The sequence below is a fragment of the Bradyrhizobium macuxiense genome, assembly GCF_001542415.1.
GTDB lineage: Bacteria > Pseudomonadota > Alphaproteobacteria > Rhizobiales > Xanthobacteraceae > Bradyrhizobium > Bradyrhizobium macuxiense.
This window is the reverse complement of the sequence record NZ_LNCU01000107.1, coordinates 1-57,245: the sequence shown is the minus strand read 5'-3', so window position 1 is coordinate 57,245 and position 57,245 is coordinate 1. Positions and strand designations below refer to the sequence as shown.

The window sequence follows — 57,245 nt, the reverse complement described above, 5'->3', positions numbered from 1 at the left end:
CCGCATATTGCCGGCGACACCCAGGAGTCTCAGGTTCACTTCACTTTTAATCAGCGTATTGGGTGAAGAAGGGCGCACGATTATCAGGACCTCCGAGCCGTCGGAGGCTTCGACAGGTCCTGCGAATGAGCTGTAGGGATAGATCTCGCTCGCAAAAAGAGGCGTCTCATTGAGATCGATAACTAGTGGCTTCTCTATGGGCAAAAGGCGAACGATCTTTTGCGATGTTTGCCCTGCCGCACTCCAATCGATCATGTAGATGCCTTGTGGCAATCGCGCCTTGAGTTCTACGGTACCCTTGGCGCGTCTGCGGTATGTGGCATCGACGACTTGTATTTCGGCGCCAACTGGCCCCCGAACTATGAGGTCGGCTTCCGTACGATTCTCCGTATCTTCAAAGGATGACATCTGTCACTCCCGGGCCCGGATGTCTAAAAGCCTTCGACGACAGCGGATTTGTAATATCGAACGAGTATAGCCGACCTGTGACTGCTGCAACCAGCGTCGGGTCTGGTCCGGCGACAAGCTCTCTGAGAATACCACCGTTGTGATCGACCAGATGAACCATTGTGCCAGGTGCGACGGTCTGAAAAACGACGCGGATAGGTGCCTCCTCCTCGGAAACAGGAATCGGAGGACTGTGCACGATGACCGGCGGTGGATCGCTGGGATCACCAAGGAAATGAGGCTTTTGCCCCTTCAGTGTATGCAGACCAATATTATCGCTCACATAAAACTTGAGACGATCCAGGTTCAGCTCATTCGACGTTGGATCCCGCAAGGTTCGTAGACCGCGGAGCAAAGTCTTGGAAAACACGCCGCGGAACGGCGCCGCTTCCGTCTCATATGCAATCTTGTTCTTTTGAGCAGCGTGCCCAACTCCCCAAAATGGCGCAGGCGGATTCATTGCGGTGGCCGAGCCAACGGTCGGAGCTGGCATGTTCAACGCCGACATAGCCACGCGGCAACAGTCGAGGAACATGAACACCTGATCGAATCCCCCAGCAAGTAACGCTCGCCGGAGATCGTCACATGGAATCAATCCCATTACCGTAGCGGTATTTGGCCGGAAATCGCCCGAAACGAAGCAAGTTTGAATTTCGGCGGTCGCGCCAGTTGTGTTTGTTTGAATCCCATGTCCTGCAAAAAATACATAGCAACGACGCTCTTCGTTGCTCTCTAATTGTGCTGCTTCGGCGGCCGCGGCTTTTCCCGCCTGCAATGCAGTTTCAAGGATAGTGATCGCACTAGGCGGTTGCGAAAAATCCGGCTTCTTCTGTCCAGCCAGCAGGTCCCACCATTCAGTTGGGGATTGCAAATAGTTAGCGAGCGCCGTAGGCGGATTTTGCGGGGCCGGCTTTGTCCAGAAGAAGAGGCGTTCGGGCGCTACGCCGCCACCATCGCGGTGGAGAGCCCAATCCGCAAAATCTGCTGCGTCCGCGGCCGCGCCCTTTAGTATGCGCTGCCCGGCGTGCGGATGATACTCGTTGATACCAACGACGAAAGCCCAAGCCTTCATTGTCATTGCCCTGTTAAAAATCTGCTTACGCTTGCAAGCGTCAATTCTTCGCGCGTAAAATTACTATGGCTGTCGGCGGTCGTGATACCTGGCGTCGGTGAGTAGAAACTCCCATTGCTCGGTTGCTGGAAAAATGCAGCGATAGACTTCTCCGCAGAAGTTTGTTTTTCATCATTGAGCCAGTCAACTCCGACAAAACGCTGCATGCCGACGAGAGGAGCGTCGGTAAAGGCTTTAGCGCCTAGTTCCTCGAACATGCCCGAGACGAGATAGAGCAATGAGCTTGGATAAATGTACCCCCATTCGTGACCGAGAACGGCGTCCACTCGCTCAAGCTCGTCACTCATCGTAAACATCCGACAGCGTGAGATATTCTTGCCGGCGCTCTTGATCGCTTCCGCAAAAACGTCGGTCCTGACCGCTGGGGCCAACAAGACGAGATCGAACGAGACATTTTTGTCAGTCTTCTGCATTGCATTGAGCATCTCGGCGACCCAGATGGAACCAGCGCTGTGCGCCGTTACGACGACGTGCACAGGAGTAGTTCGTGATAAGGCCGCAAGGAGTTTCAAACCGAATCCGCCGGGACTGAAATGGTCCGCGGCATCCTTAACAATCATACCCCAAATCTTTGCACCGAGTAGATCGCCGTACATCTCACGCGCCACCTCTTCGACCAACGTTGCGTGAAATCCGTGGTCGCGCTTTGTTCGAAATCGCGAAAAGCACCGGAACGCAATCTTTCCAGCATGTTTAAGCAGAAAGGCCGAGACGGCTACCGCGCCGCGTCCACCCTCACCTTCTGCTTGTTTTTCTTCGATCGGGGTCCGAATTTTTTCGTCCAAGCGGCGATAGCTCTTTTCGCCTCTTTCCGTTTGTCCAGCCGGAGCAGGCGCGCGCCCTTCTAACCCGGAATTGATCGCAGCATCGATATCGGCGACGGCCTCGTTGAAATGTTGGTCGTTCTTGAGAACCGTTTTGAATTCTTCGGAGAGTTCGTGGTCTCCCTGAAGAATGGTTACCGGATCTCGTCCGCCGGCGGTCGCTTGCGGCGTTACCTTATCCATCCTGTCGAAAGGCTTGCGACGGTCGCCATTGCCAAGAATCCCTTTGCGGATTTCCTGTTCCGTCAAGCCCGTCGTATCCGCAGCCGAGCGACCCGCAGCGGGAAGGGCAAGTTTTTTGGCCACGAACCACATCAACTTCTCGAGGACGACCTGATAGAGACGATCGTCATGCGCGAGATCAAGCCAGTTCGTGCGAATTGTCTCAATGACGCCCGTGTGCCAAACAACGTAGATCTGCGACCACTCTGCAGGCAGGCCCAATCCCGTCGGAGCCGGGCCAGCTAATCGAACTGCTGTCTCGCGCCCAGCCTTTTCGTTGACCAATCCCCCGTGCAAGTGCAGCAGCACCTTCGCACCGGCGCGCGCCAACTCGGTTTCAAGTTGATCGAACGTACGTTCTTGGCCTGGATCAAGCTTGCCGTCTGTTGTGGAGAAAATCATCTATCCTCTCAGCAATCCTTGATTGATCGAGCTATGCGCCTCGCACACGCCTTTTTTTAAAGCATCAGCGCGCCAGAATTCGGGTGGGCCGACCGCAATGCCTCGCGATAAGCAACCGACGGGTATCCATTCGTAGGATTCGAAGCGGTGAGTTTGCGCTCTCCTATGCCTTCGGAGCCGCTACGCGACTCCACAAGGAGACAGAGCGGGTGTTTGAAGGGTATCGGCTCAGCCGGAATCTTGAACGGATCAAGGCCCATGGGGCCACCAAAGCATTGCAGCCTGGACAACTCTAGATAGAATGATAACGTAATAATTCACGGCTGCCTAGAGTACGAGCCCTGAAAATCTACGTCGCTGATCAAGCACTTCTTGATCTCGATGGTTCGCGAACGCTTGGATCTCCGGTCGGGCCGTTGCTTGGAGCCGAGCTTGCGCAACACGAGCGGCGGTGAGCCGATCGCACCGGCCATCAACATGAAAGAGTGGGCCCGAGTGGAGGATCCAAACCGGTAGGCCGGCGCTGACGGCAAGCACTGGGGTACGGCGTGTTGGTCCCTCACAATGCCTTGAGATACTCCCAGCTGATCGGTCCGCGCTTCCGGCATCGCATCGATGCAGTCGTTCAGAAGTTCACTGACATGCAGCGGACCGCGAGCGCAAGACGATGATGCGGCTGTGGGCCAAACGCGAGGAACAGCTGCGGAGTGTGCTCGACTTGATCGCCGATACGGCGACCTCCAAGGCATTGCCAGGCGTGCGATGCAGGAAATCGAGAGCCTCGATGTGATCATGATCGAAGCAAAGAGCGAGGCTGCGGAGTAGGCTCAAGCCGGCCGCTGATCAGCGAACTTTCTCACGACAACGAAGCCATGCACCGACCGTATACGGTCAGTGCAGTCGCGTCGATTCCTGAAATATCGGCTATTCGGATTACAATATTGAACGCGCGATCAACCGACGTTTTTCCGAACTGTCTCGCTCGAGCTTGGCGATGCCGGCCGATCGCTCTAAGCGGTTTTAATATATCCCGATAAAGGCTCAATCAGAGGGCGCCCCTTCCTGGGCTCGCCTGCACCTCGCGCGTAGTAAGGCTTGCAATCGGTTTTTATCGATCAGCAATTCCTGGCGGTTTCTGCCGTCACGGTGAAGCGCCCGCTCGACACACTATCAGCGGGTCACGATCCAGGGATCGATCATTGTCAGACCGGCGGCATTGAACGCACTCGTGTCGCGCGATGCCACGGCGAACCCGTGCGCGGTGCCGATCGCGGCGATATAGCCATTGGGCGGGGAAGCCTTTTCCGGCCGCGCGCCTTGATGGCGAGATCGGCATAGCGCCGCGCCGCCGCAGTATCGAAGGCCAGGATGCGGGCCGCGAACAGATCCAGCACGCCGTCGAGCGCAGCTGCCAGCCTGTCCTTGCGCTTGCCGCGCGGCAGCGCGCCGATGCCGAACAACAGTTCGGCGATGGTTTCGCTAGAGAGAAACAGCGTCTCGGCCGCCTGGGTGTCGAGCCAGTCACGGACCGATGGATGCGATTCGGGCTTCATCGCCTCGGAGATCACATTGGTATCGAGCAGGATCATTCGAAGCGCATCGGCTCGCCGGGACGTGCATCGCGGCCATGTTCAAGTGCCTCGACATCGGCATTGGTGAGGCCGATCTTCCAGCTCATCTCCGAAAGGGCGGTGCCGAGCCGCAGCCGGCCCTCGGGACACACGGTAGCCTCAAGAATGGCGCGCATTTCCGCTTCTGCGCTGCGATTGTGCTGCGCCGCGCGGAGTTTCAGGGCGCGAAGGGCCTCCTCGGAGAGGTTGCGGATGGTGACGGCGGCCATGATGGTCCAGAGACTGACTGCTATGCTATCAAAATAAAATATCTGATAGCAGCCTTCAATGGCGACGCTCACGCGCCGCCAGACCGGATGCCGAGCTTCTTCACCTGAGCCTGGTATGGCAGGGAGATATCTACATCCCTCCAACCGCCCCGCCGCCACCAGCTGGTCAACCAAGGCCGAGGAAGACCAAGGCTTCGAGCGCGGCCGCGGACGGCTCCAGAGCCATCAGCTACGGATATTACGAAATTTTGTCATCACCCCACACCGTAATCCGGATAGCCGAAATACCGGGTGCCCCATCCTCGATCGAAGTTCGAAGAAGTAGAGACTGGCCAAACGCGTCGTAAGCCAATCTGGCTCACCTGGTATTTCGTATTGGAAGCCGAACCGCAAAGCGCAGCCCACTAGGCAGGTTCTCAGGCGCGTGCTGGGCGGAGAGATCGAAGATGGTCTTCAAGTCGAAGCGGACACCGCTTCGCGGGCGGCGCGATCGCTCCGCTCAACCTTCCTTTCCGGCCATTCCGGAAATTCTCCGCTTTCCGCTCGCCGCCGATCCGCTCTCTTCGGTCCTCTCCTCGCGAACCGACAAGATGAGAGGATGGAGCTTGGCACGGCGCACCCGAATGCCGACTCCGACCTGGGCATCGTTATCGTCCATCAGAAATTCGACCCCCATTTCTTCCATGCAGTCCACTAGCGCTTTGAGGGTACGGTCGTGCGGAACCCTGCCGCCGCTTTCGAGATGGGCGATCGTCCGCGTCGCAACCTTGGACGCCAGCGCCAGTTCGGCTTGCGAGATGCCCAGCCAGACCCGGGCGGCCGCGATTTGTCGTCCATTGATCATGATTTAGCGTCTCTGACGCACAGGTGGATTTTATATGCCAAATCGTCCTCGTCGAAACCGAAAGAGGACCCCCATGACGTTTCCCGACGCCGCCGGCCAGCCCTGCTGCGAACCACCGCGTGCTCCATCTTGAGCGCCGTGAGCGCGCCAGATAGACGCGATTCGGACTTCTAAGGACGCTACATCAGTAGCGCCGTCTTGCAACACGGCGACGCCCGCCTTGCCGAGCTCCGGCCCCCGGCCTCGATGACGGCCCGCGCTTCGCCTCGTGCGAAGAGGCTTGGCTACAGGTTAGCCATCGAACCCCGCAATTTGGGCTGCGAGCTTGCCGAGTACCTCACCACCCTTGCGTCGGTACGACCTGCACCAACGCGTGCGCATGTCCTACAGGTCTGCTTTCGTCGCGTCGTCGGCGGCGGCGAAGACAAAACGGCTGAGGTGGATGGCGGCTATTTTGGCGGTTACGTAAAGCCAGCAAACCAGAAAGAATATTGCCGCGGCCACCGATATGCGCGCAATCAAAAAGGGAAACGGAAGGTCGTCATCGTCATCCGTGAGCGCGGCGGCAATTCTGTGCCAGCGGTTTTTGGCTCTGAAAGCCAAGCTGCCGCTTTCATTCGCGCCCGTATTGCGATGGGGCTGTCGTTCATGCCGACGAAGCCGCCTCTTGGGATGGCCTCTACGAGCGTTTCGAGATGCGCCGCATCAACCATCAGGATGGCGTACAGCCTCGATGGTGCTTGCACCAATCAGGCTGAGGAGTATTTCAGCCGTTCGCGCCGCGCGGAGATCGGTAAAGGACGAGACCGAAGCCGGGATCACCACGAAGCTGAAACGGGGATCGTTTACAGCGATCTTCTTTCTTGCGTGCGTTGCAGCGCTGGAACTTGAGCAGGTAGTGTTGGAGGAAATCTAGGGCTCCATCCATGCCAGATATTCTCATGCGCTGTCCCCACACCGGAAAGCCCGTGCAAACCGGGCTGGATACCGAGACAGTGCGCTTTGAGACGCTGCCAAGCATCGCCATTCCGGTCAAATGCCCTCATTGTGGAGAGGTGCATTTTTGGAAGCCTACCGAGGCTTGGGTTTGGGAGGGTGGGAGCCCGCTACAGCACTAATCCCGTTCTTTGACCCAGAACAAACTTTGGCCGCGAGCATTTCGCTAAACTGTCATCTTCAACGATACGCGGGGATGGTGCCATGCGGAAGACAGACGTGACTTGTGCGGTCTGCGGCGCAGGATTCCGGCGAATGGAGCTATGGTCTGAGCCGGGATCAAAGGGCGAATATCACTGTCCCGCCTGCGATTACCTGATTGAGGCCTTTGATGGGTCAACGCTGGTTGCCTATCGGCTCACCATCCAACCCGAGCATTTCCCGCTGACGTGGCGCGGTCACGCCGCCGAGTAACGTCACAGTCCGCTTGTGGCGTTTGCGCCATAATTACCGCATCGATGTGTTCTTGACATGCAACGGCAATTCTTGATCAGGCTACCTCACGGCTGGTCACCGCCGTGCAGATCTCGCTCTCTCGTCGCCTATGCCGGCTTATTCTTATCAACCTGCCCCTCTCAACGCTGAGATCAACGAGAAGCACGACCGGTCAATCAAGTACCAACTCGCCATCGCAAGAGCTGCATCCGATCCGGTGCCAGGGGCCGCTTCCACAACGTGGTTGACCCACCACTGCGACATTGTCGAGACCGACAACGATAGCTGGCGATTCAAAAGCCGTGATGTCGACGATCACACCACCCGCGTTCGGCTCGTCTCCGCAACCCCCGCCAGCTCCGACGAGCCGACCGCTAAACCCCACCGCTCAACGGGGTCAAAATTGGACGCCGATGAGGGGCTAACTTGCGAGCCGATTGACAGCTCTGGGCCGTCAAGCGCTTTGGCATCGTGCCGCCGTCCAAATCCGCAGCCGGGTTCCGGTCACGGTCTGGACCCGTCCGATATTCGACGGCTGGAGGGCACGACACCTATCTGCCTCGCTCCTCGACCGCGAGAACATCCTCGAGCTTTGCCGTGGCCGGCTTAGATCTCGGCGACTACACCCTCGAATAGGGGGGCTTCCAAGTGGAAAAGATTTAGCTCGAATAGATCTCCGTGCCGGTGCGTGGCCCGGCGAGGCACGGCCGCCGGTCGTGGATCTCGGGAGACGATCCGTGGGCAACGACGGCGACGACGACAACTCCAATCCGATGAGCAGGCTCCGCCTTGCGCGAACGAAGGAGATCAACTGCCAGTGCGGTCGCGGACCTGTGCCGAGAACAACGACGCCTTGGCCGCCGGTCCTGCACTACTGGTGGACCGGTCCGGCCGAGGCCTTCGACAACGGCCGCAAGACCAACGTGATCTCGTTCGGGCGGACCACGACGTCAACGATTCGTAATGGCTGCGGGCGATCGCCGGCGACGCCTCGGCGGTGATCGCCATGGTCGTCCACGCCCTCCTCGATCGGCCTCACCGCTGCTCGGGCGACTTGACCAGTGCCTCGATCCTGGTGCGCAGCGCGGCCCGCGCATCCGTAGCCGCGGTCCCNCGGACTTCGGCGGACGTGCGCATCGCCGCCGCAATCATCGCCAGCACGGCGTTCCTGGTGGTTACCAGCTTGCCCGCGATCCGGCCGACCGCAAGCTGACCATCCCGGCGCGCGGTCCGCAGCGAGGCCTCGCGGATCGGCCCGCGCGGCCAGAACAACGCGGCCGCTTCGACCAAGGTCATGAGTTCGTCCGGGTCCCATTGCGACGGATCCGGCCGTTCCGCGACCCGTTCGGGCAGGTTCTCGCGACCGGTCCGGCCTAGGCGCTCGGGCCCCGATCCGACATCGCCGTCTGCGGCAGCGGGGCCGGCCCCCGCGACATCCGTCCTCATGTTCGTCATGGCGCACTCCTTGCGGCGAATTCTCCCGCTTCTCCTAACATGCCGGTCAAATTGTGCATCAATGATGCACAATCACGGTAAACGCTTCGCTGCCTTGCGAGCAGCCCGTACCGCTGGGGTGCCCAGCCAGATGCTGGCGTTGCTGTCGCCCGGCGGCGGCTGTTCGCGTTCATGACCGCTGACCCAGGCCGGACTAGGCTTCGCCCGCGAGATCACGGCCTGGGGAAGGCTAACCTTCCAAACCACAAAGAGCCGCCTCCACAACTAATGAGGGTACATGAGTGTTTTACACGCTAATTTACGGTGTGTAGATACCTCCAAATTGAACTCGGTCAGCAACCGAAATTGCCGAGGAAATAGACCAAATCGAACCGCTCCGAACGGTGCCGGCGGCTCGAAACAGGGTCGAATGGCGTCGAAAATGGTTGAAAAGGCCTGGAATCAGGCCGGAATGTGGGTCGGAAAAATCTTGGTTGGATGGTCTCAAGTAAGAATACATCATTGAAAAATACTTCTAGTTTTCAATGCCTTACCAATTCATGACAAATCGGCCGCGCCGTGCGGCCCCCTGATATTGGGGAGGAAATTGAATAGGGCCGCTCGCTGGCGGATATTTGAAGAAGAAACTTCCACCGCCCGCGATAGGGATCGCTCGCGCGCTACGCGTCGTCGCGCGGTCTCCAAACGGCGCGCGTCATTCGTCAGTCGATGAGCTCTCATCGGCCGCGGTGCCGCGATCGGATAGTGATAACTCCGACCGAAGCGCTTCGTAGCCGTCGTGCCGGTCCGGGTCGGGACGGCCGACGCCCGCGCGCACCGTGACGATCGCCAATTCAGGAGTGATCCTGAGAACGCCGATCCAAGGGGCTAGGAAGAGGTCGATCGCCGCGATGGCCCGGTGGACAGCACTGTCCGGCGCCTGAGGGGAGAACACGAAGAACGTCCGGGGGAAATACAGGGACAGGAGGAAAGCCGAAGGAAGCGATGCCTCGAAGGAGGCGATCGCGTTCTCGTCCGCCGAGACAAAGAGATCGAGGCCGCACATGCAGGCTCCGTCCGCGCCGCGCACCTCCATGCCGTCGCGGCGGAAGTAGGCCAGCGGAGGCCGCCGGACGAACAACGAATCCGTAGGGAAAAGCGACCCGCGCGCGCCTTCCAGGGCGCGCTGGATGGCCCGAAGCTCCAGCGCGCGGCTCCGGTGCGTGCGGCTGCGCGAGGCCGCGAGTGAGCGGTCGGCGGCTACCGCTTCCGACAGCTTCTGGCGCAGCTCCGAGGAGCCGATGCGCCCCTCCGCCAATGCCTTAAGGGCCTCCAGCCCGGCTTCGGGCGAGCGGTCGTACAGCCTCACGGCCATCTCGACCGGATTGAAGCCGGGAGCCAGCAGGAATTCAGGCGCAACGCCTGCGGCCTTCGCCGCCACACCCACCCGACGGTAGGTTGAGACGTAGCGCATCACGAGACCGGGCGAGAGACCTGTTACCTGCTCGGCCATACGCTTGATCACGTCGGAGCCGTATCCGAGCGCCGCAGCCCCGCGCATAGCCTCGTCCAGCCCCCGGGCAAGCTCGTACCAGGGCCGGCCCCTTTGCCGATACTCGAGCTGCCTGCGGAAAACCGCGAGCTTCTCTTCCTGAGTCAATGGTCCATCAACCATGTCGCACCCGATGCCATTGACGATCATGCAATCATATGCATGATGCATCATTAATCATACGAATGACCGAATTGAATCAGCACCTACGCAAGACGTCAACGGGCCCGACGTCATTTCCTGCACCTATCCGCCGGGGGCCCCGATTTTGGAGTTCCAGCCGATGTCTTCCGACGCCCAGTCGCTCTCCACCTCGGAAACCCTCACCATCTTCCAATCGGCATTTCAGCATGCGGCAAAGCGCCGTTTCAGGCTGGTTCATTTCATGAGCGGCGGCCGCCACGACGAGACGGCGAGGCTCCGCTGGTCCCGGTCGAAAAGAAATCCCGACACCGGCCAGCAGGCCTAACGACGGTTTGGCCGCAGAGCCGCGAGAGCGGCATCCCTCGTCATCGCAGCGCATGGATAGAAGAATGGAAGATCTCCGGGACCGCATCGAAGCCAAGCTCGTCAAATTCGGCGAAGCAAAGGTCCGGGGCCACGGTACGACCTTGGCAAACATCATGGCCGCGAAGCGGCGGCGCAAGGCCGAGCGCAGAAGCGCCGTCGGGCGCAAGCCCTTGCCGCCTCGGCTCACGCTCGTCGGTGACACGATCAACATCCGTTATCTCGGCAAAGACAAGACGACCGAAATCATCCTTCGCCCCGGTATGGATGTCGACGAGGTGATGGTGGCCGCCGACATTGAGCTCGACGACTTCATCGCCGAGCTCAACAAGCAGGACGAACTCGCCATCGCCCCGCTCGACAAGCCACTGTTCGACATCAATACCGAGTGGATTGACGCAATGGAGGCGACCACGCCCGACTACACCAATAGGCAGCGCCGGCGCTGGGCGGAAGATCTCAAGCGCGGCTTCGACCCGGTTCTTCTCCGCAACCTGAAACGCCGCTCCGGCATCGACTACATCAACAAGATGCTGGCAGGTATCGAGGACAAGGACAAGCGCGAACGAGTGTACAACCGCTGCGTGCTCCGGCTGCAGATGCAGGCCCGAGCCATCGATGACTACTACAACAACCTACATTCCGCGGACGACGTGCGACGCCGCACCGACATTCCGCTCCCGATCCCGCGCATCTTCGACTACTCGCTGACCTACGATCAGCTTGTCCGCCTTGTGAAGGCAGCGCAGGGCTGGAAGTGGGTTCCCGGAAAGGGCGACTGGGAGGAGGATTTCGACGATGACCTCGTCGTGGTCGAACGGTACATCTGGATCTACTTCTATAGCGGAACGCGAGACGAAACGATCCTCCCGCTCGAATGGGGCATCAATTTCGAGAGCGGTTCGATCCATGCTGCCAAGGGCATCATCTACCGCAAGCCGTACGGAGCCAAGCGGACCAACAAGAGGGCCGAACCCGCCCATCTTTTGGCGCCGCTCCGCGACATGGCGCGCGCGTGGGAGAAGGAGGACTTCGAACACGGCTGGGTCAACGTGCTGCACGACGTAAACGGCAACCCAATCGACGACATGACCTCGCGTTTCGACGCCGTCAAGAAAAAGGCCGGCCTCGAGTGGTGCCGAGTTCACGATTTGAAGCACACGGGCGTCACCTGGATGCTGCACGCTGGTCTCGACATCAACGTACTGTCGTCGGCCATGTGCACGACCGTCAAGACCCTGATGACCCAGTACGCCCATCTGCAGTTCCTGTGGTTGAAGGCGAAGGCCACCTCGCGCGCTCCCGATCTTTCCTTCAAGGCATTGGAGAAGGTAGTGCCGAAGAGCAGCGAAGCATGGAAGCTGCGCGCCGCGCGTCACGCCGCGAAGAAGAAAGCGGAGCGCGATGCGAAGAACGCACGGCGCGTATGCGAGCAAGCGTCCGGCGAGGAGGTCATCCATGCCGCGGGATGACGTATCGGCGATGCCGAAAACGCGAACCGTCGTCCTCGAGACACCCGACGTCATGGCGATGCTCCTACCGACGTTCTGGCATACGCGCAGCCTCCTCAAGGCTCTCAGAATGTGCGCCGTCGTCGCACTACTGGCTTGCTGCTGCATCCTTCCGGGCCTCGCACTGAACATCCGTCTGGTGGACTGGATGCCGGGCGGCCGCCTCATGGTGCGGGTGCGTCGGAACGGGCGTCTCGATGAAGTGGCGATCACTCCGGCCGTGGCGTCGGTCGTCGGTCGTTACCTAGTCGAACGCGCCCACATTGCCAAAAAGAACGGCTGGACGAGTGAATTCCTCTTCGTCTCATCAAGCGGTCGGCCAGTACCCGCGACCGAAATCCAGCTTCTGTTCAGTCGCCTGAGCAAGCGGATTGGTGCCCGCGGCACGATCGTAGGCATGCTGAAGAACTTCTGCCTCCGTCAGCTCCGCAAGGGACGAGACGAAGCCGCCTCGCGTCGCTATCTCGGCCTCACTAAGGAACTCGCACGGCCCCGGATGGCCCTGCCTGTGGTCGGAACGGCGCGCATCGAGCGGCTACTTAAGCATACGGACCCCTTTAAGAACCTCGCAAGACAGCTTGGAGACGATGCCGCCGCGCAACGCTGGCTCGCCGACCGCAAGACAGTGGTGCCGATCGTCTTGACCCCCTACCCGCCGCAACCGGATCACCCGGTAGTTCGTGCGCTCCGCGAGGTCCGCTGGCCCCGCGGAAAACACGCGCGCCGCGTCATCCGGGCCCAGCTCTGGAATCTGTACGGCGAGCGCATCGACGCCCTCATGCGCGAGCGCGTCATCGACGGAAATCTGGTCGCGCGCCTCCTTCACACCACCCTCGGCAACGTGCACAGCACGCTGCGATACCATTTCCGGCTCGGCAAGAATCGTCCCTTCAAGAACTTCAAATACTCCGAGCCCGCGCCCCGCGCCGCGGAGAACGACTCGATGGTCTTGGCGGAGATCGCGGCGACTGCGCTACCCGACGATCCAGAGGAACGTGCAATCGCTCTGCTGGCGCGAGCATGCAAGTATGCCGTCGCGGTCGACCGCATGATCGCCGAAGGCGGGCTCCGTCCGCTCGAAGCGGCCGAAGTCCTGGGACTCTCTTACAATTGCCTCAAGATGATCCGCACGTGCCTGCAGCAGGGCGTCGCTCCGGAAGTCGTCATGCAGCGGCAGCCGGGCCGCCGCGTACCCGACGAATGGTGGGAAAGGGTCCGAAGGGCGGCCGCTGAGCGGCCGGACGGCGACAGCACGGTCGCGTTCTTCTGCCGCCTCGTAGCAGCGGGCTTTCCGGGCGGCCTGGATCGCCTCGCAGGCTGGTGCCGTGCGAACTTTGCAACGGCGCCAGCACCGATCACCGTCGCCGAGCAGAGCTTTCTCGACGACCTGGCATCGATCCGCTGGTCGACGGCCCCCGAAGCCTTCGAGCAACAACGCACGCAGGCGACAATCGAAAGCCTAACCGTTCTGGACCGCCTCGTCGAAGAGCGGAAGGTCGGCCCCTACCGGGCCGCCGCCCTCCTCCAGCTGCGCCCCAAGCGCTTCGCGTCCTTGAGGCAAGCGCTGAAGACTGGCGTGACGCCCGAACGAGCGCTCATGCCGCCCTCGCCGGTCTCCAGCGACGTTTGGGACGCGATTGCCACCGAGCATGCGCTGTCGCCGGACGAGGCGCCGGTGCCGTTCTTCTGGCGGATGGTTGCCGACCACCACTATACCGGCGGCGAAAAGCGGTTGGAGACTTTCCGAAAGAATCTCGCCGTCCGGGCGGCATTGCCGCTCGGCATGACGGATACCGCAATCCCGTCGATGAGAGGATCGATGGGCAGCGGCTGAACGTTTTGGACGCAAATGCTTCCCTCCGACCCTACCACGCATGACTGCGCTCCCTAACAGCAGAGCACATCCAAGAACTCAAATCAGCTTGCCTCCCGAACTCTCAATCCTTGTGGAACGGCCGCGCGCCGCTTTTTTCGTGGAAACTGAGTAGGTAAGAACCATGCCCCCCCGCCACAGTATCAACCTGATCCGGACGCTCACCTCTGAGGCGTCACCATTTCATTGGTGGAGAACAAGAAACCCGCAGAGCCTGCACCGTAGGGACATTCGAGTCCTTCGCGCGCTTCTTCTACGGACGCAAACCACCGCAAACGTAGGAATGTTGCCCCATGGCGTCCCGCGACAAGCATATTAAGCCGTCGACCGTTGGAACACTCACCGGGACTGAGAGACGCATGGCCGCCAAGGCACGTAAAGCCGTGCTTGAGACCGGTGATTGGTTGACTGCGTCTCAATTCGCCCGGATGGCAGGCTTCAACGATGCCCGTTCTCATACGAACAAGTGGAGGAAGGATGGGCAGATCTTCACCATCCGCTACCGCGGGGTCGACTACTTTCCTCGCTACGCTTTGGATCCCTCGATCAGCGATCAGCCGGCAAAAGGGTTGGCAAGTGTGCTGAGCGTCTTCCACGGGCGGAAGGATGACTGGGGCACTGCTTACTGGTTCGCCTCGATCAACAGCTTTCTTGGTGGGAAGAGGCCACAGGACTTGCTGATTGATCAACCTGATCGCGTCGTCGCTGCGGCAGAGGACGAGGTCGCCGGGGTAGTGCATGGATGACAGGACGGCCTGTCCCGATCTCCCATCTTAGACTTGATAAGGATCATACACTCCCGCTCGCGGGAGTATTTTTTTGGCTATCCGGATTTCCGCGGCGACAGCCAACGAGAAATGCCACTTAGCGCTATCTTTCCCATCGGCCGGGCGAGCACAAAAGCAACTCCAGCCTTGGCGCAAATGCGCCTTGCCCGGCCGTCCAAATACTCGGATTCACGCAAGGCCAGGCTGCGCAAGCGGCGAGCTCAGAATGGCCAACATTGCGCGGAGTTCGGTGAGTTGGAATCGTTACTCGCCGCACTACCTCGCATAAAGCATCGGCTCGGATTAACCCACGGTGACTTGCATGGGCAGAACGTCCGCGTCGCCGGCAATGAGGCCATTTTGATCGATTTTGCGTCGATCGCAGACGGCCCGCTTACAGTGGATCCGGCCGCTCTGGACGTCTCTTTGATGATCGACACGCAGATTATCAAGGGCGAAGATTGGATCAAGGTTGCCGACGAAGCTTACAGAATGGAGTCGTTGATGGCTCCCGCAATACCGCCGCGGCCAGAAGATCCAAGCGCCAATTTGCTTGACGCGATCCAGTACGCCCGCCAAATGGCGTTCAGTATCCAGCTCACGCCGTACGAATACCCGTGTGTGATAGCGTTGCAGCTTCTGCGTAAGGCGTCCTACGCGGGTCCCGACGGCGAGCAAGAACGGCGTCGTCAGTTTGCATATCGTCTGGCCGACCGCCTTATCAAGGATATTGCTCGCCGGATGCGGATGCATGTCGAGCATAACGTGGCATAGCTGAGGCCTTGCGCTAGGCCCTCGACGCTCTAGGAGACGAAGCCGGCCCTCGAAAGCGCTAACAACAGCGAGTCTGCGCGTCAGCTTATTGGATTTCACCAAAGAGCTTCCACAAGTCGAACTAGCTAGGCCGTGAACCCGTAAAGACCGAGATTGAGTGAATGGCGGCCTGTCCATTTCTTGCGATCGGATAAGGACAGGCCGCCGTCAGAGGGGGCTATTTCAGTGGCAAAAACAGCTCCGCGACCGCCTTATGCTCCGGCACCTCCGGGAAGAAGGAAAGCCGCTGGCAATAGATTGGGAAGTCGCGTGGTTCCTCGCCGCTGGCCGGAAGCCAGTCGCGATAAAGGTAGAGCGCGGCGGGCTCCAGATTATCGGTGTTGCCGACGACGCGCAGGACCGCGCAGCGTCCGCCAGGGATTTCGTCGGCTTTGATCTGCTCGCCGTTCGCCTCGATCGGTTGGTCGGTCCCGACACAAAGGTCCACGCTATAATCGGCATGCGACGCAGGGCGCCGCTCGGAATACCAGACATTGAAGGTCGGATTTGTCCTGGGGTGCAGGCCGGCGGCCTTGCGCCACGCGATGAACCGCTGGATGGTGGCACCGAGCGTCGCCGGATCGCCCCGATGCTCCATGATCGCCACCGGCGTTGTAGGCACATCGCGAATCGTCACGTCGTCAGGGGTAAAAGTCTTCTGCATGAGCTTGCTCCTTGCGTTGTCGAGGGGCCCGAAGGCCGTAAGCCACGGCTCCCAGTCGGGAGACTTCCGGAACGACGACGGCGATTGCCCGAACCGTTGCCGAAAGGCGCGGGCGAAGGCATCCGGTGCATCGTAACGGGCATCCATCGCTATGTCGGTGACGCTTTGGGCGTCCGCGTACGCCAGCCGGTACGAAGCGCGCTTCATACGGGCAAGCTGGACATAGCGATGCACGGATAACCCGAAGGTCGCCGTAAACTGCCGGTGGAAATGAAACTTCGAGAAGGCCGCAACTCCGCTCACCGTTTCCAGGTCCAGATCACTGTCAAGACGCCGGTCAAGATAGTCCAGCACCCGCCGCATCCGGGCCTGATAGCTTTGAAGCCCCGCCTTCATCGTCCCTCCTCCGTGGCCACACCAGTTAGGCGCACGCAGACATGACGCGCTCGACCGATCTTGCGGTTTTGTCACGGGTCGGAGAACATCCCAAGGACCGTTTACGGCCACGCCCAATTTATGGATGAACGGCGAAAAGAGGGGCGTTTGCACACTGATGACTTTCATATGGTGCCGAACTCTGGTTCAAGCTCAAAATCAGCCGATATGACATGACTGACTTCCAAGGCGCATGATCAAGCCGCTGCTGCCCAACAAGCCGAGGGGCGCTGCCGGACTATCGCAAGCGGCTCCAGGAGCATCCGTTGGGCTGCGATCGGCTGGCGCACACTGTACGCGCCTACATAGTATGCGAACAACGGCTTGGCCGCGTTCGTGGCGACGTCGAACCATCCTTAGTGGCGGAAACGCTGCTTGGCAGCTGTCTGCGACGCGTTCTTGATCGTGTCTTTTACCGAGATACATGCAGCCCTTTTTCGGATAACGGCTTCGCCGACAGGCTGGCGGATCAGATTACGACAGCTATCGCAACAAAGTGCAAATGAGCGCAAGCGAGGCGATAAGCATGGCAATTGCCATCGCTTCAGCTGTACCGATCAGCTCGTGCCAGGATCGGAAGATCATTGGAGCATGATGTGCCGATACCAGAAACAGCCCTGTAATCAGCGGGGTCGCGAAGCGGTTGACGGCCAGGCTTGCGCGGTCCTCTTGGTCCGGGCCGGACATTCTCCAGCTTTTTATGAGCATCGGCTTGCGGGTAGCCACTTCGGAATCGAGGGCCATGTAGCCGATGTCATCCAGCCATGAGAGTGTCGGATGGATCACGCCCGGACTGGGCGAATCCACCCGCGCAACTCCTCGATCGCCCCGACGAGTTCGCGGCCGTGCCGGGGCCGCTCCGCGATCATCGCCAGCAGCAAAAGGCAGCCGCTCGCCGCACGAGACGAGTGAGCCAAGCGCATGCAAGTGGCTCCCACCACCCCGTGGTGATTGTGTGTCTGCGCTCCAGTTCTCTCTCATTCGGTTACGCGCGCAAGAGCGTTCGGCCTGGGCGGCTCCAGATCGTGATCCGCGGCATCTTGACCAACGGCAGCCTTGGAATGGTCGGCCGCCAGCAAGATGTAGAACGCCGGCACCACAAACAGGGTGAACAGCGTTCCGATCGAGAGGCCCGACGCGATCACCAGCCCCATGTTGAAGCGCGAAGCCGCGCCGGCGCCGGACGCGGTGATCAGCGGCAGCACGCCAATCACCATGGCCGCCGTCGTCATCAGGATCGGGCGCAACCGGATCGCGGTGGCCTCGATCACCGCGTCGCGCTTGGAGCGGCCGGTATGCTGCAGCTCGTTGGCGAACTCCACGATGAGGATGCCGTGCTTGCTGATCAGCCCCATCAGCGTGACGAGGCCGACCTCCGTGTAAATGTTCAGGCTCGCGCCCTTGATGCCGAGCATGATGAAGATCAGCGCGCCCGCAATCGACATCGGCACGGAGACCAGGATGATCAGAGGATCGCGGAAGCTTTCGAACTGCGCCGACAGCGCCAGAAAGATGATGATCAGAGCGAACCCGAAGGTGACGGCAAAACCGGATGACTCCTGCATGAACTGCCGCGACTGCCCAGCATAATCGATGGTGTAGCCCTTCGGCAAGATGCGGTCCGCGATCTCCTTCAGCGTTGCGAGCGCTTCACCAGTGATCACGCCGGGCATGGCCACGCCGGAGATGGTGGCCGCGTTGACCTGCTGGAAATGGTTCACCGATTCCGGAACGGTGGTCGTTTTCAGCGAGGCCACGGTCGACAGCGGGACGGCCGTGCCGTCCACGGTCTTGATGTAATAGTTCAGCACCTGATCGGCATTAAGGCGCTGGCGCTGCTCGACCTGCGGAATGACCTTATAGGAGCGGCCGTCGAGGCTGAAGTAGTTGACATAGCCGCCGCCCAGCATGCTGCCGAGCGCTCCGCCGACATCGCTGAGCTTCAAGCCGAGCTGCGCGGTCTTCTCGCGATCGATGACCACGGAGGTCTGCGGCTGGTCGATCTTCAGGTCATTGTCGAGGAAGATGAACTTGCCGCTTTTCAGCCCCGCGGCGATGAACGCCTTGGCCATGCCATCGAGCCGCTCGAATGGTTCCGTGGTCTGGATCACGAACTGGATTGGAAGGCCACTTGCCCCAGGCAGCGGCGGCAATTGGAATGCCACGATCTTGGCGCCGGCGACGCCGGCCATCTCCTGCTGAAGAACCGGCTGCAGGTCTGCGGCGGTCTTGTCGCGCTTGTCCCAGGGCTTGAGAACCCAGCCGGCGATCGAGCTGCCGACGAGATCGAGCTGAAACACGCCGGCGGTTTCGGGATGGGCCGAGATGCGCCGATAGACCTCGGCTGAATACAACAACTTCTGCTGCAGCGTCGCATTGGGTGCAAGCGTCGACTGCATGAGAATCGCGCCCTGATCCTCTTCCGGCGCCAGTTCGTTTTTGGAGTTCGAATAGAGCCAGTAGATGCTGCCCAGGATGAGCGCGGCGAACACGACGGTGACCGGGATCGTTGACAGGCTCCTCGCGAGCAGGCGCTGATAGCGGTGCCGCAATGTGTCCATCGACGCATCGATGAACGCGACGATGCGATCGTCGAGCGTCGGCTTGCCGGTGTTTGGTGGCTTAAGAATGAAGGCGCAGCACATCGGTGTGAGTGTCAGCGCGATAACCGCCGACACGGTGACCGCACCGGCAAGGGTGAAGGCGAACTCGGTGAACAGCGCACCGGTCAGGCCGCTTTGGAAGCCGATCGGTACATAGACCGCGATCAGCACGATGGTCATGGCGACGATGGGGCCCGCAAGCTCCCGCGCGGCGACGAGCGCGGCGTGCAAGGGTCTTGCGCCTTCCGCTAGATGCCGGTTGATGTTCTCGACTACGATGATGGCGTCGTCGACCACGAGACCGATCGCGAGCACGAGTGCCAGCAGGGTCAACAGGTTGATCGAGAAGCCGAGCGCCAACAGCACGGTGAAGGTGCCGACCAGCGAGAGCGGTATGGCGATTACTGGGATCAGCACCGAGCGCCACGAGCCGAGGAACAGGAACACCACCACGGTGACGATCAGGAGAGCCTCGCCCAGCGAGCGGATCACCTCCTGGATCGAGCTATTCACGAAGTCCGTAGAGTCGTAGATGATCTCCGAACTCAGTCCCTCCGGCTGCTGCGCCTTGATGTCGGGGTAGACCGCACGCACGCCCTTGATGACATCAAGCAGGTTAGCGTTCGGCGCCACCTGGATGCCGATATAGACCGCGCGCTTGCCGTTGAAGCCAACCGATGACTCATAATCCTCGGAGCCTAACGTGACGCTGGCGACATCGGAGAGCTTGATGTTGGAGGCGCCAGCCTGCTTGACGACCAGGTCACGAAACTCCTGCAGCGACTTCAGGTTGGTCACCGCCGTCAGGTTGACCTGCACCATCTGCCCCTTCGTGGTACCAAGCCCGGCAATGTAGTCGTTGCTGGAGAGCGCGGTCGATACATCGGACGCGGTCAGGCCATAGGCCGCAAGCTTGATGGGATCGAGCCAGACCCTGAGTGCAAAGGTCTTGTTGCCGAGCAGCTCGGCGGTCTGCACGCCCGGCAAAGCCTGCAGTTTCGGCTGCACGACCCGGATCAGGTAGTCCGTGATCTGGTTCGGCGCCAGCACGTCGCTGCTGAAGCCGAGATACATTGCGTCGATGGTCTGCCCGACCTTGACGGTGAGCACCGGCTGCTGCGAGCCGCTCGGTAGCTGGTTGAGCACCGAGTTCACCTTGGTGTTGATCTCGGTCAACGCCTTGCCGGAATCGTAATTAAGTCGCAGGTTGATGGTGATGGTCGAGGTGCCGGACTGGCTGGTCGAGCTCATGTAGTCGATGCCGTTGGCCTGGGCGATGGCATTTTCCAGCGGCGTGGTGATGAAGCCGGCGACGATCGCAGGATCAGCCCCATAGTACGTCGTCGTCACAGTGACGACGGCATTCTGGGTGCGTGGATATTGCAGAATCGGCAGCGAGGTCATCGATTTGAGACCCAGCACCAGGATCATCAGGCTGACGACGATCGCAAGGACCGGCCGGCGGATGAAGATATCGGTAAAGGACACGTCCGCCTCCGCTCACTGATCGGCCGGCGCCGGGTTCGGGTCATTCGCGACCGGAACAGAGTTGTCGACCTTCAGCACCGTGCCATTGCGCAGCTTGATCTGGCCAGCGGTGACGACGGTCGCGCCTTGCTCCAGGCCAGAGACCACCGCCACCTGGTCGCCGCGGGTGGCGCCGGTCTTGACGAAGGTTTGCCGGGCCACGAGCCCCTCCCTGCCCGGCTCATCGCTCTTGACCGCGAGGAATACCGAATCCCCATAGGGGTTGTAGACGATCGCGGGCTGCGGCAGCGTGACGTAGCTCGTGGTGTGGCCGACATCGACATCGATCCGCGCGAACATGCCGGGCAGCAGCTTACGGTCCGCATTCTCAAAGAGCGCACGGACCTGCACGTTGCGGCTCGCTTGATCGACCTTTGAATTGAACGCCTGCACGACGCCCTTGAAGATCAGCCCCGGAAACGCATCGATCCGCGCGCTTACCTCCTGACCGACCTTGACCTGATCGACCGCTTGCTGCGGCAGCGTGAAGTCGACATAGAGACGCTTGAGCGCTTGCAGCGTGACGATGGTGGTGCCCGCGGTCAGGTACTGGCCGACATCGACCTGGCGAACGCCGAGACGTCCGGCAAACGGCGCGCGAAGAGTTTTCTGATCGACCAGCGCCTGCTGCTGGGCCACCAGCGCGAGCGCGTTGCGCTCGTTGACGACGTCATTGTCCACCGTTGCCTGACTCACTGCATTGATCTTCAGCTGGCCCTGATCGCGCCGCAGCGTAATCGCATAGCCGTCTGCTGTCGCCTGCAGCGACTGCAGCCTCGCGATGTCGTCCTCCTTGCGCAGGTCCAGCAGAACGTCCCCGGCGGCGACATCCTTGCCGGATTCGAAGTGAATGCTGTCTACGATGCCGGACTGCTGCAGTGAGAGGTCGGCGCCGTTGACGGCGCGAAACGTGCCGATGGCGGTCAAGGTCGACCGCCAATCGCTGCGCACTGCCGTGGTCGTCGACACCGTCTGCGGCGGATCAGCGAACGAGGCCATCGCCTGCTTGATCATGCCGGCGCGAAAATTGACGAACCAGGCGAGGCCGGCAAAGACCGCACCGACAACACCCAGCATGATGATCATGCGCTTCAACATAGCCTCTAGCTCCGCGCCTCTTGTCTCAGTTGGCCGGCATGGCCGGCTGTTCCGGCAAGGCTCCTGCCGGAACGAATATCGCGGCGATGCCCGCGGGCTTCACTGCCGCCGCCGGCGCTTCGTCAACGCGATTCCACCAGCCGCCACCAAGCGACTGGTAGAGCGCGACCGTGTCGGCGTAGCGCGAGGCCTGCGCCTTCACGCGGTTGATGCGCGCCGTCAGCAGCGTCTGCTCGGCGTTGATAACGGTGATGAACGTCGTCGAGCCGGCCTTGAACTGGGCCTGCGACATCTGCAGGCTCTCGGCGGCGGTTTTTTCCGCCTCGACCTGCGCCTTTAGCAGCGCGGCGTCGGACTGGATCGCACGCAGCGAGTCGGCGACATTCCGGAATGCGGTAATTGCGGTCGAGCGATACTGGGCGCTGCTCTGCTCCAGCGCCGCGACCTTCGATTCTTTGGTGTGGAACAGCGAGCCGGCATCGAAGATCGGCCCCGTGACGCTCGCCGCCACGCTCCAGGCTGCGGCTTGCGGGCCGTAGAACTCCGACAGCTTCAGCGCCGAGCTGCCGCCGGAGGCCGACAGCGTCACGTTCGGCAGCATGTTCGCGGTGGCGACGCCGACATTGGCACTGGCCTGGTGTACCTGGCTTTCGGCGGCACGGATGTCTGGCCGCTGGCGCACCAGCAGCGACGGCACGCTGACCGGCAGGTCGCGCGGCAGACGCAAGTTCTCCAGTTGCACCGCCTCGCCCCGATCCTGGCTCGGCAGCCGGCCGAGATAGGCCATCAGCTGATTGCGGTTCTGCGCACGCGACTTCTGCAGCGGCGGCAGGGTCGCAAGCGTCTGCGCAAGCTGGGCCTTCTGCGTCAGTACATCGCTGTTGGAGACGGCGCCGAGCGCGAACTGCTGTTCGAGCAGCGAGACCAGCTGGCGCTGACCGTCGATCTGTTCCTCGGTGACGCGGATCTGCGCAGCGTAGGACGCATCGCTGATCGCGGCAGAGACAACGTTCGCGGTTAATGTGAGGTAGGTCGCCTCGAGCTGGAAACGCTGATAGTCAGCGCTGGCGAGATCGGCCTCGATCCCGCGCCGCTTGCCGCCGAAGATATCCGGCGTGAACGACACCGGGACCGAGGTGTTGTAGAGCGTATACAGAGATGCAGGTCCGGTGAGGCCGGACTGCGCCGCCGGCACCTGTTCGCGCGTCACGCTCGCATCTCCCGTGATCGACGGCAGCAGCGCACTGGTGTCCGCTGCCGCAACCTCGCGGGCCTGGCGCAGCGCCGCCTGCGCCGCGACCAGGTCCGGATGGTTATCGACGGCTTCCCTAATGAAGGCTTCGATTTGCCGCGACCGAAACACTTTCCACCAGGCGGCCGAGACGTCCGCGCCATTCACGAACCGCTGCGCCGTGCCGGCAGAACCATCGGCGGCATCCGTTCGCTTCAGCGCGCTCGCTGTATAACCGCTGACCTGAGGACCTGCGGACGGCTGAAAATCCGGACCAACCGCGCACCCTCCGAGGGCGAGGAGAATCTGGGCGACTAATGGTAGTTTGACACCATTGATGCGTTTAGTCAGAGCGATTTCGGTCGGCATTGACGCTCACAACGGAACTGAACCGTTTAGTACTTGCCAGCCTTGGTGAGGCAAGTCAAGTAGTACTGAACCGTTTAGTTTGTTACAGAGAATGTTCTGAGGGCCTTTTTCCGGGACTCTGGAAGGCCTTGGCCCAGCCAACGCGTCCGTGTTTGAAGGAGGCGCGCATCATCGTTGCGTTAAGCGAAGCGCAGCACTTCGCCGAGGAGGGAGAATTGCAATGATCGAGACGCTCGATTCGCCGGCCGTCCGGCGGCCTGAGGCACCCACGGGGCGGAAATGGGACGCAGTCTTCCAGACTGCGCGCCGGCTCTTCCTTGTGCAGGGATTTTCAGCCACCAGCACCGACGCGATCGCCAAGGGCGCAGGCGTATCGAAGGCGACCGTCTATGCCTACTTCCACAGCAAGGAAGAGTTGTTCGCCTCGCTGATCATGGCCGAGTGCGAGCGGATGCAACGTCACTTGGTGCAACCCGATTTATCGGAAGGCCTCATTCCGGCGCTGCGACGCTTCGCGCGACAATATGTCGACCTCTTCATCAAGCGAAAGGATGTCGCATTTGTGCAGCTGATCGCCAACGAGAGCGGCCGCTTCCCCGAGCTCGGACGGCTGTTTTACGAAAGCGGCCCGCTGGCGACGATACAGCGGCTTGCCTGTTTTCTCGATGAGGCCAAGGCGCGAGGCCTCATCGTGTTTGAGGACTCAAGCACGGCCGCTACCCAATTCCTCAACCTGGTGCGCGGCGAGGTACCGCTGCGCACCATGCTTGGATTGGACAATCTTACGGAAGAGACCATCGACCGGGAGATCGAAGCGGGCCTTGCGTTGTTCCTCAGGGCCTACCGGCCGATTCCATCGTCGTAGCCACAGGCGCCCGCACGCGAGCTCGCCGGGAGGATCCCTTGTCCCATGGTCGGCGTCAGCGAAGTCCTAGTCTGCCGGATCACCGTGGGACCGGCAATTGCCATAAGCCCCACCAATGGACTGATGATGCACAACGGCTCGGAATTGGTCCGAACCTCGTTTTCAAGGATTGCCCCATGATCAGGACGGCACGACTGCTCGGGCATGTCTTCATCACCGCGACGGAGCAGGCCGGATGACGTATGTTCGATGGCTGATACCGCAGAGTATCACCATGCAAATTACGGGCCTTGTCACCGCTTCGGTGCTGCTCGGGGTCACGCTGCTGGTGGCAATCCTCTGGTTCCTCTTCGATGTGCCCGCGCGTGATGACAGTCCGCTATTTGCGGCCGCACGCGTCAGGGAGATCACGCGACTGGTGCGCACGGCGACAAGCGCGACGGAGGTTGACGCGCTGTCGGTCGCAATCCGGCGTAGCGGCCTCGAAGTCAGGCCCGTCGCCTTGGCCGACCTCGTCCCGAGCACGGCCGACGCGTTTTCCTCGCGCCTGATAATGCATCCGCTGGAGATGTATCCCGACATCGAGATTTTGAACGGGTTGAGAAATCCCACGGGTCCACCGTCGCAAATCATCACCAGGCTCGATGAGAGCCATGGCCTGATGTTCAATCTCACCATCGAGGCGTGGCCGATGTTCGTCCCTCCCACCGCCCTGCTGTTGATCACCGCCGTGTTCTCCACGCTGTTCCTGTCGATCTATGCCGTGCGCTGGGTGGTCGCACCGCTGGCCGCGGTCGCGCATGCGGCCACCACATTTGGCCACTCGCCGCAGGCTTATGCCGCGCTGCGCCGACGCGGCCCTCGTGAGATCATTCAGGTAAGCGAATCACTCAATGAAATGCGCGCCCGCATCCGCCAGCTGTTGGACGACCGCACTCGCATGCTCGCAGCGATCAGCCATGATTTGCGGACGCCGCTCACGCGGATGCGGCTGCGCGCGGAGCAAATTAGGCAGGATAGCCTTCGCGACCCGATCCTGCGCGACCTCACCAAAGTCACTCGAATGCTCAACGACACTCTGGAGTATTTGCGCGATGACGCGCGACCGGAGCCGATGTCACAGGTTGACCTGGCGAGTCTTCTGCAGACCATATGCTCGGACTTCGCGGATGTGGGGCACGCGGTGTCCTATGTCGGCCCAGATCGGTTCTCCTGTGCGTGCAATCCCCGCGCCTTGTCGCGTGCCATCACCAATGTCGTCGAAAATGCAGTCAAGCATGGCAGCACGGTGAGCGTGGCGCTTGGCGGTACCGACCATGCCGCCGAGATCGAGGTCACCGACGACGGCCCAGGCATTCCTGCCGCCCTGCACGACGAAGTGTTTCAACCTTTTTTCAAAGTCGACAAGGCTCGCAGCGAGAACAGCACCGGCTTTGGTCTCGGGCTATCGATAGCCCAGGACATCATCAAGCGGCACGGCGGCGCCATCGAACTGCGCTCCGGCGAGCCCGCTGGGCTGCGGGTACGCATGACGTTACCAACAGAACCTTCTCTTCGTGCCATCTAGAGACTACCGACTACGAACGAAACGGTCTATTTCCTATTCACCGTTTGGCTCTCCTTTTTCGCCAATCTCCCCCGAACCCAATCCCCGCTGAGGCGCACGCACGAGCAAAGCCGGTCAGCGCGCCAACGGATGCACCTGGAGCGCGTTAGAGCTCTGTTGTGCGAACTCTCAGCCATCAGCCTGGCGAGCACCCCGTTGGTCCAGCCGAAGCCAACCTGCAGCGGGTATTCGGCACCCCCGCCTCTACCCGCGTCGCCCCCTTGGCTGGGTGGTGGGCAATTTCCAAGCGTCGAAGAACGAGGAGAACGTCGTCACGCAGGTGTTTCATGCCGTGACCGGCATCAGCATGCAGTCGATCGCCGAACGCGGGATCCTGGGCGGCGACAACTCGGTTGCACGCACGACACTTGAGCCGGTGGTCGGCGGCCGGGATGGTGCAATCCAGCGCGGTATTGGCGACGTTGCTCGCGCCCTCAATCCGGGGAATTGGCGCTTCTAGGCCGTCAATGCTGAAGAGTGCGGGGCATGCCAGTGGTGCCCCGCTTTTTTTGAGCCGTAAGCAATCTCAGCATCAGTCATTCAAGGATGCGATTATCATTTATACGAGCCGCTGCAGGATCGCGGGTGCGCAGCGAGCATCAGGCGTCCACTAAAAGCGCGCCCCCGAGCGCCGGTATCCGGCCGAGCCAGTCCCGCAACAGCTGCTGGCGGATCGCTTTGGCGGCAATCTCCGCCTTGCCGTAGGCGTAGCACCGGGCCATCCACAGTGATGCCTTGCCCCGACATGATCAGCACGAACACGTCGTCCGGCGTCACCTTCTGCGACAACTGGGCAAAGACCTCTTCGAGCCTTGCTGCAGTCACCTGCTCATCCAGTAGGGTCGTCACTTCCACGCTCTTGTATAAGCGTCCGCCACTCTTCTGCAGCGCCGCTCCGACCGCATTTGCGTCGCCCCTGGCAAGGGTCAGCTGTTGGAGCCCGGCGGCTCGATAGGCGCTTATCCCGGCGGCCACTACATAGAACTTCGGCAGTTCGCTCGACGGCTGCTGCGTCGAGGTCACCGTCACTCCTGCAGGCACAGACGCGACATAGCCCTGCTCGTTAGAGCCACCACTTCGATCCGGTTTTCACCAGAGGCCAGCGACAACGACTTGCGCAGGCTCTGCACATGGACCGACGCGTCGGGCTTTGACACCCCAAACACCACCCCATTAACGCGCCATTCGACCTGTCCGACACCTCGGCCCTGGTCCTCGACGCGCGCCAGCGCCGTCGCAAGCCTCACCTTCGGAGCCTGCCCGCTCGCTAGCATGTTGTTCAAATCGAGCTTCGCAGCAGCTGCCTTTACCAACCCGTTCGGATCGCCGGCCAGTTTCTCCCGCACCAGGTCCGGCCGATATAGGCGACGCTTGAACTGATCGGCCGAATAGACGTTCAATCCCTGAACCACGTTTGAAAGCTTCGCACCGTTCTGTAGCGAGAGAATGCCGCCCTGCGAGCTCCTGCTTCCAAGGGCAACAATCAGCGATCAACCTACACCAATCGTGCCAGCGCCTCAGGCCGGCCGCTTGGAATCCACAGGAAGGACGCCCCTACCGTGCTCACTAGACGGGTGCGCGCGGGCGTAGGACCGCATCAGACGGCGCGCAAATGTTTCGGCTGCGAGCGCCGACCTCCAAAGAACTCGATAAGTTGCGCGTATCCCTGCTGGCGAAGAGCCTCATCGCGAATCTCAGCACGTCGGAGTATCTTTACGTTTCCGCTGTCTTCGATGAGCAATACACCAATTCTGTGATCGAGGACTGAGAGCACCTCGAGTGCACGTCGTATGACGGGCTCCGGGTGGCCCTCTACCAAGATCACCCAGAAGCTTGGTAGGTATTTCGCCAGAAGCACAGACAATCCGATGGTTTCGAGAGGGTCGGAGGAGCGACTTGAAGCCTCCGGAAGGTAGAGATCACCTCCCCCAACGACGTGACCAGCGGCGGTCGTAATCTCGAACCCGATCTTTCGGAAATAGCGCAGCTTTGCCCGACGTTCACATATCAACGCATCGCCGAACACCTTGGATGCCGCGGCTGCCAACGCCACCTCGCAGTGCTCGATATTGTCCGTGCGGTCGAACATGGCTTTGGCACGATCGCTAGCTGTCTCGGTGACCGGGGTCTTCTCAAGCTCCTCGCGCACTTGATCAATCGTAATGCGTCGTTCGCGCAAATCGGACAGTGCCTGTAAGCCGGCTTCTTTGCTTCGGGTCATTAATCTGACCGCCAGCTCCGCGCCGGTGAAGGAGGACGGCAACAGCGCCGAAATGTCCACCCCTTGAGCTTTAGCCGTGCCTTCGATCTGTAAGAACGTCGAAAGATACCGCCGCAACATCAACGCGGAGATTCCGATTTCCCTTTCCGTCGCCAGCCGAAGTTCTGACCTGACGGTCCATTTGCTTGCTTCGGGCGCCCATTGTCGAACAATACGGGCGATGACGTGCCACGGTTGACCGTCATCGCGAGCGCGCCGGAGCTCGTGGATTATCGTGGTTACTGTCTCATTTACCATTGGATGCCGACTCGCCACTGATCTACTAATGCCAGTAGTAATTCACTGTGACATGATGTATTTCCTAATACCAATGAAACGCCTGATCGGAAAGCCCCGATGGCTTCCGAGCGAGCTTCCAGACTCTCGAAGGGGAATGCTGATCGTGTCTGAGGGAATTGACCCAGCCGAATACAACCTAGACGGGAAGATTGTCGTCAAACGGCTACACGTCGCGATGTCGACGTTGAACGAGTGGCTTCGGAAAGATGAAGCACGTCCGCCCTCCCGCCAGGTGTTTCAATTCCACCGATGGCGCGGCCGCTCTCGATACTGGTCGGAGGGCAGTTTCCGCGAATTGGAAAACGCGATCCACCGCGAGAGCCAACCTGGTGGCGTACTGGCCCGCTGGCGAACTCGCAGGAGAGAAGTCGACCTTTCGCCTGCTGATCCTGACGCAGAAGCAGCGCTCGAAGAAGTCCTGAACCGACCGCCGAGACCACGCTGACAAGCACAAGTCTGAATTCCGCCGACAAAGCTGGCCCCGCCTCCGTGACGTAACGAGTACCTGTCCGTGACATCTGTAAAGAGTAGATCTAGAGGCGTAGAACCTTGGCACTGTGAAGGTGTGCGAATTGCCCCGCGAGGATCAGCGTTTCACGTGACAGGCACGATACGCGTCGGCGCAATGTCAGAACGCATTCGAGAATCGCTCCACGTCCCCGCGACGAAAGAGAACAAGCAAGCAGCAGACCGGGCGGCGCGAAAAATCGTAGAAAGAGTCCTCGCCAAGCTTGGCGGCGGCGTGGTTCACAAAGCGGTCTCCACCTTAGTATCAGAGCGCTTCAAGGGCGACATCGGCTCAAGTGATAAGCGCATCCTGCAGGAATTCACCGCCAATTTTACGACCAGGATCTTGTGGGACATTCCACCTGAAGAGATTGTGGCTTTTGCGGATGAACGACAGCGCGCTAACAAGCCGGGGACGCGCGAGCGATTTATCAGTGGATTATGCTCGTTTCTAAATGGTCAGGTAAAGGCGGGGCAGTATCCCAAACTTCCAGAATTCACACGCGATCAACGAGCCCGCAATCCCATGAGGCGGGCTAGGAGAGATGTCCAACAATTCCGCATCCAACTTCTTGAGGACATTATCGGATCGGCGCACCTAACCCTCGCGATTCAGCTTCGGATCGAGTACGTCGCCGGCTCCCGGGTGTCATCCGTCCTTCAGGGATGCAAACTTGGCGATCTCAATTTGGCGACGATGACGCTCACGTTCCGGAACACGAAGAACGGCGATGACGTCGCTTGCGCACTGCCCTCATCCATCAAACCCGATCTGGATGCGTATCTTGAATGGAGGCAGATCCAGGTTCGCCGCGGAAAAGTTCCTCCGGGCTCCGATCAGCCACTCTTCCTGCATTACAAGGGACTCCCCTATAAACCCAATGGGGGCGCCTGGGGCACGCAGAATAAGGTGGCCTTCAACAACGCAAAGCGGCGCGCGGTCGCCACTGTCCGGCAGCGCTATGATGACGCGATTGAGGCTATGCGCGCCGCGGGAGACCAGCGCGAAGTTGATCGGCTGCGGCGGCTCAAGGAGGACGATCTGACGTTAATGCAGCGGATCACTCAGCACTGGCTGCGCCACAAGTTTGCGACCGAGGCTGGGCGCAAGGATATGAGGGCGGCGATGGCACAGGGCGGTTGGCGTGACTCGCGTTCCATCGTCGGATATTTTATCCCTGATGGAGAATATCAGCGTCAGGTCGTCGAGGAACGCGGGGCGCCCCGGGGGGATCAGACGAGGGGGGCATGTTGACCGAGCGGAAGTGGCACACAATTGACACACGGTCGACTCGCACGAACATCTAAGCCATTGTAAACACAAGCACTTTACAAAAATGAAGTTCTCCATTGGTAATGGAGAGGTCGACAGTTCAATCCTGTCTGGCAGCACCAGGCTTTCTGCTTGAATACCAGTAGCTTGCGCGGAACTTTGCCCGTTGATGGTACACCATGGATCGGCGGTGTCAGCCTATGTTCCATCGGCGCTGACGATCGAGCGCAGCGCCAAGCCAACAATCCCGATCACCTGGTACAGTCCAAACTCACATTATCCATCTGCATCTGCGGTGCCAACCCGCGGCATCGGGCGCTATCACCACACGCCAGGAAGCTTGCCCGTCAAATCCTGGCCAATGAAGCGAAGTTGGTCGACCGCTTCAAAACGATCAACGCGACACTCGACAAGCGAGCCCAGTGCCGCGGTCTGCTGCCGAGATGATCGATCGCGCTGCAGTCATCGCAGATACCGTCAAGGATGCAGTAGCCGTGTCATCGCCCGCAAGCACGGATGTACGGCGATGGATGCGATCGCGCTCCTCGATGAGCGCGCCTCCAAGGTGTTGACACCACATGCGCGCCCGCGCCGATCGATATTGAGCGACTTGAAGCGCTGCATCAGGTTTTTCGCCGGCAGGTGATCGACGAGAAGGATGCGATGGCCGGAGCCTTGTCGGTCAAGATCGGCGAGCGGCGGGCCGCATGGCCCGCCTTGAACGCGCTCAACCGGATCGATGTCTTTCAAGGGACTGATCCGCACAACACCGAAAGCAGCCCCCAGCGGATGGAGCGCTTCTGGGTGAGAATTCGTGGCGCGGTGAAGCAGGCGCGGGACAACATCGCGACGGCCCGGCTTCGGACTCAGGCATTACCGTGCCGTTGCATCGTTACATGACCGAAGTCATCGGCCGTTTCTCCCGTGAGAAGCGATATCTCGTCATCTATGACCAGCTTAACCCGGCCTATGCGAAATATTATCGGGAGGCAGAGGCACGACAGCTGCTTGAACAAGCCGGCTTTGAGGACCTCGTCGTGTATCACCGACACGGCTACAGCTGGACCGTGATGGGCCGGCGGCCGGCGAATGGAGCGGTCACAGCATGAGCAGGGAGGATACGCCGAACCCGCAGACGGCGCATTACAGCGCAATTCATGACGCGTATGAAGCGCATTATTACGACTCGGCGTCGATGGCCTATCGGCACCGCTTCCTCTATCAGCCCTTGCTGGAAGGGCTCCGACTGGAAGCGGCGTCTGTCGCCGATCTCGCCTGCGGCAGCGGACATAATTCGCTGGCGCTCCGCGGCTACTTCCCCAGCATTCATGTGACCGGCTACGATATTTCCGAGGAGGCCTGCCGGGACTATCGGGTCAATACCGGCGCGGTCGCGCATTTGGTCGATCTGACGAAGTCTTATTCACCGGAGCAGAGTCACGACGCGGCCCTGGTTATTGGCGGCCTGCATCATTGCGTGATCGACCTCAGAACTACGCTGACGAACATCGCTCGCATCGTCCGTCCCGGCGGACATTTTTTGATGGTGGAGCCCAGCGACCATTCATTTCTTAGCGGTATTCGACGGATGTGGTACAAGGCTGATCGCTGGTTCGAAGCTGATACCGAACAGGCGCTCAAGCACGACGAACTGGCCGCAACGGCTGCGCCCTATTTCGTGCCCGAGAAGGTTGTCTATGTCGGTGGACCGGCCTTCTATCTCATCCTCAATAGTCTGATCATGCGTGTGCCGCTGCGCGCCAAACCGGTTCTGGCTCCGGTGCTGTTTCCGATCGAAGGTCTTTACAACAGGTTGCCCGGCCGCGCGCCCTTTGCAGTGTTTCTGGCGCGATGGCGACGGACGGATATGCCGGTAGAAAGCGCTCCACAAACGCCGCGGTCGTCCTGATGCCGAACGGGATGTAGAGGGGCGAGGTCGGAGCCTTGCTCCGGCCCCCGGTGCATGGCCCGCAAGCCCGAGGGTCGGATTTGAGTCGCGCCGCGATTGTATCGGGGATAATGAATCTTCCCGGTGTGTAGCGGCTGATCCGCCGCAACAAGCCGACACTTAACGAGGTCGGGGCAAACGCGACATGACTGATCTGCTCAACTATTTGCACGACGTCTTCATCGTCAAGCTCGACGCCTGGGTCTTGCTGGGAGGCATCGCGCAGGCGTTCTTCACCATGCGCTTCGTGGTGCAATGGATCGCTTCCGAACGCGCACGCGCAAGCGTGGTTCCAGTCGCGTTTTGGTTCTTCTCGATCGGCGGCGGCGTGTTGCTCCTGATCTACGCGCTCCACCGGCGTGACCCAGTGTTCATTGTGGGCCAGGCGTTCGGCCTCGTAGTCTACCTTCGCAATCTCTATTTCATCATGATCAATGGACGGGAGGCTTCCGTCCCCGCATAGCATCAGGGGGCGTTCACCTCGAACAATTTCTCTGACGCGTCCACATTCGCGAACACTTTGACATGAACGGGGTCGCCAACCCGAGCGCCCTCGACCTGCAGGAAGTCACCATCGGATCTAGCACCCACACCCGCAGCGATTCACCGGCGGCCGCCGGCATTGTGTTTGCTGGGGCGCAGTTGGATCGAGCAGACCCCGATGGGACCTGTCTCATATGGAGGCATCCTTCTCCATGTCGTTGTACACCGCCGATCGCAACAGCGGAATCCAGATTTGGGCGATGCCCATCCAGGCGCAGCTTGCGGATCAATGGGCGATGATCATACCTGCAGCCGCAATGGTCAGGACAACATCGAATACGAACACACTGCCGACCCATTTCCAATCGATGTGTCCGTTTTCGGGGCTCAGGCTCTCGATGATGCCGTGCATGATCGTCTCCTTCCGGCGTCACATACACACGATATACCGCGAGACCGCAGCACCTCACGTGACTCACTTCACACTTCATTGCCCCGGAGCCGAACCAAATTGACCGGTCCTGAACTCAAGAAATTGCGCGAAGATCTCGGCGAGGCGATCGGCCGGCAGTTGACGGCGGGTGACATGGCGAAGCTGTGCGGATTGCCGGCGGCCGGCGGTGCCGACACCATCCGCCGATGGGAAGTCTCTGGTCCGAGCGCGCAGGCCGCCGACTTGCTGCGCGTGCTGGCAATGGCGAGCGAGCGCTATCCGATCCTCGAAAAGTTCGACACGTTCAATCGTCACGACGTCGCCGAGAAGGACCGCCCGGCGCGCCGGCTGGCCTTCCGCGAGACCATCCGCGACGACGTGCGCCGCCGGCTTGGCTGAGAAAGGCTGCCGCTTCATCCGAGATGAACGCGCGAGGCTTTCGTTAAGCCTCTCTTCATCGCCGATTAATCGTTCGTTAGGCACAAGAAAACGTTTCCGCGCGAAGCGGTCCACTTATCGGCCACCGTCGTCTTCGGGTGACAGCATTTTATTCAAATTACGTCTAACTGCGCGCCATGGCTGGCGCCATTCACGCTGCGCCTCCACACGACTTGTCCGGAGACTGACCCATGAAGAAGTTCTTGCTCGCATCCGTTGCCGTCGCTGCCCTTGGCGCGACCGCCCAGGCCGCCGATCTCGGCGCCCGCCCGTATTACCAGAAGGCGCCCGCGCCTGTTTACGCCGCACCGCTCTACAACTGGACCGGCTTCTATATCGGCGGCCATCTCGGCGGCGTGTTCTCGGGCAGCGACAACACGTTCAACGGGCTTGCGCTCACCGACTCCGGCGCCCGCTTCATGGGCGGCGTGCAGGCCGGCTACGACTGGCAGCTGTCGCCGAACTGGGTGATCGGCCTTGAAGGCCAGTATTCCTGGGTCGGCAACCACCAGCTCAACGCGATCTTCCCGAACGGCTCCACCTACAACAACAACCAGCGCGGCATCGCATCGATCACCGGCCGCGTCGGCTACACCTGGGGTCCGGGCCTGATCTACGTGAAGGGCGGCTACGCCTATTCCGACAACAACGAGTCGGTGACATCAGGCGGTGTGCCGGTCGCCTTCACGCTCAGCGACAATCACAGCAACGGCTGGACCATCGGCGGCGGCGCCGAATACATGTTCGCCCCGAACTGGTCGGCGAAGGTCGAGTACCAGTACTACGACTTCGGCGACAGCCGGTTCACCGGCCCGGCCGCGCTGACGTCGTTCGGCAGCTTCCACAACGACGAGCACACTGTGAAGGCCGGCCTCAATTACCGCTTCAACCTCGGCGGGTTCGGCGGAGCGGCCGCCAGCGGCGGCTACTACTGAGATCACGCACATACAACCAGGCGTGGAAAGGGCCGGCTCACGCCGGCCTTTTTGCGTCCGGATACGTGCATCAATTCCGACGCGCAGAAGAAAGCGGCAGCTTGCCGCGGCCGCCCAAAAATCACGCAGATCGCCGCAATTTTCCCAATTTTATTAACCGGCCACCCCGATACTGCCGCGCGAGGAAACATCCAAAGGTAGCGACCACGGGGGCACGGGGGTAATGGCGTTTCGGTTCAAGCTCGGCAAACTCAATCTCAAGCGTATTCGTCTTCCGCAGATGGGCGTCAGGGGCAGCCTGTTCGCGGCGTTCGCCGTGATCGCGGGCATGGCGCTCGTGATCAGCGCAGGCGCCGGAGTGGTGCTGCACCAGCTCGGCGGCACGATGACCAGCCTCAGTGGCCGCGACATTCCGCGGCTAACCGCAAGCCTGCAGCTTGCCGCGCAGAGCGCCGCGCTCGCAGCCCAAGGACCCGGACTGCTCGCCGTGCAGACCGACGATGCGCTGGCCGAGCACACCAAGAAGGTGCAGGAAGTCGCCCAGCTCACCAACGCCAAGCTTGGCGAGATCATCGAGCTTGGCGCTGACAAAGCCGTCGTCAGCGCGCTGCAGGAGACCGTCAAGAACATCGACGATGCCACCAAGAGCCTGATCTCGGCGGCACGCGAGCGGCTCGACGTCGGCGCGCTGCGCGACAAGCAATACAATGCGCTGCGCAAGGCCCAGGCGGCGTTCGTCTCCGCCGCCAGTCCTGCGATGCTTGACGGGCAGACGCGGCTGAATGCCATCCTCGCCTCGGCGGAAGTATCCGCCGATGACGCCACCGCCGCGGCCCGCACGGTGGGACAGATCAGCAACGTGCTCGCCGCCGGCAATCTGATGGCCGCCGACATGACCGCGGCGCTGTCGGCCAATTCCAGCGAGACGCTGGATGCGATCGAAGCCGAGTTCAAGGCCGGGCGCGAACGCATCAAGTCCAACATGGAAGACCTGCCCAACAATCCGGCGATCGTCGCCGTGCGGGACACCGCACAGAAGCTGCTCGCGCTCGGCGAAGGCAAGACCGGCGTCTTCAAGGTCCGCCAGAAGCAGCTCGACTCGATCGACTACGGCCAGACCATCCTGGAAGAGACCCGCAAGCTCAATGTCGGTCTCGGCATCAGCGTGCAGCAGCTGGTCGACGGCGTCCAGAAGGACACCGACACCTCGACCTTCCAGGCCCGGCAGCAGATATCGTTCGCGACCATGGTCATGATCGCGCTCGGCGCGCTGACGCTGGTCGGCTCGTTCCTGTTCGTCTGGCTCTATGTCGGACGCAACATCCTGCGCCGTATCCGCGGCCTGCAACGCTCGATGCAGCTGTTGTCCGACGGCGATCTCGACACCGAGATCCCGCAGAGCCGGCAGCGCGACGAGATCGCGGTCATGGCCGATTCGCTGCAGGTGTTCCGCGAGAGCATGATCGAGAGCCGCGAGCTCTCGGCGAGCCAGAACAAGGATCGCGCCGCCAAGGCCGAACGCGCCTCGCGCATGGAGACGCAGATCACCGAGTTCGAATCCACCGTCCGGTCCGCACTCGGCAGCCTGCAGACCTCGGCGAACTCGATGCAATCGACCGCGCAGAGCATGTCGGCGACCGCCGACCAGTCCAGCGCGCTGGTCAGCGCGGTCGCCTCGGCGGCCGAGGAAACCTCGGTCAACGTGCAGACGGTGTCGGCAGGCACCGAAGAGCTGTCTTCGTCGATCTCAGAGATCGGCCGCCAGGTCGTCACCTCCGCGGAAATCGCCCGCAAGGCTGTGGAGGAGGCCCGCGCCACCGACACCACGATGCAGGGGCTCGCCGACAACGCCGCGCGCATCAGCGTCGTGGTCGACCTGATCCAGACCATCGCCTCGCAGACCAACCTGCTCGCGCTCAATGCCACCATCGAGGCGGCGCGCGCAGGCGAAGCCGGCCGCGGCTTCGCAGTGGTCGCCTCCGAGGTGAAGAACCTCGCCAGCCAGACCGCGAAGGCGACCGAGGAGATCCGTCAGCAGATCGTCAGCATGCAGGAGGTGACGACCACGGCGGTCTCGGCGATTCGCAACATCTCGAGCACGATCGGCGAGATCAACGACGTCACCACCGCGATCGCCGCCGCAGTCGAGGAACAGGGTGCTGCGACCCGCGAGATCGCCCGCAACATCCAGCACGCCGCCGGCGGCACCAGCGAGGTGTCGAGCAACATCGTCGGCGTCAGCAATGCGTCCTCGGAAGCCGGCACCGCCGCGGGCGAGGTGCTCAACGCCTCCGACGCGCTGCGCCGCGAGGCCGACGTGCTGCGCTCGGAGATCGACGCCTTCCTGTCGAACATCCGCGCGGCGTAGTAAGCCATGTCGTTCCGGGGCGATGCGAAGCATAGAACCTCAGGAGCGCAATTGCGCTCCGGGGAAGCTCGAGATTCCGGGTTCGATGCTTCGGATCGCCCCGGAATGACGAAGCGTCGTGAGGATGACCCGGTGGCTCCATCCGGGCTGCGGAATTCGGGCTCCTCCTACCTGGATTATCCGGGTCCCCATCCCGATTTTTCGGCTGGCGCGGCGGCCCGGGTCCCGCTAAGCCGATAGGATGGATACGAAGATCGACAGCATCCACTCCTCGGCTGAGGCATTGAGGTACCCTTGGGAGAACCATCCCGGCCATGACCAGGTCGTGGAGGTGGCCCCCGGCGTGCTGTGGGCGCGGCTGAAGCTGCCGTTCCGCCTCAACCATGTGAACATTTACCTGCTGGCCGACGGCGACGGCTGGACCATGGTGGACTCAGGCTTCGGCAACGAGGAATCGATCGCGGCCTGGACCACGCTGTTCGAGGGCCCGCTCAAGCATGTGAAGGTCACGCGCCTGATCGTGACCCATTCGCATCCCGATCACGTCGGTCTCGCGGGCTGGATTACCGAGCGCTTCGACTGCCCGCTGTTCATGTCGCAGGTCGAGTACCTGCAGTCGGTCTATCACCAGAACCGCGGCACGGAGGAGCGGCGCAACGCGCAGCGGCTGTTCTTCCGCCGCCACGGCATGGACGAGGACCTGACCGAAAAGCTGCTCGGTCGCGGCCAGGATTATCTGAAGCGGGTCTCGGTGCTGCCGCCGTCGTACCACCGCCTCACTCACGGCGACGAGGTCGTGATCGGCACGCGGCGCTTCAAGGTGATCACCGGCGGCGGACATGCGCTCGACCAGGTGATGCTGTATTGCGCGGCCGACAAGCTGTTTCTCTCCGCCGACCAGGTGCTGAGCAAGATTTCGCCGAACGTCAGCGTCTGGGCGGTCGAGCCCGAGCAGAATTCGCTCGGCGAATATCTGGCGTCGTTGGCAAGTCTCACCACCACACTGCCCTATGACGTGATGGTACTGCCCGGCCATGGCGTGCCGTTCTACGGATTGAAGACCCGGATCAAGCAGCTCGCCGATCACCATGAGGAGCGCTGCCGGCTGATTGCCGAGGCCTGTCGCGAGGTGCCGCAGACCTCCAAGGAATTGGTGCCCGTCGTCTTCCACAAGCACGTGCTGGACGCCCACCAGATGGGCTTTGCCGCGGGCGAGCTGATCGCCCATGTCAACTACATGCTGGTCGAGGGGCGGCTGAAGGCCGAGCAGGCCGACGGCGTGCTGCGCTTCCGCACCACCTGAACGGCTGCGATGCTGGCAGACTTGCCCCGGGGCATCGCGCCGATTTGACCGAAATTTTGACCGAAATCAAGCCTGATCCGGCTCGGCTAGGGCAATTTGCCCAACACGCCCGCATGGCCAAATGTGGGCTGGCGCATGGACATTGGAGCTGGAAAAGCTCTAAGTAGAGCCGTTCAATTCCCGTCAGGTTCCAGGTTCGCCGATGGACTACAGCCAGTTCTTCAACGCCGCCCTCAACCGCCTGCATGACGAGCGGCGCTATCGCGTCTTCGCCGACCTCGAGCGCATCGCGGGCCGCTTCCCGCACGCGATCTGGCATTCGCCCAAAGGCCAGCGCAATGTCGTGATCTGGTGCTCCAACGATTATCTCGGCATGGGCCAGCACCCGAAAGTGGTCGGCGCCATGGTGGAGACCGCGACCCGGGTCGGCACCGGCGCCGGCGGCACCCGCAACATCGCGGGCACCCACCATCCGCTGGTCCAGCTCGAAGCCGAGCTCGCCGATCTCCACGGCAAGGAAGCCTCGCTGCTGTTCACCTCGGGCTATGTCTCGAACCAGACCGGCATCTCGACGCTGGCCAAGCTGATCCCGAACTGCCTGATCCTGTCGGATGCGCTGAACCACAACTCGATGATCGAGGGCGTGCGCCAGGCCGGCTGCGAACGCCAGATCTTCCGCCATAACGACGTCGCGCATCTCGAAGAACTCCTGATCGCCGCGGGCCCCGACCGGCCGAAGCTGATCGCCTGCGAGAGCCTCTATTCGATGGACGGCGACGTCGCGCCGCTGGCTGACATCTGCGATCTCGCCGAGAAATACGGCGCCATGACCTATGTCGACGAAGTCCACGCCGTCGGCATGTACGGTCCGCGCGGCGGCGGCATTGCCGAGCGCGACGGCGTGATGCACCGCATCGACGTCCTCGAAGGCACGCTGGCGAAGGCGTTCGGCTGCCTCGGCGGCTATATCGCCGCCAAGGCCGAGATCATCGATGCCGTGCGTTCCTACGCGCCGGGCTTCATCTTCACGACCGCGTTGCCGCCGGCGATCTGCTCGGCCGCGACCGCCGCGATCCGCCACCTCAAGACCTCGAACTGGGAGCGCGAGCGCCACCAGGACCGCGCGGCCCGCACCAAGGCGATCCTGACCGCCGCCGGCCTGCCTGTGATGTCGAGCGACACCCACATCGTGCCGCTATTCGTCGGCGATCCCGAGAAGTGCAAGCGCGCCTCCGACCTGCTGCTGGAGGACCACGGCATCTACATCCAGCCGATCAACTACCCGACGGTCGCCAAGGGCACCGAGCGGCTGCGCATCACGCCCTCGCCCTACCACGACGACAGCCTGATCGACGCGCTGGCGGACGCGCTGCTGCAGGTCTGGGAACGGCTCGGCCTGCCGGTCGGCAAGAAGGCGCTGGCGGCAGAGTAACCCTGTCTGATCTTGGTCTCGAAAATGGGCCGGTCGCGCGGTGCGCGGCCGGCCCATTGCGTCTATAATCCCGGACACGGCCCTTTCCCGGGCCGGGAAGGGAGATGAGCGGCAATGCTCCACGACTGGGGCGTCATCGTTACGGCGTTCGCATACATCGGATTGCTGTTCTTCGTGGCGAGCCGCGGCGACCGGATGTCGCCTGACGAGCGCGGCCGTGCCAGCCAGTGGATCTATCCGCTGTCGCTCGCGATCTACTGCACCTCCTGGACCTTCTTCGGCTCGGTCGGCTTCGCCACCCGCACCAGCGTCGACTTCCTCGCGATCTATGTCGGCCCGATCGTGATGGTCGGCCTGTGCACGCCGCTGTTGCGCCGCGTGATCGCGCTGGCCAAGTCGCAGAACATCACCTCGATCGCCGACTTCATCGCCGCACGCTACGGCAAGAGCCAGGCTGTGGCCGCAACCGTGGCGCTGATCGCGATCATCGGCTCGGTGCCCTATATCGCGCTGCAGCTGAAGGCGATGGCCTCGTCGCTGGAAACGATCCTGAGCGAGGACCAGGCCGTCTCCAAGATCCCGATCCTCGGCGATATCGCGCTGATGGTGACGCTTGCCATGGCGGTGTTCGCGGTGCTGTTCGGCACCCGCCACACCGATGCAACCGAGCACCAGCACGGCCTGATCCTGGCGATCGCGGCCGAATCCATCGTCAAGCTGGTCGCCTTCATCGCCGCCGGCGCCTTCGTCACCTTCTGGATGTTCTCGCCGGCCGAACTCTATGAGCGCGCCCTGAAGACGCCGGAGGCGGTGCGCGCGATCGAATACGTGCCGTCGATCGGCAATTTCCTGATCATGACGTTACTGTCGTTCTGCGCGATCATGCTGCTGCCGCGCCAGTTCCATGTCAGCGTGGTGGAGAATTCCTCCAACGCCGACGTCAGCCGGGCGCGCTGGCTGTTCCCGCTCTACCTCGTCGTAATCAACGTCTTCGTGATCCCGATCGCGCTCGCGGGCCTGGTCATCTTCCCGTTCGGCGCCGTCGACGCCGACATGTTCGTGCTGGCGCTGCCGATCGAGGGCAATTCGCCGCTGCTCAGCCTCGCCGTGTTCGTCGGCGGCCTGTCGGCCGCGACCGCGATGGTGATCGTCGAATGCGTTGCGCTGTCGATCATGGTCTCCAACGACATCGTGCTGCCGCTGGTGCTGCCGCGCAGCGACGAGGCCCGTGTCGGCCAGAAGGATTTCGGCGACTTCCTCCTGAAGGCGCGCCGCTTCTCGATCTTCGCCATCATGGTGATGGCGTATTTCTACTACCGCGCGCTCGGCAACACCCAGCTGGTCGCGATCGGCCTCTTGTCCTTTGCCGCGATCGCCCAGCTCGCGCCGGCGTTCTTCGGAGGCCTGTTCTGGCGCCGCGCCACCGCCCGCGGCGCCATGGCGGGCATGCTGGTCGGCTTCGCGATGTGGCTCTACACGCTGTTCGTGCCGAGTTTCCTGGAAACCTCGACCGCCGGCCTGATGCTGCTGCAGCACGGGCCGTTCGGGATCGAGGCGCTGCGGCCGCAGGCGCTGTTCGGTGCCGATATGCCGCCGCTGCTGCATGGCGTGCTGTGGAGTCTCGCGCTCAACATCCTGACCTATGTCGTGTTCTCGGTGACGCAGGCGCCGTCGTCGATCGAGCTGCTGCAGGCCGACGTGTTCGTGCCCAACGCGCTGACGCCGATCGCCCCGAGCTTCCGGCGCTGGCGCACCACCGTGACGGTGCAGGATATCCAGAGCACGGTGGCGCAGTATCTCGGGCCCGACCGTGCCCGGCAGGCCTTCGCCGACTTCGCCGCCGATCGCAACAGCACGCTCGATCCGTCCGCCCCGGCCGATTTCGAGTTGCTGCAGCACGCCGAGCGGCTGATCGCCTCATCGATCGGCGCCGCGTCGTCGCGCCTTGTGATGTCGCTGCTGTTGCAGCGACGCACCGTGTCGGCCAAGGCCGCGCTCAAGCTGCTCGACGATTCGCATGCCGCGCTGCACTTCAACCGCGAGATCCTGCAGACCGCGCTCAACCATGTGCGCCAGGGCATTGCGGTGTTCGACGCCGACCTGCAGCTGATCTGCTCCAACCGCCAGTTCAGCGAATTGCTGGCGCTGCCGCCGCATCTGGTGCAGCTCGGCATTCCGCTGCCCGAGATCCTCGAATTCATGGGCGCGGTCCGTCCGCCGGCGGCCGGGAGCAGCGACAGCCTGCTGGAGCGGCGCCTGCGCGCCTATACCACCGAGGGCGAACCTTATTTGGAACGCTTCACCGATCGCCATCTGGTGATCGAGGTGCGCACCAACCGCATGCCGGGCGGCGCGCTCGTCATCACCTTCTCCGACGTCACGCCAAGCTTCGAGGCCGCGGCAGCGCTCGAGCGGGCCAATGCAACGCTGGAGAAGCGGGTACGCGACCGCACCGAGGAGCTGACACAGCTGAATTCGGAGCTCGCGCTTGCCAAGAGCACCGCGGAAGACGCCAACGCGTCGAAGACGCGCTTCCTCGCCGCCGCAAGCCACGACATCCTGCAGCCGCTCAACGCGGCGCGGCTCTATGTGACGAGCCTGGTCGAGCGCCAGAACGGCGGCGAGGATTCGCGCCTGGTCGAGAACATCGACGACTCGCTTGAGGCGATCGAGGACATCCTGGGCGCGCTGCTCGACATCTCCAGGCTCGATGCCGGCGCCATGACGCCATCGATCTCGAGCTTCCGGATGGCCGACCTGATGCGCTCGCTGGAGATCGAATTCGCGCCGATCGCGCGCGACAAGGGCCTCGACCTTTACTTCGTACCCTGCTCGCTGCCGGTCGAATCCGACCGCTCGCTGCTGCGCCGGCTCTTGCAGAACTTCATCTCCAACGCGATCAAATACACCCCGCGTGGTCGCGTGCTGGTCGGCTGCCGCCGTCGCGGCGATCGGCTCCAGATCAGCATCTACGACACCGGCGTCGGCATCCCTGTGCAGAAGCGGAGCGAGATCTTCAAGGAATTCCATCGCCTCGAACAGGGCGCGCGGATCGCGCGCGGCCTCGGCCTTGGCCTGTCGATCGTCGAGCGGCTGGCGCGGGTGCTCAACCATCGCATCGCGATCGATGCCAATCCGGGTGGCGGCTCGGTGTTCTCGGTCTCCGTGCCGGTTGCGACCGCGGTCAACCATACCGCGGCGGTCACCAGTGCCACGCCGCTGTCGAAGACGTCGATGAGCGGTGCGCGGATCGTCTGCGTCGAGAACGATCCCGCCATTCTCGACGGCATGAAGACGCTGCTGACGGCATGGGACGCCGAGGTGATCGCGGTCAGCGATTCCGAGGCCGCCATCACCGCGATCGAGGCTGCCGGCGGCCGCGTCACCGGCGTGCTGGTCGACTACCACCTCGACCGCGGCAACGGCGTCGCGGCGATCCGCGAGATCCGCCGCCGCTTCGGCGACAACATCCCGGCGATCCTGATCACCGCCGACCGCAGCCCAGCCGTGCGCGCCGCAGCCCGCGACGAGAACATCGCGGTGCTGAACAAGCCGATCAAACCGGCGTCGCTGCGCGCGCTGCTCGGGCAATGGCGCACCCAGCAGATGGTGGCGGCGGAGTGAGCGCGGGACGCAATCCGGCGCCCATCTCGCTAAAGCCCGATGAGATTGGGTTGAATCGTCATCGCGCTTTAGCTCCTTGTTTGAGCATGATCTTTTCGACGCATGCTCTGAAGCATGTTCTGGTTCAGCCCAATCTCATCTTGCGCTGGCTTGGTTCGGTTCCATTCTGGCCGACGCCGGGTGCCCTGGCACCTGAAAGCGCTTCCCTGTGTCGGTGACGTTTGTTCCGTCGACCTGGAGGATTGAGAAGTCCCGGGTGAGGTAGTTCCCGACTAGGATGTATTTTCCGTCAGGCGTGAAGACCGCAGCCTCAGGCAGTCCGCCGACGTCGATATCTCGGATCTTGGTCACTTTCTTGCCGTCGATCTTCAGGACCGAGACGCTACCGTTCTTCTCATGGAAGAACGCATTCTTCATGTTCGATCCGCGCAGGATCACCGAGACTGCAAGGTCGCCCTTCGGGCTGACGGCAAGTCCCTCCGGTCCATCGCCGACCACCACGCGATCGATGATACGCGGCGGCTTCGCTTCGAGATCGATGATGCTGGCCGTGTCGACGCTGCCGTCCGACGCGCCTGCATTGCCGTTGTCTGACGTCAACGCGATCTTGCTGTTCGGGGTCACTGCCACGTTGTAAGGCCATTGGCCGGCCGGCAGGTCTATCTTGCTGTAGATGACCTTTTCGCCGGCGATATCGAGCACCGATATCTTGTGCGCGGGAAAGCGCGCGACCAGCGCGTGCTTGCCGTCGGGTGCGAACGTGACATGCGCGACGCTGTCAGGCATCGATACGGTGTCGGCGACCTTGACGTCAGTGCCGTTGACCGAAAGTACACTGATTGAATTGTCCCCGCGGTTGGCAACCAACGCCATCTTGCCGTCGGGACTGAAGCTCAACCCCGACGGCTGCTTTCCGCCGGTAATGGTCGCTGCGAGCTTCGGCGGCGTCGCCTTGAGATCGATCACATAGATCTTGTTGTCCGGCACCTGCTTCAGAGCGTCGCCTTCCTTTACTACGTCGACCGAATCCGCGACCAGCGCCACTGTCCCGGTTGGATCGATGTCGAGGTTGACCGGGGGGCCGACCACTGAGTTCTTCAATGGGAGAGAAGCCACGATCTTCGGATTCTCGGGATCGGCGAGATCGACGATCAGCACTTGATCCTTGCCGGGCGCTGACAGCACCGGCTTGCCGTCGTCGTCCCACAACAGCTTCTCATCGAGGCCGACGATCATCAGCGGCTTGGCGTGAGCGCGGCTGAAAGAACCGGCACCGAGAAGGATTGCCGCAGCCAGAGACAATCCGGCGACACGAGTTGCAGAGATCATGGCGTTCTCCCCGAAAGCACGCGGCCTCTCACGGGCCGATGCCGGGCAGGATACTCGGTTTTCGACCTCTGCGCACTTTGGGTGGAGAGCTGGATGGCCGCGCGGAGGCCCGTCTTCGGCGCGCCTAGCCGCGCCCTTCATTGACGCGCAATGCCGTGGTTCGGGCTCGGCGGCTGGAGTTGCTCGGGGCTACGGCGTCGGCGTGCCCTGGCGCCACTGGCCGCCGGCAATCTTGGCGGCTGCGATCACGGCTTGCGTGCGGCTTTCGACGCCGAGCTTTTGCAGGATGGCCGAGACATGCGCCTTGATGGTCGCCTCGGAGACCCCAAGCTCGTAGGCGATCTGCTTGTTGAGCAGCCCCTCCGACAGCATCATCAGCACCCGCACCTGCTGCGGGGTCAGCGTCACCAGGCGGTCGCGCAGCCGCGTCATGTCAGGGTCGCCCGCGGCCGACAGATCGGTGTCCGGCGGAACCCAGACGTCGCCCTCCATCACCTTCATGATGGCATCGCGCAGCGTCTCGACGCCGAAGCGCTTGGGGATGAAGCCGGAGGCGCCGAAGTCGAGCGAGCGGCGAATGGTTCCGGCGTCGTCGCTGGCCGACACGATGACCACCGGGATCGCCGGATATTGCGCCCGCAGATAGATCAGGCCGGAGAAGCCGCTGATCCCGGGCATCGTCAGGTCGAGCAGGATGAGGTCGACCTCGGAGTCGCGTTCCAGCAGCGCGGTCAAATCCTCGAACGATCCGGCCTCGCTGATCGCGGCAGAACTCACGACACTCGACACCGCCTGACGCAACGCATCGCGGAACAGCGGATGGTCGTCGGCGATGACAAGATGAGTATTGGCAACAGTAGTCATCTCAGTCCCACAGGCGGATCGGTCCCTACAGGCGGGTTTCGGCGAACCCACGCAGCTTGGTTGTCTCCCGCGCCGGAGTATCACGCAAGCGCCCGGTAATACCAGATGCCAACGCAGTTAACCCGCTCAGGCTTGTGCGCCGCAACAGACGCGCGCGGGAGCGTCCCATCTCATTCACTGTCCGACGATAGGGCGAAGACGTGCAAAAGCCAAAAGTCTTATTGGGGTGGGTTTCACTGCGATGTTACCTTCAAGCCAAGCCTTTGACTTAATCTGACCGAAATCCGGCAGATGGGGGCAGCACGGCAGCAATAAATCGGGGGGATTAATCCAGATGTCGACAGTGACTGCAACTTCGGCGCGACCGTCCGGCATGACGAAGGACGAACGCTTCGTCATCCTGGCGTCGTCGCTCGGCACCGTCTTCGAGTGGTACGACTTCTATCTCTACGGATCGCTCGCCGGCATCATCGGCGCGCAGTTCTTCTCCGACTATCCGCCGGCGACCCGCGACATCTTCGCGCTGCTGGCCTTCGCCGCAGGCTTCCTGGTCCGCCCGTTCGGCGCCATCGTGTTCGGCCGTGTCGGCGACATCGTCGGCCGCAAATACACCTTCCTCGTCACGATCCTGATCATGGGCCTGTCGACCTTCATCGTCGGCCTGTTGCCCAGCGCCAAGACCATCGGGTTCGCCGCGCCGGTCATCCTGATCGGTCTCCGACTGCTGCAGGGCCTTGCGCTCGGCGGCGAATATGGCGGTGCGGCAACCTACGTCGCCGAGCATGCCCCGCAGGGCAGGCGCGGCTACTATACCTCGTTCATCCAGACCACGGCGACGCTCGGCCTGTTCCTTTCGCTCCTGGTGATCCTGTTCACGCGAAGCATCACCGGCGAGAAGGAGTTCGCCGATTGGGGTTGGCGCGTCCCGTTCCTGGTGTCGGTCTTCCTGCTCGGAATCTCGGTCTGGATCCGTCTGCGGCTGAACGAATCGCCTGTGTTCCAGCGGATGAAGGACGAGGGCAAGAGTTCGAAGGCGCCGCTGACGGAAGCCTTCGCCAACTGGTCCAACGCCAAGATCGTGCTGCTTGCGCTGCTCGGCGGCACCATGGGCCAGGGCGTGGTCTGGTACACGGGTCAGTTCTACGCGCTGTTCTTCCTGCAAGCGATCCTGAAGGTTGACGGCTACACCTCGAACCTGCTGATCGCCTGGTCGCTGCTGTTCGGCACCGGCTTCTTCATCGTGTTCGGCGCGTTGTCGGACCGGATCGGCCGTAAGCCGATCATCCTTGCAGGCTGCGCGATCGCCGCACTGACCTTCATTCCGATCTTCAAGATGATTACGACCAACGCCAACCCGGCGCTGGAAAAGGCGATCGAAGCCACCAAGGTCGATGTGGTTGCCGATCCCGCGGGCTGCGGCGACTTGTTCAATCCGGTCGGCACCCGCATCTTCACCGCGCCTTGCGACCTCGCTCGCGCCTTCCTCGCCCAGTCGTCGGTCAGGTACTCGACGACACCCGGCGCCGCGGGCTCCGGCGTGAAGGTCGTCATCAACGGCAAGGAGATCCCCTACCCCGACGCCAAGGCCGGCAATCCCGCGGTCACCGCGGCGATCGCAGCAGCCGGCTACCCCAAGGCGGGTGATTCCGGCATCGTGAAGATGGCGCACCCGTTTGATATCTTCCGCCCGCAGGTCGCTGCAGTCATCGGTCTGCTGTTCATCCTGGTGATCTTCGTCACCATGGTCTACGGCCCGATCGCCGCGATGCTGGTCGAGTTGTTCCCGACCAAGATCCGCTACACCTCGATGTCGCTGCCCTATCACATCGGCAACGGCTGGTTCGGCGGCCTGCTGCCCGCGACCGCGTTCGCGATCGTGGCCTCGACCGGCGATATCTATGCCGGCCTCTGGTATCCGATTATCTTCGCGGCCATCACGGCGGTCGTCGGCGCGATCTTCCTGCCGGAGACCAAGGACGTCGATATCAGCAAGACCTGATCGGTCGACATCGCGATCCAAACGCATCGGCCGCGGAGCGATCCGCGGCCGGTGTCATTTGCAGCCGATGCGGTTCGCGCCGACAGCCTCATGCGCGCGTCGCGCCGATGAATTGCAGTGCGATCTCGCGCCGGTGCGGCCGGGCGCGGTGCTCGATCAGATAGATGCCCTGCCAGGTGCCGAGCGCCATCTCGCCATCGAGCACGGGGATCTGCAGCGACACACTCGTCAGCATGGTCTTGATATGCGCCGGCATGTCGTCGGGACCTTCGGTGTCGTGGCGCCAGCCGCCGTCTTCGGGTGCGGCGCGATCGAGTGCCGTCATCAGGTCGATCAGCACGGTGGGATCGGCGTTCTCCTGGATCGTCAACGACGCCGAGGTGTGACGGATGAACAGCGTCACCGCGCCCTCGCCGGCATGCACCTCGCGCAGGAATTTGGCGACCTCGCTTGTGATGTCGGTAAAGCCTGCACGCGATGTCTGGACCGTCAGGCGCGACGAAGCGATGCTGGTTGCAGCGACCGTTGACGGTGCCGAGCGCGTGGCCGCTTTCGATTGGCTCATCGGCATTCCCTGAATTCGCCGTCCCGATGCCGTCGAGAGGGCGCGTCAAATCTTGCCGCCATTGTTGTCGCGCTGCACACGGTTGGCCATCTCGATCAGCCGCCGCCAGGCGCGCTCGATGAACGACATCGCGCGATCCATATCGCGGTCGCTCGGCAGCGGAATCTCGATCTTGCGGTCGCCTTCGGCGGTCTTCGGCTCCGCCTTCTTCAGCGAGTCCGACTTCGGCAGCGCCTCGTCGGTTTTGCCCGATGCGGTCGGCTCGCGCGCCGCAAGCTCGGCCTTCAGTTTGTCGTTGTCGGCCTGCAGACGCCCGATCTCGGCATCCAGCGCCGCGCGCTCGTCCGGCACTTCGTAGCAGGCCCAGCCGTTACCGGAATTGGTGCAGGTCGACACCGCGCCGGTGCGCGTGTCTAGCCGCAGGAAGCCATCAGCCGCGGGAGACAGCGCGTAGCGACCGTTCTCGGTATCGGGCGCCGGCGGCTGTTGCGCAATCGCTGTGCCGCCGGTCAGCAGCACGACAGCAACAGTCGCGATGGACAATTTCGAGGTCGACGTCGCTAAGGGCATGGCTCGCTCCGCCTCAACCAGATCCTGCAGGTCTCGGCATGATCCGCTCGGAACGCCGGTGCCCTTGTTTTTCCGGATCATGCCTCGACGTTTGAGCTATAGGGCTTGCGGCCTGACTTCAACGCGTCATCGAGCAATTCGATCCGGTCCTGTCCCCAGAACACCTCGCCATCGAGCACATAGCCCGGCGAGCCGAAGACATCAGCGCTGAGCGCATCCTGCCGGCTCTGCTCGTAGGCCGCGCCGACCGCCTCCGTGCCAGCGCGCGCCACGAGTTGCTGGCCGGGCAGACCGGCATCGTCGGCGAGTGCCGTCAAGGTCGCAGGATCGGCCAGATTGCGCTGCTGCTCCCAGACCGCGGGATAGGCCCGTTGCAGATAGGGCTCGGGATCGAGGCCCGCCTCCAGCGCCGCGATCACCACCCCATCGGCCAGGCGTGCATTGAACGGCCAGTGCGCCGGTTGCAGATGGAAATCCAGTCCGCGCTTGTCCCGCCAGCGCTGCAGCTCGATCATCCGGTAGCGCTGCCGCACCGGATGGCGCTGGGCGAGCGGCAGCCCGCCGGTCTCGGAGAACAGATCGACCAGCAGCACAGGTCGATAATTTACCTTGAGATTGTAGGTACTTACGAGCTCGATGAACGGCTTGTGGCCGATATAGGCCCACGGCGATTGCAGCGAGAAATAGTAATCGACCTGACGCGGCATGTGGATTTCCGGTTGAAAACGAGAGGAAAGTTTCAGCCATCCCAGCAGGGCGACGAAATGTGCGCAAGATCGCTCGATTGCATACAAGCTGTTGCACTGCGATCACTGCGTCACTCTGCCCGTGAATATCTTCCAATAAATCCAGCGAAATCAAAGCAATAACTGGTGACGACGCAATCTTGACTTGATTAGTCACGGTAAGTATGGTCCGCGCGGCTTTTGACGGGGACGGGCGCAATTTCCATCATCCGCGGCATCGGTTAGTGTTTGCAGCATGGCTGAGAACACCAACCACGGCGCAAGTGGAAGTCGCGATCAATCGTCTCCCGACGAAGCTGCGCTTTCCGCAAGGCTCGGAAGTCTCGATCATCGGTTGTCAGAAATTCGCGACAGCCGGAAGAGCAAGACTGATCAATCCGGTACTGAAAGCGGGGACAGTGCCGCCAGAGCTTCGGCGATGGCGCTCGGTTTTCGTCTTTCCTCGGAGCTGATCGCGGGCGTTGCCGTCGGGGCGGCGATTGGCTGGGGAGTCGACCATTTGCTGTCGACATCGCCATTCGGCTTCATCGTGTTCATGCTGCTCGGCTTCGTCGCCGGCGTGGTCAACGTGGTGAGGTCTGCGGGCGTGGCCTCGGGCAAGCGTTGATCGCTGGCGGAAGTCATGACATTTGAAATTCGATAACCGGCAGGATGGCCGGTGGACCAAGAGCCGCGCGGATGAAAATCGACCCAATCCATCAGTTCAATATCGAGCCCCTCTTCACGCTCGGCCATATCGGCAATTACACGATCGCCTTCACCAATTCGTCGCTCTACATGTTCATCGCGGTGCTGCTGATCGCGCTGCTGATGCTGGCGAGCGGCCGGGAACTGGTTCCGGGACGGCTGCAGTCGATGGCCGAGATATCCTACGAATTCGTGGCCTCGACCATCCGCAGCAATGCCGGCGCAGACGGCATGAAGTTCTTCCCGCTGATCTTCTCGATCTTCATGTTCCTCTGCGTCTCGAACCTCGTGGGTGTCATCCCCTACACCTTCACGATCGCGAGCCACCTGATCGTCACCTTCGCGATGGCGATCATGGTGTTTCTCACGGTCCTGATCTACGGCGTCTACAAGAACGGCCTGAAATTCTTCAAGATCTTCGTTCCCTCCGGCATCCCGATCTACATCCTGCCGCTGGTCATGTTCATCGAGGTCCTGTCGTTCTTCCTGCGGCCGGTCTCGCACAGCGTGCGTCTGTTCGCCAACATGCTGGCCGGCCACATCGCGTTGAAGGTGTTCGCGGGCTTCGTCGCGATGCTCGGCTTTTCGCTCGGCGCGCTCGGCTGGGTCGGCGGCGTGCTGCCGCTCGCGCTCACCATTGCGTTGTACGCACTCGAAATCCTGGTCGCGTTCCTGCAGGCCTACGTGTTTGCGATCCTGACCGTCATCTACCTCAACGACGCCATTCATCCGGGACACTAAGCGGTCCGGGGAATCTCCACCCACCAATCCGTCTATCTTTCCTCAAGGAGCTACATATGGAACCGGCAGCAGCTAAACTTATCGGCGCGGGCATCGCGTGCATCGGCATGGGCGGTGCGGGCGTTGGCGTGGGTATCATCTTCGGCAACTACCTCGCCGCTGCGGTGCGCAACCCGTCGGCCGCGCAGGGCCAGTTCGGCAACCTGATCTTCGGCTTCGCCGTGACCGAAGCGCTCGGCATCTTCTCGCTGCTGATCGCGCTGCTCCTGCTGTTCGTTCCGCTCTGAGCGGCACCCCGGTTCCGCTTCAGCGGTAACCTGTCGCGCCGCCCAAAGGTCCATTCCAAGGGCGGCGCGCATGACTGCAACAGGAGAACACCGTGGCTGAGAGTCATGGCGAGGCAAAAGGCCAGAATGCCGGTGCCCACACCGAGGCCGATGGCGGACATCACGGCGGAGCTTTTCCGCCGTTCGATTCCTCCAATTTCCCCTCGCAGCTGGTGTCGCTGGCGATCGCATTCGTCGCGCTCTATCTGATCGTGTCGCGTTTCGCACTGCCGCGCGTCGGCGGGACGATCGATGCACGCCAGAACAAGATCGAGGGCGACCTGGCCGAGGCGCAGAAGCTGAAGGACGAGTCCGACGCTGCGCTGAAGGCCTATGAAAGCGAACTGGCGAACGCCCGCGCCCGCGCGCAGGCAATCGGCAACGAGACCCGCGAGAAGCTGAACGCGGCCTCGGAAGCCGAGCGCAAGTCGCTGGAAGACAAGCTGGCTGTGAAGCTTGCCGACGCCGAGAAGCAGATCGCGACCACCCGGACGAACGCCATGAGCAATGTCCGCGGGATTGCGGCCGACGCAGCTGGCGCCATCGTCCAGCAGCTCGCCGGCGTCACGCCGGATGCGAATGCGGTCAACAGCGCCGTCGACGCTTCGCTGAAGGGATAACCGATGTTTTACGAACCGGAAACCTGGGTTGCGATCGCGTTCGTCATCTTGATGATCGTGTTCGCCTATGTCGGTGTCCACCGGACACTGCTGACGGCACTCGATCACCGCGCCGAACGCATCAAGGCCGAGCTGGACGACGCCCGCCGTCTGAAGGACGAGGCCACCAAGCTGCTCGGCGAGTACAAGGCCCGCCGTACCAGCGCGGAGCGCGAGGCCGAGGATATCATCTCGAGCGCCAAGGCCGAAGCCGAACGGATTGCGGCCGAAGCCAAGACCAAGATGGAAGATTTTGTCGCGCGGCGGACCAAGACCGCCGAGAGCAAGATCGCCATGGCCGAGGCCCAGGCCCTGGCCGACGTCCGCGCCGCCGCGGCGAACGCTGCGGTCAGCGCCGCCTCGACCATCCTGTCGCAGTCGGTCAAGGGCTCGGTCGCCGACGGTCTCGTCAGCAAGGGCATTGCCGAGGTTCGTTCCAAGCTGAACTGACGCCAAGCCCATCCAGCAAAAGGCCGGCGCGATGCTCTCGCGCCGGCTTTTTTGTTGGCCCAACGCACCCACGGGCACGCGGCATTACTTCTTCTTGTGGCCGCGCGGCTTCGGCTGCGGCTTCAGGGCCTGCGGGTCGAAGCCGATATAGAAGACGTAGTTGTCGTTGTCGGCCGGCGACGGTGCCGGATAGACGACATCCTCGGCGACCAGGCTGAACGGCACGCTGCCGCTCTCATCCATCTGCACCGTGGTCGTGTACGCCTTGGTCATGATGGTCTGCTCGCCGACGCCGCCCTTCACCACGGCGACGCGCAACGGCACCTCGATCGTCGGCGGCGCACCCGAGGGCCCGACGATCACCCGCCCCTGAATGCCGATCTTCGCGGTGATCTGGCCATTGGTCAGATCGCACTGCCGCGCCATGCGCGTGATCGAGGCCAGGAACTTGATGTCGTTGCCGACCGCTTCCTTGCCGGGCACGGCCACCGAATAGGTCGAGGCGCCCGAGCGAACCTGAACCGGCGGACAGGTCAGCTGAGCGTCGTTCTCATTCAGCTGCTGCGGGGCCGAGGGCGTCGCCGGCTTGGAATCGGACGAGCCACCGCCGAACAGGCTCTTGAAGCGGTCGCTGAGTGACTGCGCCGACGCAGCCGAAGGCAGCAGGGCCGCGCCGACACCGATCGATAGTGCCGTAGCGACCGCGAACCTGATCACCCTGTCAGCCATGCGATATTCCTAAAATCTCCAACCGAAGCACCCCGTTTCGCGGGCGTTATAGCAAGGCAATGGCGGCGAACCCAAGGCGCCAGAACGGCGCCGGGGTCAGCCAAAAGGCTTAAGATCAACCGCGGAAATCCTCGTGCAGCAGGCCGAACAGCAGGTGATCCTGCCAGATCCCGTTGATGCAGAGATAGCGCCGCGCCAGGCCCTCGCGGGTGAAGCCGCACTTCTCCAGCACCCGGATCGACGGCGCGTTGGACGGGATGCAGGCCGCCTCGATGCGATGCAGATTGAGCTCGCCGAACAGCGAGGGCAGCAGCACCCGCAGCGCGGTGGTCATGTAGCCGCGATGCGCGTGGGGCTGGCCGACCCAATATCCGATCGTCCCGGCCTGAACGATGCCGCGGCGGACATTGGCGAGCGTGATGCCGCCGACCATCACCCCGTCCGATTCGCGGAAGATGATGAACGGATAGGAGCGGTCGGCCGCGATGTCCTCGGAATAGCGGCGCAGCCGGCGGCGGAAGCCTGAGCGGGTCAGGTCGTCGGAAGGCCAGATCGGCTCCCACGGCGTCAGATAGGCCCGGCTGAATTCACGCAATTGCGCCCATTGCGGGAAATCCGACATCTGCGGCGCCCGCAACAGCAGCCCGTGGCCGCGCGGCATCAGCGCGGCCGGTCCGCTGGATGGCAAACGAAACAGGGCCATGGCCCAACACTCCCCCGCCGGACTACTTCTCCCTCGCCCCGCTCTTGCGGGGAGAGGGTCGGGGTGAGGGGTCTTACCGCAGATTCGGTTTTGCGGCTCTACCCCTCACCCGAAGCCTTCGGCTTCGACCTCTCCCCGCAAGCGCGGGGCGAGGTGAACCTTCTCCTAGTGCAGCAGCGACTTTGCCTTCGAGTTCGTCAATCCTTCCGCGAAAGACACCGCCGTGTCCAGACCCCTGCCGCTGCCCAATGCAACAACCGCAGGGCGGCTGCGCGAAAGCAGTGCACGCGCGGCGTTGCGGGTCGATTCGACACTGACCGCGTCGATCCGCGTCACCAGCTCCTCGACTGTCTGCGGCCGGCCATAGGCCAGCACATGGCGGGCCAGCTGTTCCGCCCGGGACGAGCAGCTTTCCAGCGCCATCAAGAGGCCGGCCTTCATCTGCGCCTTGGCGCGCGCGATCTCGGCTTCCGTCAGGGTCTCCACGGCGTCGGTGATGACGTCGACGACGACCTCCATCATTTCGGGCGCGTCGGCCGGATCGGTCCCGGTGTAGAGGCCGAAGAAGCCGGTGTCGGTATAGGGCGCGTGGAAGGCATAGATCGAGTAGCACAGCCCGCGCTTCTCACGCACCTCCTGGAACAGCCGCGACGACATCCCGCCGCCCAGCGTGTTGGTGAAGACCTGCAGCGAGAACAGCGACTGGTCGCGCTGCGGCACGCCTTCGAGCGCAAGCGTCAGATGCGCCTGCTCGAGCTCGCGATGCACCACGCGCGATCCGCCCTTGCCGAACATCGCTGCCTGCGGCTTCGGCGCCGGCGTGGCGTCGAAGCTCGAAAACCTCTGGGTGACGTCCTCGACGATGCGCTTGTGATCGACCGCGCCTGCGGCGGCCACCACCATGTCCGGCGCACGATAATGCGTCGAGAGATAGCCGCGCAGCATGTCGCGGTCGAAGCTCTTCAGCGTCTTGGCGGTTCCGAGCAGCGAGCGGCCCATCGGCTGGTCCGGATAGCAGAGTTCGTTGAGATGCTCGAACACGACATCGTCGGGCGTATCCTGCGCCGCGCCGATCTCCTGCACGATTACGCTCTTCTCGCGCTCCAGCTCATCAGGCACGAAGGACGGATTGGCCAGGATGTCGGACAGCACGTCGAGCGCGAGCGGCACGTCAGCCTTCATCACCCGCGCATAATAGGCCGTGGTCTCGGTCGAGGTCCCGGCATTGAGGTCGCCGCCGACCGCCTCGATCTCTTCGACGATCTCGCGCGAGGAACGCCGCGCGGTGCCCTTGAACGCCATATGCTCGAGGAGATGCGAGATGCCGTGCTCGTTCGGCTTCTCGTCGCGCCCGCCGACCCCGGCCCACACGCCGAGCGAGGCGGTTTCCAGATGCGGCATGGTGTCGGTGACGATGGTCAGGCCACTCGGGAGCTTGGTGACTTCAACACTCATCCGATAGCTCCCTGCTTGGCGGCACGGCTGACCAACAGCACGAAGCGCTCGATCTCGGTGGAATCGTTCTTCATCACAGTCATCTGTTCCGGCTTGGACATCAGGCTGCCGAGCCAGGCCGGCAGATGCGGGCGCACCCCGCAGGCGGCCTCGACCGCATCGGGGAACTTCGCCGCATGCGCAGTCGACAGCACGATGTTCGGGATCTTCGAGTCCGAGGTGTCGCGGTCGGCGACCGCAAGTGCCACCGCGGTGTGCGGATCGACGAGGTCGCCCGCCTCGCGCCAGGCGGCGCGGATCGCGGCCGCGGTTTCGGTCTCGTCGGCGCGGCCGGCGTCGAAATCACGGCGCACGGCGGCGAGCGTCGCATCCGGCAGCACGAAACGGCCGGACTGCTTGAGCGAGGCCATCAGGCGGCGGACGCTATCGGCGTCGCGGCCGCTCGCCTCGAACAGCAGCCGTTCGAAATTCGACGACACCTGGATGTCCATCGACGGCGACGTCGTGGCGTGCACCTCGCGCACCTCGTAGATGCCGGTCTTCAGCGTGCGCGGCAGGATGTCGTTGACGTTGGCGGCGATGCGCAGCCAGCGGATCGGCAGGCCCATCCGCTTCGCCACATAGCCGGCGAAGATGTCGCCGAAATTGCCGGTCGGCACGGTGAAGTCGACGGTGCGCTGGGGCGAGCCGAGCGCGACCGCCGAGGTGAAGTAGTAGACCACCTGCGCCACGATGCGCGCCCAGTTGATCGAATTGACGCCGGACAGCGCCACCGCGTCGCGGAAGCGGTGATTGTTGAACATCGCCTTCACGATGGCCTGGCAATCGTCGAAGGTGCCCTCGATCGCGAGCGCGTGCACGTTGGCGGCGCCCGTCGTCGTCATCATGCGCTGCTGCACCTCGGAGATGCGCCCCTTCGGAAACAGCACGACGAGGTCGACATTGTCGAGCCCCGCAAAGGCCTCGACGGCAGCGCCACCGGTGTCGCCCGAGGTCGCGACCACGATGGTGGTGCGCTCCGCGCGCCTGGCGAGCACGTGATCCATCAGCCGCGAGATCAGCTGCATCGCGACGTCCTTGAATGCCAGGGTCGGCCCGTGGAACAGCTCGAGCAGGAATTGATTCGGCCCGATCTGGTCGAGCGGCACCACCGCGGGATGACGGAAGGTGGCATAGGCCTCGTTGGCCATGCGACCGAGATCGGCGTCGGAAATCTCACCGGCGGCAAACGGGCGGATGATCTCGACCGCGACCTCCCAATAGGGCCGGCCGAAAAACGACGCGATGGTCTCGGGCGAAAGCTGCGGCCACGTCTCAGGCACATACAGCCCGCCGTCGCGGGCAAGCCCGGTCAGCATCACATCGCAGAAGCCCAAAACAGGAGCCTCGCCCCTGGTCGAAATATACCGCGTCAAACTGCCCTCCAAAGGCTTCGATCAGAGCCTTAAGCCTTTGATATCATGGAATGATCATGTTCGCCGCCTGCGAACCGAACGGGCACCATAGAAGATCGGACTGACAAAGGGTAGCCCGAACGGTGCCGGCAAGGCGTGGCTTGGGACGGCTGGCGGCCTATCTGCTCCTCGTGCTTGGGCGACATCCGGATGGATGTCAAACAACGTAGCTGTCATCACCCGCGTATGCGTATGCGGGTGATCCAGTATTCCAGAGACGCCAGTGTGAGAGCCGAGCGGCCGCGGCGTACTGGATCGCCCGGTCCCGTCTACGCCAAGGCTTCGACGCGGCTTGTGGTCTCTGGCGCGCCGAAGCTTTAGCGGAGGCGGCAAGCCGGGCGATGACAGTTGTGGGGCTCTCTCCAGTCGTCGTCCCTGCGAAAGCAGGGACCCATACTCCGCGGCTTGTGTTGTGAAGGGGACTCGTCGTTCCTGCATCGCTCAGGAATGAACTTCGGTGGTTATGGGTCCCTGCTTTCGCAGGGACGACACTGAGTGTGTTGCGCCGCCGGTGAGACAAACATCTGCATTCTCGCGACACGAATTGTCCGAGTCTTGCATTTCGTTCCGCCCTCTCCTCAAGCAGAGGGCGCAGGGAAAGCCGGGTGCCGATCGCACCCATGGGTCCCGTGCAAAATAGTAAGCACGGGAGGTAGGACCACAGGTG

At 62.1% G+C, this 57,245-nt stretch carries 52 protein-coding genes and 5 pseudogenes (1 of these 57 running past the window's edge); 31 read left to right on the top strand and 26 right to left on the bottom strand.

Annotated features, from left to right (window positions below; genetic code table 11):
* The 3 genes in view from AS156_RS32415 to AS156_RS32405 are tightly spaced (each overlapping or abutting the next) and all read right to left on the bottom strand, a layout consistent with a single transcriptional unit that may run on beyond the window.
* On the bottom strand, positions 1-408 hold the 5' end (the start) of the coding sequence (locus AS156_RS32415) for a pYEATS domain-containing protein (protein WP_066513413.1). It extends 1,548 nt beyond the left edge of the window; the window shows 408 of its 1,956 coding nt (coding positions 1-408); it begins with the start codon at positions 406-408; the stop codon falls past the left edge of the window.
* Positions 395-1,525, bottom strand: a complete 1,131-nt coding sequence (locus tag AS156_RS42490; protein WP_136626548.1) for a caspase family protein — start codon at positions 1,523-1,525, stop codon at positions 395-397. Before AS156_RS42490 ends, AS156_RS32415 begins: the two co-directional genes overlap by 14 nt.
* Positions 1,522-3,027 (bottom strand): alpha/beta hydrolase, encoded by a 1,506-nt coding sequence (locus tag AS156_RS32405; RefSeq protein ID WP_066513411.1) that lies wholly within the window; start codon positions 3,025-3,027, stop codon positions 1,522-1,524. Before AS156_RS32405 ends, AS156_RS42490 begins: the two co-directional genes overlap by 4 nt.
* Before the next feature lie 575 nt (positions 3,028-3,602).
* Here AS156_RS32405 and AS156_RS45225 point away from each other — a divergent pair.
* A pseudogene (locus AS156_RS45225) lies at positions 3,603-3,852 on the top strand (DUF2130 domain-containing protein); the annotation flags it as partial.
* 345 nt (positions 3,853-4,197) lie between these two features.
* On the opposite strand, the pseudogene AS156_RS32390 reads toward AS156_RS45225, so the two are convergent.
* From AS156_RS32390 to AS156_RS32380, 3 genes and pseudogenes are all read right to left on the bottom strand, one after another.
* A pseudogene (locus AS156_RS32390) lies at positions 4,198-4,616 on the bottom strand (PIN domain-containing protein).
* Positions 4,613-4,867, bottom strand: a complete 255-nt coding sequence (locus AS156_RS32385; protein WP_066513404.1) for a FitA-like ribbon-helix-helix domain-containing protein — start codon at positions 4,865-4,867, stop codon at positions 4,613-4,615. The pseudogene AS156_RS32390 and the gene AS156_RS32385 overlap by 4 nt, the downstream one beginning before the upstream one ends.
* Before the next feature lie 499 nt (positions 4,868-5,366).
* Positions 5,367-5,711 (bottom strand): helix-turn-helix transcriptional regulator, encoded by a 345-nt coding sequence (locus AS156_RS32380; protein WP_066513399.1) that lies wholly within the window; start codon positions 5,709-5,711, stop codon positions 5,367-5,369.
* 246 nt (positions 5,712-5,957) lie between these two features.
* Here AS156_RS32380 and AS156_RS41440 point away from each other — a divergent pair.
* The 4 genes and pseudogenes from AS156_RS41440 to AS156_RS32360 form a co-directional block, all read left to right on the top strand.
* Positions 5,958-6,452, top strand: a pseudogene (locus AS156_RS41440) (hypothetical protein); the annotation flags it as partial.
* Positions 6,445-6,627: a DUF6471 domain-containing protein gene (locus AS156_RS45220; RefSeq protein ID WP_066513396.1), complete on the top strand. Its 183-nt coding sequence runs from the start codon at positions 6,445-6,447 to the stop codon at positions 6,625-6,627. The pseudogene AS156_RS41440 and the gene AS156_RS45220, both read left to right, overlap by 8 nt.
* Positions 6,628-7,386: 759 nt before the next feature.
* Positions 7,387-7,583 (top strand): annotated as a pseudogene (locus tag AS156_RS45830) (IS21-like element helper ATPase IstB); the annotation flags it as partial.
* A gap of 296 nt (positions 7,584-7,879) precedes the next feature.
* Positions 7,880-8,143 (top strand): hypothetical protein, encoded by a 264-nt coding sequence (locus AS156_RS32360; protein ID WP_066513392.1) that lies wholly within the window; start codon positions 7,880-7,882, stop codon positions 8,141-8,143.
* A gap of 1,148 nt (positions 8,144-9,291) precedes the next feature.
* On the opposite strand, the gene AS156_RS43115 is transcribed toward AS156_RS32360, so the two are convergent.
* Positions 9,292-10,278 (bottom strand): hypothetical protein, encoded by a 987-nt coding sequence (locus AS156_RS43115; protein WP_066513388.1) that lies wholly within the window; start codon positions 10,276-10,278, stop codon positions 9,292-9,294.
* Between the two features lie 133 nt (positions 10,279-10,411).
* On the opposite strand from AS156_RS43115, the gene AS156_RS32345 reads away from it, so the two are divergent.
* The 5 genes from AS156_RS32345 (at position 10,412) to AS156_RS32325 (ending at position 15,560) form a co-directional block, all read left to right on the top strand.
* Positions 10,412-10,597: a hypothetical protein gene (locus AS156_RS32345; RefSeq protein WP_136626545.1), complete on the top strand. Its 186-nt coding sequence runs from the start codon at positions 10,412-10,414 to the stop codon at positions 10,595-10,597.
* Positions 10,598-10,661: 64 nt separating this feature from the next.
* Positions 10,662-12,107: a site-specific integrase gene (locus AS156_RS32340; protein WP_066513384.1), complete on the top strand. Its 1,446-nt coding sequence runs from the start codon at positions 10,662-10,664 to the stop codon at positions 12,105-12,107.
* A complete protein-coding gene (locus AS156_RS32335; protein ID WP_066513383.1) occupies positions 12,094-13,980 on the top strand; it encodes a site-specific integrase in 1,887 nt (628 codons plus the stop codon). The genes AS156_RS32340 and AS156_RS32335 overlap by 14 nt, the downstream gene beginning before the upstream one ends.
* A gap of 398 nt (positions 13,981-14,378) precedes the next feature.
* A complete protein-coding gene (locus AS156_RS32330) occupies positions 14,379-14,765 on the top strand; it encodes a hypothetical protein (RefSeq protein ID WP_066513594.1) in 387 nt (128 codons plus the stop codon).
* 177 nt (positions 14,766-14,942) lie between these two features.
* Complete coding sequence (locus tag AS156_RS32325) at positions 14,943-15,560, top strand: phosphotransferase (protein ID WP_245313181.1); 618 nt, start codon at positions 14,943-14,945, stop codon at positions 15,558-15,560.
* Between the two features lie 217 nt (positions 15,561-15,777).
* Here AS156_RS32325 and AS156_RS32320 read toward each other — a convergent pair whose 3' ends face one another.
* The 5 genes from AS156_RS32320 to AS156_RS32300 form a co-directional block, all read right to left on the bottom strand.
* Positions 15,778-16,659 (bottom strand): AraC family transcriptional regulator, encoded by an 882-nt coding sequence (locus AS156_RS32320; RefSeq protein WP_066513379.1) that lies wholly within the window; start codon positions 16,657-16,659, stop codon positions 15,778-15,780.
* 522 nt (positions 16,660-17,181) lie between these two features.
* Positions 17,182-17,505: a hypothetical protein gene (locus tag AS156_RS32315; protein ID WP_136626543.1), complete on the bottom strand. Its 324-nt coding sequence runs from the start codon at positions 17,503-17,505 to the stop codon at positions 17,182-17,184.
* A 170-nt stretch (positions 17,506-17,675) separates the two neighbouring features.
* On the bottom strand, positions 17,676-20,789 hold the full coding sequence (locus tag AS156_RS32310; RefSeq protein ID WP_066513374.1) for an efflux RND transporter permease subunit: 3,114 nt from the start codon (positions 20,787-20,789) through the stop codon (positions 17,676-17,678).
* Positions 20,790-20,801: 12 nt separating this feature from the next.
* Complete coding sequence (locus AS156_RS32305; RefSeq protein ID WP_066513373.1) at positions 20,802-21,926, bottom strand: efflux RND transporter periplasmic adaptor subunit; 1,125 nt, start codon at positions 21,924-21,926, stop codon at positions 20,802-20,804.
* Positions 21,927-21,951: 25 nt separating this feature from the next.
* Positions 21,952-23,526 (bottom strand): efflux transporter outer membrane subunit, encoded by a 1,575-nt coding sequence (locus AS156_RS32300; RefSeq protein ID WP_066513370.1) that lies wholly within the window; start codon positions 23,524-23,526, stop codon positions 21,952-21,954.
* Between the two features lie 220 nt (positions 23,527-23,746).
* On the opposite strand from AS156_RS32300, the gene AS156_RS32295 reads away from it, so the two are divergent.
* Positions 23,747-24,391 carry a TetR/AcrR family transcriptional regulator gene (locus AS156_RS32295; protein ID WP_066513368.1) on the top strand — a complete coding sequence of 215 codons (645 nt, stop codon included), beginning with the start codon at positions 23,747-23,749 and terminating at the stop codon, positions 24,389-24,391.
* A 274-nt stretch (positions 24,392-24,665) separates the two neighbouring features.
* Positions 24,666-25,958: an ATP-binding protein gene (locus AS156_RS32290; protein ID WP_245313173.1), complete on the top strand. Its 1,293-nt coding sequence runs from the start codon at positions 24,666-24,668 to the stop codon at positions 25,956-25,958.
* Positions 25,959-25,984: 26 nt separating this feature from the next.
* Here the strand turns inward: AS156_RS32290 and AS156_RS46155 are convergent.
* Positions 25,985-26,203, bottom strand: a pseudogene (locus tag AS156_RS46155) (trehalase family glycosidase); the annotation flags it as partial.
* Positions 26,204-26,229: 26 nt separating this feature from the next.
* Here AS156_RS46155 and AS156_RS32285 point away from each other — a divergent pair.
* A complete protein-coding gene (locus AS156_RS32285; RefSeq protein ID WP_136626542.1) occupies positions 26,230-26,457 on the top strand; it encodes a hypothetical protein in 228 nt (75 codons plus the stop codon).
* Positions 26,458-26,552: 95 nt separating this feature from the next.
* On the opposite strand, the gene AS156_RS32280 is transcribed toward AS156_RS32285, so the two are convergent.
* From AS156_RS32280 to AS156_RS32270, 3 genes are all read right to left on the bottom strand, one after another.
* Positions 26,553-27,020 (bottom strand): hypothetical protein, encoded by a 468-nt coding sequence (locus AS156_RS32280; RefSeq protein WP_136626541.1) that lies wholly within the window; start codon positions 27,018-27,020, stop codon positions 26,553-26,555.
* 2 nt (positions 27,021-27,022) lie between these two features.
* Positions 27,023-27,397 (bottom strand): hypothetical protein, encoded by a 375-nt coding sequence (locus AS156_RS32275; RefSeq protein WP_136626540.1) that lies wholly within the window; start codon positions 27,395-27,397, stop codon positions 27,023-27,025.
* Positions 27,398-27,594: 197 nt separating this feature from the next.
* Positions 27,595-28,515 (bottom strand): hypothetical protein, encoded by a 921-nt coding sequence (locus AS156_RS32270; RefSeq protein ID WP_066513360.1) that lies wholly within the window; start codon positions 28,513-28,515, stop codon positions 27,595-27,597.
* A gap of 640 nt (positions 28,516-29,155) precedes the next feature.
* Between AS156_RS32270 and AS156_RS32265 the strand changes: the two genes are divergently transcribed.
* The 6 genes from AS156_RS32265 to AS156_RS32245 all read left to right on the top strand — a co-directional run bounded on the left by AS156_RS32265 (position 29,156) and on the right by AS156_RS32245 (position 32,748).
* On the top strand, positions 29,156-30,319 hold the full coding sequence (locus tag AS156_RS32265) for a site-specific integrase (RefSeq protein WP_136626539.1): 1,164 nt from the start codon (positions 29,156-29,158) through the stop codon (positions 30,317-30,319).
* 150 nt (positions 30,320-30,469) lie between these two features.
* Positions 30,470-30,784, top strand: a complete 315-nt coding sequence (locus tag AS156_RS42475; protein WP_136626538.1) for a hypothetical protein — start codon at positions 30,470-30,472, stop codon at positions 30,782-30,784.
* A 195-nt stretch (positions 30,785-30,979) separates the two neighbouring features.
* On the top strand, positions 30,980-31,237 hold the full coding sequence (locus AS156_RS43590) for a hypothetical protein (protein WP_066513357.1): 258 nt from the start codon (positions 30,980-30,982) through the stop codon (positions 31,235-31,237).
* A complete protein-coding gene (locus tag AS156_RS32255) occupies positions 31,234-31,446 on the top strand; it encodes a hypothetical protein (RefSeq protein WP_066513355.1) in 213 nt (70 codons plus the stop codon). Before AS156_RS43590 ends, AS156_RS32255 begins: the two co-directional genes overlap by 4 nt.
* The gene (locus AS156_RS32250; RefSeq protein WP_066513353.1) at positions 31,443-32,246 is read left to right on the top strand and encodes a class I SAM-dependent methyltransferase; all 804 of its coding nucleotides are present in this window, start codon (positions 31,443-31,445) and stop codon (positions 32,244-32,246) included. The genes AS156_RS32255 and AS156_RS32250 overlap by 4 nt, the downstream gene beginning before the upstream one ends.
* A gap of 184 nt (positions 32,247-32,430) precedes the next feature.
* Positions 32,431-32,748: a lipid-A-disaccharide synthase N-terminal domain-containing protein gene (locus AS156_RS32245; RefSeq protein WP_066513351.1), complete on the top strand. Its 318-nt coding sequence runs from the start codon at positions 32,431-32,433 to the stop codon at positions 32,746-32,748.
* 306 nt (positions 32,749-33,054) lie between these two features.
* On the opposite strand, the gene AS156_RS45690 is transcribed toward AS156_RS32245, so the two are convergent.
* Entirely contained in the window at positions 33,055-33,180 is a 126-nt protein-coding gene (locus AS156_RS45690; RefSeq protein ID WP_283807956.1) for a hypothetical protein, read from the bottom strand.
* Between the two features lie 99 nt (positions 33,181-33,279).
* Between AS156_RS45690 and AS156_RS32240 the strand changes: the two genes are divergently transcribed.
* From AS156_RS32240 to AS156_RS32215, 6 genes are all read left to right on the top strand, one after another.
* Positions 33,280-33,600 (top strand): helix-turn-helix domain-containing protein, encoded by a 321-nt coding sequence (locus tag AS156_RS32240; protein ID WP_066513348.1) that lies wholly within the window; start codon positions 33,280-33,282, stop codon positions 33,598-33,600.
* A 230-nt stretch (positions 33,601-33,830) separates the two neighbouring features.
* The gene (locus tag AS156_RS32235; protein WP_066513347.1) at positions 33,831-34,574 is read left to right on the top strand and encodes an outer membrane protein; all 744 of its coding nucleotides are present in this window, start codon (positions 33,831-33,833) and stop codon (positions 34,572-34,574) included.
* A gap of 223 nt (positions 34,575-34,797) precedes the next feature.
* Positions 34,798-36,942: a methyl-accepting chemotaxis protein gene (locus tag AS156_RS32230; protein ID WP_066513345.1), complete on the top strand. Its 2,145-nt coding sequence runs from the start codon at positions 34,798-34,800 to the stop codon at positions 36,940-36,942.
* Positions 36,943-37,183: 241 nt separating this feature from the next.
* Positions 37,184-38,245, top strand: a complete 1,062-nt coding sequence (locus AS156_RS32225) for an MBL fold metallo-hydrolase (RefSeq protein ID WP_066513343.1) — start codon at positions 37,184-37,186, stop codon at positions 38,243-38,245.
* Between the two features lie 202 nt (positions 38,246-38,447).
* Positions 38,448-39,677, top strand: a complete 1,230-nt coding sequence (gene hemA, locus AS156_RS32220) for a 5-aminolevulinate synthase (RefSeq protein WP_066513342.1) — start codon at positions 38,448-38,450, stop codon at positions 39,675-39,677.
* Between the two features lie 114 nt (positions 39,678-39,791).
* Entirely contained in the window at positions 39,792-43,301 is a 3,510-nt protein-coding gene (locus tag AS156_RS32215; protein WP_066513341.1) for a PAS domain-containing hybrid sensor histidine kinase/response regulator, read from the top strand.
* A 135-nt stretch (positions 43,302-43,436) separates the two neighbouring features.
* Here the strand turns inward: AS156_RS32215 and AS156_RS32210 are convergent, their stop codons facing one another.
* Both AS156_RS32210 and AS156_RS32205 read right to left on the bottom strand, forming a co-directional pair.
* Positions 43,437-44,630 carry a beta-propeller fold lactonase family protein gene (locus tag AS156_RS32210; RefSeq protein ID WP_066513339.1) on the bottom strand — a complete coding sequence of 398 codons (1,194 nt, stop codon included), beginning with the start codon at positions 44,628-44,630 and terminating at the stop codon, positions 43,437-43,439.
* Between the two features lie 189 nt (positions 44,631-44,819).
* The gene (locus AS156_RS32205; RefSeq protein WP_066513337.1) at positions 44,820-45,494 is read right to left on the bottom strand and encodes a response regulator; all 675 of its coding nucleotides are present in this window, start codon (positions 45,492-45,494) and stop codon (positions 44,820-44,822) included.
* Between the two features lie 373 nt (positions 45,495-45,867).
* On the opposite strand from AS156_RS32205, the gene AS156_RS32200 reads away from it, so the two are divergent.
* Entirely contained in the window at positions 45,868-47,493 is a 1,626-nt protein-coding gene (locus AS156_RS32200; protein WP_201456148.1) for an MFS transporter, read from the top strand.
* 88 nt (positions 47,494-47,581) lie between these two features.
* Here AS156_RS32200 and AS156_RS32195 read toward each other — a convergent pair whose 3' ends face one another.
* The 3 genes from AS156_RS32195 to AS156_RS32185 form a co-directional block, all read right to left on the bottom strand.
* A complete protein-coding gene (locus tag AS156_RS32195; RefSeq protein WP_066513593.1) occupies positions 47,582-48,058 on the bottom strand; it encodes a secondary thiamine-phosphate synthase enzyme YjbQ in 477 nt (158 codons plus the stop codon).
* A gap of 45 nt (positions 48,059-48,103) precedes the next feature.
* Entirely contained in the window at positions 48,104-48,628 is a 525-nt protein-coding gene (locus AS156_RS32190) for a hypothetical protein (RefSeq protein ID WP_066513592.1), read from the bottom strand.
* Between the two features lie 77 nt (positions 48,629-48,705).
* Positions 48,706-49,335 carry a 2-hydroxychromene-2-carboxylate isomerase gene (locus AS156_RS32185; protein WP_066513333.1) on the bottom strand — a complete coding sequence of 210 codons (630 nt, stop codon included), beginning with the start codon at positions 49,333-49,335 and terminating at the stop codon, positions 48,706-48,708.
* A gap of 274 nt (positions 49,336-49,609) precedes the next feature.
* Here AS156_RS32185 and AS156_RS32180 point away from each other — a divergent pair, with 274 nt between their 5' ends.
* The 5 genes from AS156_RS32180 to AS156_RS32160 all read left to right on the top strand — a co-directional run bounded on the left by AS156_RS32180 (position 49,610) and on the right by AS156_RS32160 (position 52,237).
* Positions 49,610-49,981, top strand: a complete 372-nt coding sequence (locus tag AS156_RS32180) for an AtpZ/AtpI family protein (RefSeq protein WP_066513332.1) — start codon at positions 49,610-49,612, stop codon at positions 49,979-49,981.
* Between the two features lie 71 nt (positions 49,982-50,052).
* Positions 50,053-50,802: a F0F1 ATP synthase subunit A gene (locus AS156_RS32175; RefSeq protein WP_066513330.1), complete on the top strand. Its 750-nt coding sequence runs from the start codon at positions 50,053-50,055 to the stop codon at positions 50,800-50,802.
* A gap of 56 nt (positions 50,803-50,858) precedes the next feature.
* The gene (locus tag AS156_RS32170) at positions 50,859-51,089 is read left to right on the top strand and encodes a F0F1 ATP synthase subunit C (protein WP_016847054.1); all 231 of its coding nucleotides are present in this window, start codon (positions 50,859-50,861) and stop codon (positions 51,087-51,089) included.
* A gap of 92 nt (positions 51,090-51,181) precedes the next feature.
* Positions 51,182-51,748, top strand: a complete 567-nt coding sequence (locus AS156_RS32165) for a F0F1 ATP synthase subunit B (protein ID WP_066513328.1) — start codon at positions 51,182-51,184, stop codon at positions 51,746-51,748.
* Between the two features lie 3 nt (positions 51,749-51,751).
* Positions 51,752-52,237, top strand: coding sequence for a F0F1 ATP synthase subunit B family protein (locus AS156_RS32160; RefSeq protein WP_066513325.1), 486 nt, complete (start codon positions 51,752-51,754; stop codon positions 52,235-52,237).
* An 84-nt stretch (positions 52,238-52,321) separates the two neighbouring features.
* On the opposite strand, the gene AS156_RS32155 is transcribed toward AS156_RS32160, so the two are convergent.
* From AS156_RS32155 to thrC, 4 genes are all read right to left on the bottom strand, one after another.
* On the bottom strand, positions 52,322-52,966 hold the full coding sequence (locus AS156_RS32155) for a hypothetical protein (RefSeq protein ID WP_066513324.1): 645 nt from the start codon (positions 52,964-52,966) through the stop codon (positions 52,322-52,324).
* 115 nt (positions 52,967-53,081) lie between these two features.
* Positions 53,082-53,669, bottom strand: a complete 588-nt coding sequence (locus AS156_RS32150) for a GNAT family N-acetyltransferase (protein ID WP_066513323.1) — start codon at positions 53,667-53,669, stop codon at positions 53,082-53,084.
* A 165-nt stretch (positions 53,670-53,834) separates the two neighbouring features.
* Positions 53,835-55,124, bottom strand: coding sequence for a M16 family metallopeptidase (locus AS156_RS32145; protein ID WP_066513318.1), 1,290 nt, complete (start codon positions 55,122-55,124; stop codon positions 53,835-53,837).
* Complete coding sequence (gene thrC / locus AS156_RS32140; RefSeq protein ID WP_066513315.1) at positions 55,121-56,539, bottom strand: threonine synthase; 1,419 nt, start codon at positions 56,537-56,539, stop codon at positions 55,121-55,123. The genes AS156_RS32145 and thrC overlap by 4 nt, the downstream gene beginning before the upstream one ends.
* Between the last annotated feature and the right edge of the window lie 706 nt (positions 56,540-57,245).

What these genes read in the sequence shown, in the direction of transcription:
- AS156_RS42490 (WP_136626548.1), bottom strand. Translation starts at nt 1,525, where the DNA reads ATGACAATGAAGGCTTGGGCTTTCGTCGTTGGTATCAACGAGTATCAT.
- AS156_RS32405 (WP_066513411.1), bottom strand. Translation starts at nt 3,027, where the DNA reads ATGATTTTCTCCACAACAGACGGCAAGCTTGATCCAGGCCAAGAACGT.
- AS156_RS32385 (WP_066513404.1), bottom strand. Translation starts at nt 4,867, where the DNA reads ATGGCCGCCGTCACCATCCGCAACCTCTCCGAGGAGGCCCTTCGCGCC.
- AS156_RS32380 (WP_066513399.1), bottom strand. Translation starts at nt 5,711, where the DNA reads ATGATCAATGGACGACAAATCGCGGCCGCCCGGGTCTGGCTGGGCATC.
- AS156_RS45220 (WP_066513396.1), top strand. Translation starts at nt 6,445, where the DNA reads ATGGTGCTTGCACCAATCAGGCTGAGGAGTATTTCAGCCGTTCGCGCC.
- AS156_RS43115 (WP_066513388.1), bottom strand. Translation starts at nt 10,278, where the DNA reads ATGATCGTCAATGGCATCGGGTGCGACATGGTTGATGGACCATTGACT.
- AS156_RS32345 (WP_136626545.1), top strand. Translation starts at nt 10,412, where the DNA reads ATGTCTTCCGACGCCCAGTCGCTCTCCACCTCGGAAACCCTCACCATC.
- AS156_RS32340 (WP_066513384.1), top strand. Translation starts at nt 10,662, where the DNA reads ATGGAAGATCTCCGGGACCGCATCGAAGCCAAGCTCGTCAAATTCGGC.
- AS156_RS32335 (WP_066513383.1), top strand. Translation starts at nt 12,094, where the DNA reads ATGCCGCGGGATGACGTATCGGCGATGCCGAAAACGCGAACCGTCGTC.
- AS156_RS32330 (WP_066513594.1), top strand. Translation starts at nt 14,379, where the DNA reads ATGGCCGCCAAGGCACGTAAAGCCGTGCTTGAGACCGGTGATTGGTTG.
- AS156_RS32325 (WP_245313181.1), top strand. Translation starts at nt 14,943, where the DNA reads ATGCGCCTTGCCCGGCCGTCCAAATACTCGGATTCACGCAAGGCCAGG.
- AS156_RS32320 (WP_066513379.1), bottom strand. Translation starts at nt 16,659, where the DNA reads ATGAAGGCGGGGCTTCAAAGCTATCAGGCCCGGATGCGGCGGGTGCTG.
- AS156_RS32305 (WP_066513373.1), bottom strand. Translation starts at nt 21,926, where the DNA reads ATGTTGAAGCGCATGATCATCATGCTGGGTGTTGTCGGTGCGGTCTTT.
- AS156_RS32300 (WP_066513370.1), bottom strand. Translation starts at nt 23,526, where the DNA reads ATGCCGACCGAAATCGCTCTGACTAAACGCATCAATGGTGTCAAACTA.
- AS156_RS32295 (WP_066513368.1), top strand. Translation starts at nt 23,747, where the DNA reads ATGATCGAGACGCTCGATTCGCCGGCCGTCCGGCGGCCTGAGGCACCC.
- AS156_RS32290 (WP_245313173.1), top strand. Translation starts at nt 24,666, where the DNA reads ATGCAAATTACGGGCCTTGTCACCGCTTCGGTGCTGCTCGGGGTCACG.
- AS156_RS32270 (WP_066513360.1), bottom strand. Translation starts at nt 28,515, where the DNA reads ATGGTAAATGAGACAGTAACCACGATAATCCACGAGCTCCGGCGCGCT.
- AS156_RS32255 (WP_066513355.1), top strand. Translation starts at nt 31,234, where the DNA reads ATGACCGAAGTCATCGGCCGTTTCTCCCGTGAGAAGCGATATCTCGTC.
- AS156_RS32250 (WP_066513353.1), top strand. Translation starts at nt 31,443, where the DNA reads ATGAGCAGGGAGGATACGCCGAACCCGCAGACGGCGCATTACAGCGCA.
- AS156_RS32245 (WP_066513351.1), top strand. Translation starts at nt 32,431, where the DNA reads ATGACTGATCTGCTCAACTATTTGCACGACGTCTTCATCGTCAAGCTC.
- AS156_RS45690 (WP_283807956.1), bottom strand. Translation starts at nt 33,180, where the DNA reads ATGCACGGCATCATCGAGAGCCTGAGCCCCGAAAACGGACACATCGAT.
- AS156_RS32235 (WP_066513347.1), top strand. Translation starts at nt 33,831, where the DNA reads ATGAAGAAGTTCTTGCTCGCATCCGTTGCCGTCGCTGCCCTTGGCGCG.
- AS156_RS32230 (WP_066513345.1), top strand. Translation starts at nt 34,798, where the DNA reads ATGGCGTTTCGGTTCAAGCTCGGCAAACTCAATCTCAAGCGTATTCGT.
- AS156_RS32225 (WP_066513343.1), top strand. Translation starts at nt 37,184, where the DNA reads ATGGATACGAAGATCGACAGCATCCACTCCTCGGCTGAGGCATTGAGG.
- hemA (WP_066513342.1), top strand. Translation starts at nt 38,448, where the DNA reads ATGGACTACAGCCAGTTCTTCAACGCCGCCCTCAACCGCCTGCATGAC.
- AS156_RS32215 (WP_066513341.1), top strand. Translation starts at nt 39,792, where the DNA reads ATGCTCCACGACTGGGGCGTCATCGTTACGGCGTTCGCATACATCGGA.
- AS156_RS32210 (WP_066513339.1), bottom strand. Translation starts at nt 44,630, where the DNA reads ATGATCTCTGCAACTCGTGTCGCCGGATTGTCTCTGGCTGCGGCAATC.
- AS156_RS32205 (WP_066513337.1), bottom strand. Translation starts at nt 45,494, where the DNA reads ATGACTACTGTTGCCAATACTCATCTTGTCATCGCCGACGACCATCCG.
- AS156_RS32200 (WP_201456148.1), top strand. Translation starts at nt 45,868, where the DNA reads ATGACGAAGGACGAACGCTTCGTCATCCTGGCGTCGTCGCTCGGCACC.
- AS156_RS32195 (WP_066513593.1), bottom strand. Translation starts at nt 48,058, where the DNA reads ATGAGCCAATCGAAAGCGGCCACGCGCTCGGCACCGTCAACGGTCGCT.
- AS156_RS32190 (WP_066513592.1), bottom strand. Translation starts at nt 48,628, where the DNA reads ATGCCCTTAGCGACGTCGACCTCGAAATTGTCCATCGCGACTGTTGCT.
- AS156_RS32185 (WP_066513333.1), bottom strand. Translation starts at nt 49,335, where the DNA reads ATGCCGCGTCAGGTCGATTACTATTTCTCGCTGCAATCGCCGTGGGCC.
- AS156_RS32180 (WP_066513332.1), top strand. Translation starts at nt 49,610, where the DNA reads ATGGCTGAGAACACCAACCACGGCGCAAGTGGAAGTCGCGATCAATCG.
- AS156_RS32175 (WP_066513330.1), top strand. Translation starts at nt 50,053, where the DNA reads ATGAAAATCGACCCAATCCATCAGTTCAATATCGAGCCCCTCTTCACG.
- AS156_RS32170 (WP_016847054.1), top strand. Translation starts at nt 50,859, where the DNA reads ATGGAACCGGCAGCAGCTAAACTTATCGGCGCGGGCATCGCGTGCATC.
- AS156_RS32160 (WP_066513325.1), top strand. Translation starts at nt 51,752, where the DNA reads ATGTTTTACGAACCGGAAACCTGGGTTGCGATCGCGTTCGTCATCTTG.
- AS156_RS32155 (WP_066513324.1), bottom strand. Translation starts at nt 52,966, where the DNA reads ATGGCTGACAGGGTGATCAGGTTCGCGGTCGCTACGGCACTATCGATC.
- AS156_RS32150 (WP_066513323.1), bottom strand. Translation starts at nt 53,669, where the DNA reads ATGGCCCTGTTTCGTTTGCCATCCAGCGGACCGGCCGCGCTGATGCCG.
- AS156_RS32145 (WP_066513318.1), bottom strand. Translation starts at nt 55,124, where the DNA reads ATGAGTGTTGAAGTCACCAAGCTCCCGAGTGGCCTGACCATCGTCACC.